Annotated in this window: 50 protein-coding genes and 2 pseudogenes (1 of these 52 running past the window's edge); 22 read left to right on the forward strand and 30 right to left on the reverse strand. The window is 50.2% G+C overall.

All coding sequences use genetic code 11. The annotated features are described in order from the left end of the window. Positions 1 to 83 precede the first annotated feature (83 nt). The 3 genes and pseudogenes from JKP77_RS12565 to JKP77_RS12575 all read right to left on the reverse strand — a co-directional run bounded on the left by JKP77_RS12565 (position 84) and on the right by JKP77_RS12575 (position 2,308). A complete protein-coding gene (locus JKP77_RS12565; protein ID WP_218311584.1) occupies positions 84 to 341 on the reverse strand; it encodes a hypothetical protein in 258 nt (85 codons plus the stop codon). A 128-nt stretch (positions 342 to 469) separates the two neighbouring features. After that, positions 470 to 736, reverse strand: coding sequence for a hypothetical protein (locus JKP77_RS12570; RefSeq protein WP_218311585.1), 267 nt, complete (start codon positions 734 to 736; stop codon positions 470 to 472). A 419-nt stretch (positions 737 to 1,155) separates the two neighbouring features. After that, a pseudogene (locus tag JKP77_RS12575) lies at positions 1,156 to 2,308 on the reverse strand (IS3 family transposase). A 240-nt stretch (positions 2,309 to 2,548) separates the two neighbouring features. Between JKP77_RS12575 and JKP77_RS12580 the strand changes: the two are divergent. Continuing rightward, positions 2,549 to 3,517, forward strand: a complete 969-nt coding sequence (locus JKP77_RS12580) for an integron integrase (RefSeq protein ID WP_218311587.1) — start codon at positions 2,549 to 2,551, stop codon at positions 3,515 to 3,517. A gap of 51 nt (positions 3,518 to 3,568) precedes the next feature. On the opposite strand, the gene fadA is transcribed toward JKP77_RS12580, so the two are convergent. Both fadA and fadB read right to left on the reverse strand, forming a co-directional pair. Then, positions 3,569 to 4,732 (reverse strand): acetyl-CoA C-acyltransferase FadA, encoded by a 1,164-nt coding sequence (fadA, locus tag JKP77_RS12585; protein WP_218311588.1) that lies wholly within the window; start codon positions 4,730 to 4,732, stop codon positions 3,569 to 3,571. Positions 4,733 to 4,750: 18 nt separating this feature from the next. After that, complete coding sequence (fadB, locus tag JKP77_RS12590) at positions 4,751 to 6,901, reverse strand: fatty acid oxidation complex subunit alpha FadB (protein WP_218311589.1); 2,151 nt, start codon at positions 6,899 to 6,901, stop codon at positions 4,751 to 4,753. An 800-nt stretch (positions 6,902 to 7,701) separates the two neighbouring features. On the opposite strand from fadB, the gene JKP77_RS12595 reads away from it, so the two are divergent. From JKP77_RS12595 to JKP77_RS12605, 3 genes are all read left to right on the forward strand, one after another. Further along, complete coding sequence (locus tag JKP77_RS12595) at positions 7,702 to 9,723, forward strand: transglycosylase SLT domain-containing protein (RefSeq protein WP_218311590.1); 2,022 nt, start codon at positions 7,702 to 7,704, stop codon at positions 9,721 to 9,723. A 274-nt stretch (positions 9,724 to 9,997) separates the two neighbouring features. Further along, the gene (gene pepQ, locus JKP77_RS12600) at positions 9,998 to 11,317 is read left to right on the forward strand and encodes a Xaa-Pro dipeptidase (RefSeq protein ID WP_218311591.1); all 1,320 of its coding nucleotides are present in this window, start codon (positions 9,998 to 10,000) and stop codon (positions 11,315 to 11,317) included. Positions 11,318 to 11,342: 25 nt separating this feature from the next. Next, positions 11,343 to 12,059 carry a ZIP family metal transporter gene (locus JKP77_RS12605; RefSeq protein WP_218311592.1) on the forward strand — a complete coding sequence of 239 codons (717 nt, stop codon included), beginning with the start codon at positions 11,343 to 11,345 and terminating at the stop codon, positions 12,057 to 12,059. A 121-nt stretch (positions 12,060 to 12,180) separates the two neighbouring features. Here JKP77_RS12605 and JKP77_RS12610 read toward each other — a convergent pair whose 3' ends face one another. The 5 genes from JKP77_RS12610 to ispB form a co-directional block, all read right to left on the reverse strand. Next, positions 12,181 to 12,618, reverse strand: coding sequence for a BLUF domain-containing protein (locus JKP77_RS12610; protein WP_218311593.1), 438 nt, complete (start codon positions 12,616 to 12,618; stop codon positions 12,181 to 12,183). 121 nt (positions 12,619 to 12,739) lie between these two features. Next, on the reverse strand, positions 12,740 to 13,261 hold the full coding sequence (locus JKP77_RS12615; RefSeq protein ID WP_218311594.1) for a response regulator transcription factor: 522 nt from the start codon (positions 13,259 to 13,261) through the stop codon (positions 12,740 to 12,742). Continuing rightward, entirely contained in the window at positions 13,249 to 14,115 is an 867-nt protein-coding gene (locus JKP77_RS12620) for a sensor histidine kinase (RefSeq protein WP_218311595.1), read from the reverse strand. The genes JKP77_RS12615 and JKP77_RS12620 overlap by 13 nt, the downstream gene beginning before the upstream one ends. 240 nt (positions 14,116 to 14,355) lie before the next feature. Further along, the gene (locus JKP77_RS12625) at positions 14,356 to 16,485 is read right to left on the reverse strand and encodes a TonB-dependent receptor (protein WP_420840067.1); all 2,130 of its coding nucleotides are present in this window, start codon (positions 16,483 to 16,485) and stop codon (positions 14,356 to 14,358) included. A gap of 129 nt (positions 16,486 to 16,614) precedes the next feature. Next, on the reverse strand, positions 16,615 to 17,589 hold the full coding sequence (gene ispB / locus JKP77_RS12630; protein WP_218311597.1) for an octaprenyl diphosphate synthase: 975 nt from the start codon (positions 17,587 to 17,589) through the stop codon (positions 16,615 to 16,617). A gap of 497 nt (positions 17,590 to 18,086) precedes the next feature. Between ispB and rplU the strand changes: the two genes are divergently transcribed. The 5 genes from rplU (at position 18,087) to JKP77_RS12655 (ending at position 21,146) form a co-directional block, all read left to right on the forward strand. After that, entirely contained in the window at positions 18,087 to 18,398 is a 312-nt protein-coding gene (rplU, locus tag JKP77_RS12635) for a 50S ribosomal protein L21 (RefSeq protein WP_218311598.1), read from the forward strand. Positions 18,399 to 18,413: 15 nt separating this feature from the next. Continuing rightward, complete coding sequence (gene rpmA / locus JKP77_RS12640) at positions 18,414 to 18,671, forward strand: 50S ribosomal protein L27 (RefSeq protein ID WP_012517170.1); 258 nt, start codon at positions 18,414 to 18,416, stop codon at positions 18,669 to 18,671. A 459-nt stretch (positions 18,672 to 19,130) separates the two neighbouring features. Then, positions 19,131 to 20,285, forward strand: a complete 1,155-nt coding sequence (gene cgtA, locus JKP77_RS12645) for an Obg family GTPase CgtA (RefSeq protein ID WP_218311599.1) — start codon at positions 19,131 to 19,133, stop codon at positions 20,283 to 20,285. 8 nt (positions 20,286 to 20,293) lie between these two features. Then, positions 20,294 to 20,797 (forward strand): type 3 dihydrofolate reductase, encoded by a 504-nt coding sequence (gene folA, locus JKP77_RS12650; RefSeq protein WP_246601199.1) that lies wholly within the window; start codon positions 20,294 to 20,296, stop codon positions 20,795 to 20,797. Between the two features lie 67 nt (positions 20,798 to 20,864). After that, the gene (locus tag JKP77_RS12655) at positions 20,865 to 21,146 is read left to right on the forward strand and encodes a hypothetical protein (protein ID WP_218311600.1); all 282 of its coding nucleotides are present in this window, start codon (positions 20,865 to 20,867) and stop codon (positions 21,144 to 21,146) included. A gap of 226 nt (positions 21,147 to 21,372) precedes the next feature. On the opposite strand, the gene rpoS is transcribed toward JKP77_RS12655, so the two are convergent. From rpoS to JKP77_RS12705, 10 genes are all read right to left on the reverse strand, one after another. After that, the gene (gene rpoS, locus JKP77_RS12660; protein WP_218311601.1) at positions 21,373 to 22,371 is read right to left on the reverse strand and encodes an RNA polymerase sigma factor RpoS; all 999 of its coding nucleotides are present in this window, start codon (positions 22,369 to 22,371) and stop codon (positions 21,373 to 21,375) included. A 76-nt stretch (positions 22,372 to 22,447) separates the two neighbouring features. Next, the gene (locus JKP77_RS12665) at positions 22,448 to 23,302 is read right to left on the reverse strand and encodes a peptidoglycan DD-metalloendopeptidase family protein (protein WP_218311602.1); all 855 of its coding nucleotides are present in this window, start codon (positions 23,300 to 23,302) and stop codon (positions 22,448 to 22,450) included. Between the two features lie 15 nt (positions 23,303 to 23,317). Further along, positions 23,318 to 23,896 (reverse strand): YqaA family protein, encoded by a 579-nt coding sequence (locus JKP77_RS12670; RefSeq protein WP_218311603.1) that lies wholly within the window; start codon positions 23,894 to 23,896, stop codon positions 23,318 to 23,320. Beyond that, positions 23,893 to 24,528, reverse strand: a complete 636-nt coding sequence (locus tag JKP77_RS12675; protein WP_218311604.1) for a protein-L-isoaspartate(D-aspartate) O-methyltransferase — start codon at positions 24,526 to 24,528, stop codon at positions 23,893 to 23,895. Before JKP77_RS12675 ends, JKP77_RS12670 begins: the two co-directional genes overlap by 4 nt. 52 nt (positions 24,529 to 24,580) lie before the next feature. Next, a complete protein-coding gene (surE, locus tag JKP77_RS12680) occupies positions 24,581 to 25,324 on the reverse strand; it encodes a 5'/3'-nucleotidase SurE (protein WP_218311605.1) in 744 nt (247 codons plus the stop codon). A gap of 12 nt (positions 25,325 to 25,336) precedes the next feature. Beyond that, positions 25,337 to 26,404, reverse strand: a complete 1,068-nt coding sequence (gene truD, locus JKP77_RS12685) for a tRNA pseudouridine(13) synthase TruD (RefSeq protein WP_218311606.1) — start codon at positions 26,402 to 26,404, stop codon at positions 25,337 to 25,339. Continuing rightward, positions 26,395 to 26,880 (reverse strand): 2-C-methyl-D-erythritol 2,4-cyclodiphosphate synthase, encoded by a 486-nt coding sequence (gene ispF / locus JKP77_RS12690; protein ID WP_218311607.1) that lies wholly within the window; start codon positions 26,878 to 26,880, stop codon positions 26,395 to 26,397. Before ispF ends, truD begins: the two co-directional genes overlap by 10 nt. Further along, complete coding sequence (gene ispD / locus JKP77_RS12695; protein ID WP_218311608.1) at positions 26,871 to 27,593, reverse strand: 2-C-methyl-D-erythritol 4-phosphate cytidylyltransferase; 723 nt, start codon at positions 27,591 to 27,593, stop codon at positions 26,871 to 26,873. Before ispD ends, ispF begins: the two co-directional genes overlap by 10 nt. A 9-nt stretch (positions 27,594 to 27,602) precedes the next feature. Beyond that, on the reverse strand, positions 27,603 to 27,893 hold the full coding sequence (ftsB, locus tag JKP77_RS12700) for a cell division protein FtsB (protein ID WP_218311609.1): 291 nt from the start codon (positions 27,891 to 27,893) through the stop codon (positions 27,603 to 27,605). Positions 27,894 to 28,183: 290 nt separating this feature from the next. Beyond that, complete coding sequence (locus JKP77_RS12705; RefSeq protein ID WP_218311610.1) at positions 28,184 to 29,896, reverse strand: TIGR03545 family protein; 1,713 nt, start codon at positions 29,894 to 29,896, stop codon at positions 28,184 to 28,186. A gap of 150 nt (positions 29,897 to 30,046) precedes the next feature. Here JKP77_RS12705 and JKP77_RS22575 point away from each other — a divergent pair, with 150 nt between their 5' ends. Next, positions 30,047 to 30,172 (forward strand): hypothetical protein, encoded by a 126-nt coding sequence (locus JKP77_RS22575; RefSeq protein WP_274608667.1) that lies wholly within the window; start codon positions 30,047 to 30,049, stop codon positions 30,170 to 30,172. A 155-nt stretch (positions 30,173 to 30,327) separates the two neighbouring features. On the opposite strand, the gene JKP77_RS12710 is transcribed toward JKP77_RS22575, so the two are convergent. Next, on the reverse strand, positions 30,328 to 31,968 hold the full coding sequence (locus JKP77_RS12710; RefSeq protein ID WP_218311611.1) for a methyl-accepting chemotaxis protein: 1,641 nt from the start codon (positions 31,966 to 31,968) through the stop codon (positions 30,328 to 30,330). 707 nt (positions 31,969 to 32,675) lie between these two features. On the opposite strand from JKP77_RS12710, the gene putA reads away from it, so the two are divergent. Next, positions 32,676 to 36,476 carry a bifunctional proline dehydrogenase/L-glutamate gamma-semialdehyde dehydrogenase PutA gene (putA, locus tag JKP77_RS12715; protein ID WP_218311612.1) on the forward strand — a complete coding sequence of 1,267 codons (3,801 nt, stop codon included), beginning with the start codon at positions 32,676 to 32,678 and terminating at the stop codon, positions 36,474 to 36,476. A 355-nt stretch (positions 36,477 to 36,831) separates the two neighbouring features. On the opposite strand, the gene JKP77_RS12720 is transcribed toward putA, so the two are convergent. Then, complete coding sequence (locus JKP77_RS12720) at positions 36,832 to 37,434, reverse strand: TIGR04211 family SH3 domain-containing protein (protein ID WP_218311613.1); 603 nt, start codon at positions 37,432 to 37,434, stop codon at positions 36,832 to 36,834. 297 nt (positions 37,435 to 37,731) lie between these two features. Between JKP77_RS12720 and JKP77_RS12725 the strand changes: the two genes are divergently transcribed. Both JKP77_RS12725 and JKP77_RS12730 read left to right on the forward strand, forming a co-directional pair. Continuing rightward, positions 37,732 to 39,237, forward strand: coding sequence for a CYTH domain-containing protein (locus tag JKP77_RS12725; protein WP_218311614.1), 1,506 nt, complete (start codon positions 37,732 to 37,734; stop codon positions 39,235 to 39,237). Between the two features lie 29 nt (positions 39,238 to 39,266). Then, positions 39,267 to 40,364, forward strand: coding sequence for a helix-turn-helix domain-containing protein (locus JKP77_RS12730; RefSeq protein WP_218311615.1), 1,098 nt, complete (start codon positions 39,267 to 39,269; stop codon positions 40,362 to 40,364). 67 nt (positions 40,365 to 40,431) lie between these two features. Here JKP77_RS12730 and JKP77_RS12735 read toward each other — a convergent pair whose 3' ends face one another. Beyond that, a complete protein-coding gene (locus JKP77_RS12735; protein ID WP_218311616.1) occupies positions 40,432 to 40,677 on the reverse strand; it encodes a YfhL family 4Fe-4S dicluster ferredoxin in 246 nt (81 codons plus the stop codon). 286 nt (positions 40,678 to 40,963) lie between these two features. Next, entirely contained in the window at positions 40,964 to 41,644 is a 681-nt protein-coding gene (mutH, locus tag JKP77_RS12740; protein ID WP_218311617.1) for a DNA mismatch repair endonuclease MutH, read from the reverse strand. A 240-nt stretch (positions 41,645 to 41,884) separates the two neighbouring features. Between mutH and rppH the strand changes: the two genes are divergently transcribed. The 9 genes and pseudogenes from rppH (at position 41,885) to JKP77_RS12780 (ending at position 50,769) form a co-directional block, all read left to right on the forward strand. Then, positions 41,885 to 42,415: an RNA pyrophosphohydrolase gene (gene rppH, locus JKP77_RS12745; RefSeq protein WP_218311618.1), complete on the forward strand. Its 531-nt coding sequence runs from the start codon at positions 41,885 to 41,887 to the stop codon at positions 42,413 to 42,415. 36 nt (positions 42,416 to 42,451) lie between these two features. Next, entirely contained in the window at positions 42,452 to 44,743 is a 2,292-nt protein-coding gene (ptsP, locus tag JKP77_RS12750; RefSeq protein ID WP_218311691.1) for a phosphoenolpyruvate--protein phosphotransferase, read from the forward strand. 304 nt (positions 44,744 to 45,047) lie between these two features. Beyond that, positions 45,048 to 45,728: pseudogene (locus JKP77_RS22755) on the forward strand (PAS domain-containing protein); the annotation flags it as partial. Positions 45,729 to 45,749: 21 nt separating this feature from the next. Beyond that, positions 45,750 to 46,247 (forward strand): methyl-accepting chemotaxis protein, encoded by a 498-nt coding sequence (locus JKP77_RS22760; protein ID WP_246601202.1) that lies wholly within the window; start codon positions 45,750 to 45,752, stop codon positions 46,245 to 46,247. A gap of 65 nt (positions 46,248 to 46,312) precedes the next feature. Continuing rightward, on the forward strand, positions 46,313 to 47,119 hold the full coding sequence (locus JKP77_RS12760) for a sulfite exporter TauE/SafE family protein (RefSeq protein ID WP_218311620.1): 807 nt from the start codon (positions 46,313 to 46,315) through the stop codon (positions 47,117 to 47,119). Between the two features lie 3 nt (positions 47,120 to 47,122). Continuing rightward, positions 47,123 to 47,938, forward strand: coding sequence for a prolipoprotein diacylglyceryl transferase (lgt, locus tag JKP77_RS12765; RefSeq protein ID WP_218311621.1), 816 nt, complete (start codon positions 47,123 to 47,125; stop codon positions 47,936 to 47,938). Positions 47,939 to 47,947: 9 nt separating this feature from the next. Then, a complete protein-coding gene (locus JKP77_RS12770; protein ID WP_218311622.1) occupies positions 47,948 to 48,781 on the forward strand; it encodes a thymidylate synthase in 834 nt (277 codons plus the stop codon). A gap of 9 nt (positions 48,782 to 48,790) precedes the next feature. Then, positions 48,791 to 49,813: a response regulator gene (locus JKP77_RS12775; RefSeq protein ID WP_218311623.1), complete on the forward strand. Its 1,023-nt coding sequence runs from the start codon at positions 48,791 to 48,793 to the stop codon at positions 49,811 to 49,813. Beyond that, the gene (locus JKP77_RS12780; RefSeq protein WP_218311624.1) at positions 49,810 to 50,769 is read left to right on the forward strand and encodes a sensor domain-containing diguanylate cyclase; all 960 of its coding nucleotides are present in this window, start codon (positions 49,810 to 49,812) and stop codon (positions 50,767 to 50,769) included. Before JKP77_RS12775 ends, JKP77_RS12780 begins: the two co-directional genes overlap by 4 nt. A 48-nt stretch (positions 50,770 to 50,817) precedes the next feature. On the opposite strand, the gene JKP77_RS12785 is transcribed toward JKP77_RS12780, so the two are convergent. The 6 genes from JKP77_RS12785 to rapA form a co-directional block, all read right to left on the reverse strand. Continuing rightward, positions 50,818 to 53,007, reverse strand: a complete 2,190-nt coding sequence (locus tag JKP77_RS12785) for a response regulator (RefSeq protein WP_218311625.1) — start codon at positions 53,005 to 53,007, stop codon at positions 50,818 to 50,820. 375 nt (positions 53,008 to 53,382) lie between these two features. Beyond that, complete coding sequence (locus tag JKP77_RS12790; protein WP_218311626.1) at positions 53,383 to 54,744, reverse strand: AmpG family muropeptide MFS transporter; 1,362 nt, start codon at positions 54,742 to 54,744, stop codon at positions 53,383 to 53,385. A 410-nt stretch (positions 54,745 to 55,154) separates the two neighbouring features. Continuing rightward, positions 55,155 to 55,478 carry a hypothetical protein gene (locus JKP77_RS12795; RefSeq protein ID WP_218311627.1) on the reverse strand — a complete coding sequence of 108 codons (324 nt, stop codon included), beginning with the start codon at positions 55,476 to 55,478 and terminating at the stop codon, positions 55,155 to 55,157. A gap of 151 nt (positions 55,479 to 55,629) precedes the next feature. Beyond that, on the reverse strand, positions 55,630 to 56,511 hold the full coding sequence (locus JKP77_RS12800) for a DUF3530 family protein (RefSeq protein ID WP_218311628.1): 882 nt from the start codon (positions 56,509 to 56,511) through the stop codon (positions 55,630 to 55,632). 162 nt (positions 56,512 to 56,673) lie between these two features. Continuing rightward, the gene (gene rluA / locus JKP77_RS12805) at positions 56,674 to 57,339 is read right to left on the reverse strand and encodes a bifunctional tRNA pseudouridine(32) synthase/23S rRNA pseudouridine(746) synthase RluA (protein WP_218311629.1); all 666 of its coding nucleotides are present in this window, start codon (positions 57,337 to 57,339) and stop codon (positions 56,674 to 56,676) included. A 28-nt stretch (positions 57,340 to 57,367) separates the two neighbouring features. Further along, positions 57,368 to 57,671: the end of an RNA polymerase-associated protein RapA gene (gene rapA / locus JKP77_RS12810; RefSeq protein WP_218311630.1), read on the reverse strand. Its footprint extends 2,522 nt past the window's final position; only the last 304 of its 2,826 coding nucleotides appear in the window; the start codon falls outside the window, past its right edge — the gene reads right to left on this strand; its stop codon occupies positions 57,368 to 57,370.

Genomic DNA, 57,671 nt, shown 5'->3' on the forward strand with positions numbered 1-57,671 from the left:
TTCGATGGTGAGAGATGGCGTCGTGTGGGAAGAAAAAACAGCTTAAATTTCGGGTTGACGCCATAGTCGTTTGTTATATGCCATTAGTCACCCGAAGAGCCAACGCCACTGCTATCTTGGGGGCCGCCTCCAAAACTTTTGCGTGTTTTTGCTGGCGTATCCTGACTACGATTTAATAACCATAACCCAATAGCCGCAAAAAATGGGATTAACCAAACAATAAATATCTGAGCACCTTTTTGAAAGGTTTCCAAATCATCACGTCGCACCAGAAATATAGAAACAACCATATTGAGTAGAATCGCAATACCCACAATGAAGTGCCAAATTTCAAATCCCATTTAAAATCTCTCTTGGCATATAACGCCCCAATTAGGGGCACAAATACGTAGGCTAAAATCCTGAGCGAAGCGATGGGAGCCTACGTGTTTGTGTCCCAGCGAACGCAGTGAGCGACTATATTGGATTGTTATGTTCCAATGCTCAAGAATTGCACATAGCATTCTGTACAAAGCCAGTTATCGTTTTCAAGATTATGATAACCAACACCGTGCTCCTCATTTTCTGAGCTAAATAATTTCCACCAACAAATCTGACAGTGGTCATGGTCCCAAGTGGGAGAGTCGGCAGACCACTGCTCCTTGACCCAAGTCTTAGTTTTAGCCCATTCAATAGGTTCGTCTACGTCGGCACGCATCCATTCATCTCCGTGAATTAACACTACTGAACCTTTCATATTCCTCCTGGAACATAACACCCAAATAAGGGGCAATAACGGGCAGGCTATACTGCGAACGGAGTGAGTTGAGCCTGCGTGTTATTGTCCCAGTGCGCCTTTGGCGCACGACTTAATTTGATTGTTATACGCAAACCGAAAGCATAATACCAGTATGGTTAAAGAACTTGGAATAGGAGAGCAGCGTAGCTGAGCGAAGTTATGGTGCGCGAACCTTGTTTGACCGTGACAATACCGCTGCTTTTTGCAGAGAAGCGCCGAAAGGTGTTGAGAAAAGCCAGTCGCTGAAAGCAATGAAATTATTGAAAAAGGGTTGGTGTATAACAACTTACTAGATCCCAAAACGGTGCAAATTCACGGCCCACTTTGGGGTATTTAATTTCTGTGTATATCTGAGATTACTCCATAACCTTCGGGTTCTACCCCGTTTTTACGGACGGTTTGATAAAGACGTAAACTTGCTGTCTTGATTTGCTAGTCTACGTCGCATTCTTGGATTATGGAACCGCTCGACGTAATCGAATACGTCAGCTCTCGCTTCATCCCTTGTTCGATATTGTCGATAGTTAATCCGTTCACGCTTCAGTATACCGAAAAAACCTTCACAGGCGGCGTTGTCAGCGCAGTGGCCTACGGCACTCATGCTACTGATTAGGTTCTCGCGCTTGAGCAATCGCTGATAATCACCGCTGGTAAACTGTGTCCCGCGATCAGAGTGCAGCACTACGTTATGTTGCTCCTGCCGTTGCCAGACTGCCATTTCAACGGCACGCATGACCATGTGCCTGTCCTGGCGATGATGCATTGACCAACCCACGATGAGTTTGCTGAACAGGTCAAGCACCACACACAGGTAGAGCTTTCCTTCCAATGTCGCGATTTCAGTGATGTCAGTGACCCACTTGGTTTCCGGCTCCTGTGCGGTAAAGTCTCGTTCAAGATGATTGGCTAGACCAGCAGGACGCACTGAGCTGCGTTTTGTACCACGGCCTTTTTTGCGCGGCCAGCCGTAAATGCCATTCGCAGCCATGAGCCTTGCGATACGATTCAAACTGGCCTTGAGACCGTCGGTTTGCAGGTCTTCATGCATCCGCGGCGCGCCAATAATGCCGCCGCTGTCGTCGTGAATTTCTCGCATTCGCTCAAGCAACCGTGCGTTGGCGATATCACGCGCACTGGGCTGACGCTCCACCCATGCATAATAACCACTCGGTGAGACGTTTAGGCAGCGGCACATCATGCGAACTGCAAAGCTGTCGCGGCAACGCGATATCGCCTGATACCTTACGGTAACTCTTTGGCGAAGAACGTTGCCGCTTCTCGCAAAAAATCGCGTTCCTTTTTGACTTTAGCCAGCTCTCGTTTCAGTTTCGCCATTTCTTCATCACGGGGGCTGCCATGGCCTTTAAATGCTTGGTCTTTGTTTTGCTCTGCTTCACGTTTCCAACGATTTAACAGGTTTGGATTAACACCGATATCCAGTGCTATCTGGCGACAACTCACACCCGGTTGCTGGGTCAGTAAAACGGCTTCGCGTTTAAATTCCGGGGAATATTTTCTTCGTTTGGTCATAGACACTCCTTCTAGGCATAGTATGCCTCTTTATGGCTGTGTCCGTAAAATATGGGTAGAACCCTTCTCAAATAAAACACGAAACCCAAAATGGTGTTTTTGTCCTTTCGTTTAAATACGACAAAACGGCGGTATGCACAAAATGGTGTACTTCGCGCATGTTTTCCATCATTTCCCAGCTTTAGGTCAGTATTTTTAACAACATAATGGCGGTAGGCTGTTTTTATTTTTACGGCACACATGAAGTCTACTTTCCTCAATTCGCTTTACGAGTTTATGCTTATTAAGCGTTATGCAAAACGCACTATTGAAAACTACCTGAACTGGATTGCTGATTACATTCGGTTTCACCAGTATGCACACCCCGAAAAGCTCGATGAAACCCATGTCGAAGCGTATCTCACATATCTTGCAATTAAGCGAAAAGCCGCAGCCTCTACGCAGGCAACAGCACTGAATGCGCTGGTCTTTCTGTATGGGAAATATCTTGAAAAACCGCTACCAGAGGACATGAATTTTATAAACAGTGGTCGCGAGCGTAAGTTGCCTGTTGTGCTTACACAGCAAGAGGTAAAAGCACTGTTAAATCGAATTACGCCACAGCACTATCTGGCTGCCGCCATGCTTTACGGCAGCGGTCTCAGGCTAATGGAATGTGTGAGATTACGGGTAGGGGATATCGACTTCGATTATAAATGCGTTCGTATCTGGTTTGGTAAAGGCGGTAAGCATCGGGTAGCAACGCTTTCTGAATCTCTTATTTCTCACCTTCAGTCGCACATTTCACGGGCTGAAGTGTTGCTTGAACGTGATTTGCGCGTACCCGAATTTGCCGGTGCCTGGTTGCCTCAGGGCTTGATGAAGAAATACAAAACACGAAACAAACAAATCGAATGGCAGTATTTATTTCCCGCGCAAAAGTTGAGCATTGATCCGGAAAGTAAGCGCTTGAGGCGTCATCATATCGATGAGAAACAGGTTCAGCGCGCGGTGAGAAAAGCCGCAATTGATGCCGGCATTATTAAGCATGTCACGCCGCACACCCTACGACACTCCTTTGCCACGCACCTGTTACAGTCGGGCGCAGACATTCGTACCGTTCAGGATCAGCTTGGTCATGCTGACGTCAGAACGACGCAAATTTACACTCATATCCTGCAGCAGGGCGCGCACGGCGTGGTAAGTCCGCTGTCTAACCTTATTCTGTAAGCAACAAAAAAAGGGCCCGCAGGCCCTTTTCATACTTCAATCAAGTGTCGGTTACACGCGCTCAAAGATGGTCGCGATACCCTGACCCAAACCAATACACATGGTGGCAAGGCCAACGCTCTTGTCGTTGTCTTCCATCAGGTTAAGCAGCGTGGTGCTGATACGTGCGCCTGAGCAACCCAGTGGGTGGCCAAGTGCAATCGCACCACCGTTCAGGTTCACTTTCTCATCGTAATTGTCCAGCCAGCCCAGTTGCTTAATACAAGACAGCGCTTGCGCCGCAAAGGCTTCGTTGAACTCGGCAAGTTCGATGTCGTCCATGGTCATGCCGGCACGCTTAAGCGCTTTCTGAGTGGCTGGAACCGGGCCCTGACCCATAATTGCCGCGTCACAGCCAGCCACACCCATGGCACGGATGCGCGCCCGAGGTTTCAGCCCCAGTGCTTTGGCTTTGTCTGCCGACATCAGCAGCATGGCTGATGCACCATCAGAAATCGCAGATGACGTACCTGCGGTTACTGTACCGTTAACCGGATCGAATACCGGGCGCAGTGCAGCCATGGTTTCTACTGTGCTTTCCGGACGAATCACTTCATCAGCATCAATCATCTTCAGCACGCCACTGGCGTCATGACCTTCCACTGGCACAATTTCATTGTTCCAGCGGCCTTCCAGGTGCGCTTTGTGAGCACGCTGGTGCGAACGTGCACCGAATGCATCCTGCATTTCACGGCTGATGCCGTTCTGGCGACCTAACAGCTCGGCTGTCATCCCCATGTTGCCAGACGCTTTCGCGGTGTATTTGGCAAGGCCGGGGTGGAAGTCTACGTTGAACGTCATTGGCACGTGGCCCATATGCTCAACACCACCAATCATAAACACATCACCGTTGCCGGTCATAATGCCTTTGGCAGCATCATGCAGTGCCTGCATAGACGAGCCACACAGACGGTTTACTGTCACTGCACTGGTGCTGCGCGGAATGTCGGTCAGCAGCTGCGCATTACGGGCAATGTTAAAGCCCTGTTCTTTGGTTTGCTGTACGCAGCCCCAGATAATGTCTTCAATCTCTGAAGGATCCAGGTTCGGGTTGCGCTTAAGCAACGCGTTCATCAGGTGCGCTGACAGGGATTCAGCACGCACGTTTCTAAATACGCCACCCTTGGAGCGCCCCATTGGGGTACGAATGCAATCGATTACTACGACGTCTTTCATGTTCTGTCTCCTTTGGGTTTATGCGAAGTAAGATTTACCGTCGGCGGCCATTTGGCGCACACCGTCTGTAACCTGGTAAATCGGACCTAAGTGAGCGTACTTGTCAGCCATTTCGACGAAGTTCGCTAACCCAATTGTTTCAATCCAGCGGAAGATACCGCCACGGAACGGCGGGAAGCCAAGGCCATACAGCAGCGCCATATCGGCTTCTGATGCGCTGTCCACGATGCCTTCTTCCAGGCAGCGGATAGCTTCGTTCGCCATGGGTACCATCAATCGCGCAATGATTTCTTCTTTATCAAAATCACGGCTGTCTGCCACATGCTCTTTCATCAGGCCATATGCTTCTTCAGACGCGGTTTTGGTTGGACGGCCACGCTTATCAGTGCCGTAGTCGTAGAACCCTTTACCGTTCTTCTGACCCAGGCGCTTCGCATTGAACTGGATGGTCACAGGATCGTTGCCAATTTTTTGCATACGCTCCGGAATACCATCAGCCATTACGCCAGAGGCGTGATCGGCTGTATCCATGCCCACAACGTCAAGCAGATAGGCCGGGCCCATCGGCCAGCCAAAATCTTTTTCCATTACTTTATCGACTTTCACGAAGTCAGCACCGTCCAGCACCAGCTTGCTGAAGCCCGCAAAATAAGGGAAGAGTACACGGTTAACTAAGAAACCCGGGCAGTCATTTACCACAATCGGCGTTTTGCCCATCTTCAGCGTGGCAGCAACAACGGCGTTGATGGTCTCTTCTGAGGTTTTTTCACCACGGATAATTTCAACCAGCGGCATGCGGTGCACAGGGTTGAAGAAGTGCATACCACAAAAGCGCTCTGGTTTATCCAGGCTCTCTGCCAGTTGGTTAATGGAAATGGTAGAGGTGTTTGAACAGATGATCGCGTCATCCGCTACCACCGACTCGGTTTCTTTCAGCACGCTGGCTTTAATTTTCGGATTCTCTACCACGGCTTCGATAACCAGATCGGCATCTTTCATGGTGGAGTATTCCAGCGTTGGCGTAATGGCGTTCAGCGTGGTTGCCATTTTGGTGGCGTCTACCTTGCCGCGCTGCATGCCTTTACCCAGGATTTTCGCCGCTTCTTTCAAGCCTAAATCCAGCGCATCGCGGTTGATGTCTTTCATCACTACCGGCTGGCCTTTTGAGGCTGCCTGATAGGCAATGCCGCCACCCATGATGCCGGCACCCAGTACCGCAGTCAGGTTAATCTCTTTTGAAGACGACTTCGCCAGCTTCTTGCCTTTGCCTTTCACGTGTTGATCGGCCAGAAAAATACCAATCTGCGCTTGCGCGGCATCGGTTTTCGCCAGCTTCACAAAGCCTTCGTTTTCCAGCTTCAGGGCGCCATCGCGGTCTAGGCCAGAGGCGTTCTTCACGGTCTCTACCATCATGTGCGGGGCAGGGTAATGCTTGCCCGCTTTCGCCGCTACCATGGCTTGTGCGGTAGAGAAGCTCATCATGGCTTCGTTTTTGTTCAGGGCCAGCGGCGCTTTTTTCGCAGTGCGACGTTTTTCCCAGTCAATCTTGCCTTCTGCGGCATCTTTCAGCATCGAAAGCGCAGCGTCTTTTAACGCATCGGTCGCGACAACAGCATCAACCGCACCTTCGTTAAGGGCTTGCTGACCTTTGCGATCTTTTCCTGTGGTCATCCATTCAAGGGCATTGTCTGAACCAATCAGACGAGGCAGGCGAACGGTGCCGCCAAAGCCAGGCATCAGGCCAAGCTTCACTTCCGGCAAGCCAATGGATGCCGAGGTGTCGGCTACGCGAAGGTCACATGCCAGCGCCATTTCACAACCGCCGCCAAGGGCGAAGCCGTTTACCGCGGCTATGGTTGGGAAGGGCAGATCTTCAAAACGGTCAAATACCTGAGAGGTTTTGCCAACCCACTCTAATACTTCGTCATCCGACTTGCTGAACAGGTCTGTGAATTCGGTAATGTCAGCGCCAACAATAAACGCAGATTTACCACTGCGTACCAGTACGCCTTTCACATCATCGCGACCTTTTAAAGCCTGAGTGGCTTCATCCAGTTCGCTGACGGTCTGGCGATCGAACTTATTCACTGAGCCTGCGGCGTCAAACACCAGCTCAGCAAAACCGTCGTCAAGCATGCTGACGGACAGACTCTTGCCTTCGTATATCATTATCATCTCCTTTGGCATTGGCCAGGATGCCAGTACAGGGTCGTCCCTTTTGTGGGTACAAGGTGGAAAGTACGACTAATAACGTCGAAAAAGCTTCCAGGGATCGAATTGTACTGACGCGTTAGGGTGGCTAGATTCTTGACAAAGCCACGCAAAATTTCAATGAAAAATTCAAACAACTGTTTCAATTTGTGCAAAATATGGCGTCGTATGTCATTTTTTCAAGCCGAAACTCGACCAGTGACATACGAAAAAATGCGCAAACACGCGGATATATCAACTATGTGTTGCCAGCGCGCAAACATCTTCGCACCGGTGAGAAAAAAGCGACTTTCTGTGCATATTCCCCCTGAACCTGTTGATCGTTGTTCCGCTTTATTTAATTTACCTGGATTACCAGACCGCAATCGGCGCGCCGCGAGCAAAACGCATTTATCCCGAATAACATCCGTACATCAAAGATCAACAAACTCGGGTAACACAGAGTATGATTTCACAACCGCTTGGGTGTGGGCATGGTTGCAAACGAATCATTACAAGGTCGTCATGCTACCAATGTACACATGGACTTCTGCGAAACATCACTTGTATAATGGCTGCAGTTGAAGGTGATCGCCAGTCCTAACAACAATAACAAACCACCTGACAAAGTGCGTGAGTGCAGCCGGAGCCCCAGGGCCCGTTTACGATGCACAAGTTACACCTTTCTTTACGGGCCATAGTTTCCCGTCTGAGTGTTAAGTCGGTATGAATGTCGCATGCAATCATAGTGAATTTGTTCTTGCAGGTAGGGTGACACGATGGAAGTTTTCTCGTCGACATTAAGGAAGGCCCGGTGTTTTAGCGTTGCGCTGATCACGAGCTTGTTGCTGTGCGCATGGCCGGTGGCCGCGAAGTCCTTGTTGCCTAATGACGGTAAAGACGCCCAGCGAGAGGCATTCGAAGCCCTCGAAAAAGCCATCCAGCTTACTCCCCGAAATAAACTTCACTCTCTTACCAGCGAATTCGATGCCCTTCAGGGCTATCCGCTTTATCCATATCTTGTGCGGCAAAAATTGTTACGCGACTTAACCATTCGCAATCGCGAAGAGGTGGAACGTTTCCTGTTCGATTACGACGACCAGCCATTTGTTTACAGCCTGCGCCGTAAATGGCTGGCATACCTCGCAGAGAAAGGTCACAGAGATGCTTTTATGGCCAGCTATCGCGATAATATGGGAGCCGCCATTACCTGTCAGTATCTTGGCTATCAGGTAGAGATGGCAAGCAATCCGGCATACTGGCTGGCCAAGGTTGATGACATCTGGTTGTCAGGGGAGTCGCAACCGAACGAGTGTGACGACATATTTGCATTGTGGCGCAAGCACGGCATGATGACCGACGATAAAGTCCTTGGGCGTATCGAAAAAGCGGCGATGGGAGGCAATATACGCTTAGTACCGTATCTGCAAAAACGGTTATCTGATGATACCTACTACCTTGCTGATCTCTGGGAGCAGGCTCGCCGCTCAGCCCGTGTGGCATTGAAAGCCTCGCGCTTTCCGTTAAGAAATAAAGATGACGAAGCGCGCATTTTAGCCTGGTCTCTGGAGCGACTGGCATGGCAGCGTGTGGATGATGCCGTAAAAGGCTATTACCTGTGGCAGCCAAAGAAAATCTTCAGTGCTGAGCAGACGCGGGATATTTCCCGTGCTATCGCTCTGAGTATGGCAATAGACAATCATCCTGACTCTCGTGAGTGGCTGATAAAAGCCGATGTGTCCGGTGCGGATGAAGACGTAAAACGCTGGCATGTGGCTTATTTGCTTCGCCAGCAGCAATGGCAGCAGGTGTTAGCGGTAATAGGTAGCGCCAGCGACAAACGTCAGGAAGAAGATAATTTTCTGTACTGGCGTGGCCGCAGCTTTGATGCGCTTGGCATGCCCGAACAAGCCTCAATGGCCTACGAAGAGCTTGCTGGCGAGCGCCATTTTTATGGGTTTCTGGCCAGTGCGAAGCTGGCTAAAAAGCCCTCTCTGATGCATCGCCCTACACCGCGTGATCCGGCGGTTATCGAGCAAATTCGCAACCTGCCGTCTGCCAAACGGGCGTATGAATTTCTTCAGCTCGGACGCTTAATTGATGCCCGTCGCGAGTGGCGGCATTTGCTGTTTTCGCTTAATAGCACGCAGGTGAAAGATGCGGCTATCCTTGCCAGCGAGTGGGGATGGTACGATCAGGCCATCATCAGTTTTGCCCGCAGCGGCTACTGGGATGATGTTGAACGTCGCTTCCCGCTGGCGTATGCACCCGAATTTTCCTCAGTGGGTAAAACCTATAATGTGCCTCAGGCATTTGCGATGGCGATTGCGCGCCGGGAAAGCTCGTTTATGTCAGATGCGGTATCACCGGCAGGCGCTACAGGACTCATGCAGCTAATGCCCGGTACCGCGCAGTATATTTCAGAGCAGCGGGTAAACCGCCAGACCCTGTTTGAGCCAGACAAGAATCTGCATTTTGGAGTGCAGTATTTACGTTATCTGATGGATAAGCTCGACGATAACCCGGTGTTGGTATCGGCCTCCTACAATGCGGGCTGGAAACGGGTGCTGGAATGGCTGCCTGAAAAGCAGGCATTGCCCACTGACATCTGGATTGAAAACATCCCTTACCGTGAAACCCGCCATTACGTGAAAGCCGTGCTGGCTTATCGTTATATTTACGAGCAGCAGCTTGGCGAGCCTTCAGAACTATTCAATGAGCTGGCAACGCGTCCAATCCCTGCCGCCACGTCAATTATAGAGAGTCAGTCGACGGGACAGTTGCAACTGGCGCCGCAGTAGACGGCACCCGCTGACAAGCGCGTGGTGACGAAACGGTAAAGTACATCCCCCGGGTATCGACAAGTGGCATCGCGACTTTCCGGTTTCCAAGCTTGCTTACATACACACCATAACGTCTGAGCCAGAGTCATGGTAAACTATGCGCCATTGAAGAACGCGGGCAGCGGCATAACCCTTTTTTGCGGGTTTGGCCGGTCCAGCTTGTTGTGCAATAAACGGCAGGCCAGGGTATTGCCCGTTCACAAGGTTTAACAGATTACAGCAATGAGGTTTTATGACTGACCATAAGGCAACGTATCAGGCGCATATTGAAGAGCTGCAGGCTCGCACACGTGAAGCATTGCAGCGAGAGGGTTTAGATGGACTGGTGATCCATTCAGGACAGGGCAAACGCCTGTTTCTGGATGACAACCACTATCCGTTTAAAGTAAATCCGCAGTTCAAAGCCTGGGTGCCGGTTGTTGATAACCCCAATTGCTGGCTGGTGGTAAACGGCACAGACAAGCCCAAACTGATTTTTTATCGCCCGGTAGATTTCTGGCATAAAGTGCCGCCAGAGCCCAATGATTTCTGGACAGACAGCTTCGATATCATTTTGCTTAAGCAGGCTGACGCGGTAGAAAAACATCTGCCATATGACAAAACCCGTCTGGCCTATATCGGTGAATATATCGAAGTGGCCCGTGCTCTGGGCTTTGAAAACGTCAATCCTGATCGCGTGCTGCATTATCTGCATTATCAGCGTGCGTATAAAACTGATTACGAACTCGACTGCATGCGTGAAGCGAACAAGCTGGCGGTGGCTGGTCATAATGCGGCTGCTGAGGCATTTCGTCAGGGCGGTAGTGAGTTTGATATCAATCTGGCTTACGCGAAGGCGTCCCGTCAGGGGGACAACGATGTGCCCTATACCAGCATTGTGGCGTTAAATGAGCATGCGTCGATTTTGCACTACATGCAGTGCGATACGGTAGCGCCGAAGCAAAACCGTTCGTTTCTGATCGACGCGGGTGCAAATTACCATGGCTATGCCGCAGATATCACCCGTACCTACGCGATGGAAGATAACCATTTTGCGGATCTTATCAAAGCCGTCGATAAGGTGACGGTTACCTTAGGTGATGCGCTTAAGCCGGGCGTAGCCTATACCGACATTCACCTTCTGGCTCATGATGGCATTGCTCAGATCCTGCATGACACGGGTATCGTTAATCTGGCAGCGCCTGACATTGTTGAGCAGGGCCTCACCCGTACCTTCTTCCCACACGGTATCGGCCATTTCCTTGGTCTGCAGGTACATGATGTCGGTGGCTTGGTAAATGACGACCGCGGTACACCAAAGCCGTCTCCTGATGAGCATCCGTTCCTTCGCTGTACCCGCGTCGTTGAGCCGCGTCAGGTATTTACTATCGAACCGGGCCTCTATTTCATCGATAGTTTGCTGGCAGACCTGAAATCGTCACCAGCCTCTAAATACATTAATTGGGATACGATTGAACAATATCGACCATTCGGCGGTATTCGTATTGAAGACAACATAATCGTTCATCGTGATCGCAACGAGAACATGACCCGGGATTTAGGTCTCGAGTAAGGCTTAAAGGAAAAGGAGCGCAGGGATGCCAGACGCCGGAATTATTACATTACTGATTGTGTCGCTGATTGCCGGGCTTGCTATGCCCGCAGGCGCGCTGCTGGCATCCGTACATGGTTTTCAGCCTAAGTGGCTGGAGAAGGAGCTTCGTCACGGTGTCCTGGCTTTGGGAGCCGGGGCGCTGGTTTCCGCTGTTGCGCTGGTGTTAGTGCCGGAGGGCATAAAAGATGTGTCGGTATTAGCGGCATGCCTCTGCTTTGTCGGCGGCGCGCTTGCATTTATGGCGCTGGACATTTATCTGGCAAAAAACAAAACACCGGCCAGTCAGCTTGCCGCTATGCTCAGCGACTTTATTCCCGAATCAATAGCGCTTGGCACCACTGCCGCGTTAGGCGGGGGCACTTTGCTGCTGGGCCTGCTCATTACGGTGCAAAATCTGCCGGAAGGCTTTAATGCCTATCGGGAAATGCGAGCCAAAAACCGCGACAACCGCAAAAAAATTGTCTTGCTGTTCTGCGTAATGTCACTGCTTGGGCCTGTCATGGCCGCTGTAGGCTATTTCTGGCTGGCTGACTATCCGGTAATAATCAGCGGTATTATGCTGTTTGCCGCAGGTGGTATTTTGTATTCTGTGTTACAGGACATTGCGCCACAAATTCGAATGGAAAATCATTGGATGCCGCCGTTAGGAGGCATATTAGGATTTCTTATCGGTATAATTGGCTACATGGTGGAAGGGTAATCGTTAGCTGAGCAGGGCAACGGTTATCACAATTTGACGACGGTTATTACAGTAATAATTATTTCAGCACGGCAACGTTTATCTCGGTACGACAACGGTCATCGCTGCGGTATGACAGCTATCAGAATGATACGGCCTTAGCGTCTACCGCACCCAGAATAATATAAACCAGTCCTTCACAAAGCCTCGCCTGTACCGTCGCTGATGTCTCCTGATTATCAAAAGCCTCGTTAATTTGCGCTACGCAGGTTTCCAGATCCGGTGATGGTGACATAATCAGTGTCATGTCCCAGCCATCAAACTTGCTTGCTTCAATAGGCGTGTCCTGCAATACCATGAACTCAAAATGGCGCTGGTCAGCCTGAATCTTACTCAACAATGGCGTAAGTAGCGCCTCATCCCCTTCAAGAACCTGATAAAAATAGCGGTTAATAGCAATCAGTGCGCCCTGAATGCCAACTGCGCTATTGGCGGCTTTGGCATGAGAGCTAATCTCTCTTATTTCAGTACCGCCAACATGATCAGCAATATGACTTCGATAGATGATGCGTTTTAACATGAGGCCTTCACATTTACTCGTTATCACTTTTACGCACCAAGGAGTAATCGGATCGTAATTTAGCCTCGCAGAGGCCTTTTTAAGGCAGGCCAGAACTGCGTCGCTTTTCCCTCAACCTGAATCAGGTGCCGCGAGAGAATTTTTGCAGTTTTCTTTGCAATGTCCTGCGGTGCATCCCAAGCGCCGTCGCCGTAGCGCTGATATTGCCGTCATTCTCCTGGAGAACCCGTTCGATGTGCTCTCTTTCCACCTGACCGGGAGAGAGCGGAATGAAGTTGTGATCCTCTGTTACTGCTGAACCGGACAGCCGGTGAATAATTTCTTTAAGGCTGACAGGCTTTGCAAGATAATCTGTCGCCCCTTTTTTAATAGCCGCTACCGTTGTGGCAATACTCGCATACCCGGTTAATACAATAAGGTGGGTAGGGCTGTATCGCGCTTTTAGTTCGGGGATGGCATTCAGGCTACTCTCTTTTCCCAATTGCATATCCAGCAAAATGGCATCTACTTCATTATTGCTATCGCTCGCGTATGCTGCCTCCACAGAATCGAAAGCAGATACACAGATATCCCCTGACATCTCAAGACGTCGTGACAAGGTAGAGAGAAAGGCACGATCATCATCAATAATCAGTATGTGCATGGTGCATTCACCGGCAGTCTGATTTCGGTCGTCAGGATATTACCTGTTAACGTCCATTGTACGCGTCCGTTGAAACGCTCAATGGTGGCGTTGCTGACTATAGCGCCAACGCCATGCCCCTCTGCACTGGGTACAATTTGGCGACCAAGGAGGTTAAGCGTATCCTCATCAATAGACGTCGGGTTCGAAACACGGAGCAGCCAGTGCTGTTCTGTGACAGAAGATGAGACCTGAATGGGCGCAGCGCTGCCTTCCGGGCTGGCATCACAGGCATTAATAAGAATACTGCTCAATGCTGGCAATACCGTTCTGTCAGCAGTTATCGTGTACTCTGTAGATGGTGAAATCTCCCAGGTTACCTGTGTTTCAGGGCGCGCATTCAACAGTATTGATTTGAGCTGATCATGCAAGAAAGTCAGTGAGAAGGCGTGCAGTTTTTTTGCGCGTACATCGTTTGCAATTTCCCGCCATTCACTAAGTTGGTTTTCTACTCGCGAAAATTCAATTAAGAGATCGGACAGCCACGGCGGCGGTGATGAAGATTCCTCAGCTTCTTCAAGTAGCAATTTGATGGTTTGTACCGGCGTTGCCACATCATGAGTTAATTGTGCTGCCGCTGTGCCTATCGCTAACAATTGCTCGTTACGCATCTGTTGCTCACGCTGAAGTTGCAGTTGCTCTTCATGCAGAGAGAGTTGTCGTTTAAAGTACAACACCACCACGCCAATCAAAAGACTACTGAACGCAAAGCTCATCACCATTCCATGGTAGTGACTCTGCATAACATGGCCGACATGGCCCGTTTCGCCTGGAAATAATAGCTGGGCTGCCTGACAGCCTATACTGATTGCCACTAGCGCGCTTGAAAGCCGCAGTGGGAGCAACATAAAGGCGAGTACGACAGGAACCAGAAGAATCGAACCAAAAGGGTTGGTAGCACCGCCGTTAAATGCCAAAACTATGTTTACTGAAAAAATTTCAGCCAACAAAAGTGATGCTATCAACCAATTGGAAAACTGGCGCCGTCTTAAACTGACGAACAGCAGTAATAACAACATGTCGTATTAATCGCCTTATACTTTTCAGTGAGGTTATCAGAACCTGTATTTGGCGGCTATATTAAACGAGCGCCCTTCCCCTGCAAGCTGTTCGAATGCTGAGCTTCTTTGCATTCTTATATCCGCTACACTAACGCCGCCCAAGGGCAAGTCGTAGTTTTTATCCAGAAGATTGGTGATACCAGCGCTTAACTGCCAGTTTTGCCAACCAACATTGGTATATATGTTTACGATACTGAACGCGTCGGTTGTGTTTTCGAGGCGTCTTGGGTCTACGCGGTTTTTATCGTCTGTCCATTGTAATTCCAGTCGATTTTGCCACGCGCCTAATTCGTGCAGAAGGCTGAGTTTTAACTGCCAGGGGACGATTTGATACAAAGCATCATTAGTGTCGTCACGACTACCTCGCGTAAGGTTGGCGCTGGCGTTAACGCTGAGCCTGCCTGCGTCATCGCTTTCAAACACGTGTTGCTTTGCAGAGAGTCTGACACCAAACAAGGTAGCATCAACATTGGTAAACTGAAGTTTGTTTCTTTTAGCTTGTGGATTGTCAGTGCTGTTAAACGCAAAAAACGTGTCCGTCACTGTGACATCAACATAGTCTTCCACTTTGGTGTAATAGGGCGTAACAGATACAGATGTGGTATCGGCATCGTTGGCATAAGAGTAGGTAATGCTCGCAGTAGTGGCTGTTTCTGGTTTCAGCTCAATGTTGCCTATGTAGCCGTTACCATCGCCAAACCAGCCGATCATGGTAGTGGCCATCGTTCCACGCCCCCAACTGTAGCGTTCATAGAGGTTCGGCGCCCGGTTCTTGCGCGCCAGGCCAAATTGCCACTGGTGATTACTTGATGCTGAGTAGGTGAGAAGTAAACTGATGTCGGTAAGAAAATCTGACTGCTTTTTGTCTGAGGCGTTGAAGTCATCAGCCGCTTCTGCGTCGACGTTCGGCATTCCCATCATGGGCATGCGGTTGTAAGGAGAAACCTCCCCCGTGTCGGTGGTGACGTCTTCCACGCGAATGCCAGCTAACAGGGTGATGTGACTTGACAGCGCTTTGCCTGACTCCAGGTATGCAGCCAGGCGTTTACGTGTTCCGTCATTGATATTGATGTAATCGTTGGGGCCCATCATCATTGAATCAGCAATTGCTGGCCACCAGTCATCAAGACGGTATTCATGATACTCCAGCCCCATAGCGAGAGAATGTGACGGGTTTAAATTGGTGTCCCAGCGGAATGTAAGAGCACGATCGACAGCATCAGTGTTCATCGGCATCATTCCCGTTTTTTCATCGGTGAAAAAGCCCATTTCGTGTGTTACCTGATGCCAGTTGGCCTGAATTTGCAGGCGCTGTTCATCAAACTGACGGGTGTATCGGGCAATGACCCCGAGACTGTTATTGTCAGTCATGTCCATATACTGGTTAGCAAAGCCCTGGAAAGGAATTGATTGGTGGGTCAGTTTAATCGCAAACTGCTCTGATTCATCCTGTATTGCGGCCGTAATACTATGATTCTGCGCTCGGTACAGCGTGTCGAACACGGTGTCACCGTTTCCATCTTCATAACTTTCTGCATCTTCAAAGGCGCCGGTGTAACTCACACTAACGCTTTCACTGGCTACCTGAAAACCTGCATCAATGCCTTTTAAATTATTATTGCTACGGTAGTGCGAGCCGAGATAACCCGATTGAAATGCCAGCGAATCCGTATCGCTGAAAATAGGCTCAATGGTATCGACGCGAATAACTCCCGCAATATTGTCTCCCCCGAAACTAACCGGAGAGACCCCGGCAAACACACTTGCAGAATGAACCTGGCTTGGAGAGACGTAAGAAAGAGGCGGGTTCATTTGATTAGCGCATGCAGAGGTAATGGACGCGCCGTCGATAGTAACTGCTACCCGGTCTCCCATCAGCCCGTTAATAACCGGCAACGCGGAAACGCCTCCAGCAGCAGAGAAATCAACTTGCTCGCCAATTAATGACGCCATGGATTGGCCATTGCTGCCAAAAGGATTACTACCGGATACTTGTATATGTTCTACATGGCTATCGTTACCAAGAGAAGGATTTGAAAATGTGGCTGTCGCTATCGCAGTCAGGCAAAAAGTTGATATGTTCTTCATTAACCAGTTAATTTTATGTGAGTTTGCGAAAATCATATCAAGGGAGCGAATTGGATCAGATGCGACAAATTGTCGCAGTGGGTCTGGAAGCCCTGCAAGTGACTTATTTACCGGATACTGTCGAGGAAGGTACCACGGACGCTTCCGCGATACCTGAGGTAGAAATTAGTTGGTTCTGGCAACCGATAGGTATGCAAGACTGATTAACGCTTCTTTGTAAGGAGAGTCATTAATCTCGGATAAGGCATCTACAGCCATCTGCACTTCTTTACCGGCACACTCGGTGGTGTACGCTATCGCCCCGGTATCAGCCATAATTGACTGAATTCGAGATAAGTGAGGAAGGCCGTTACTGTTCTCAATAGCGTCACGAATAAGCGCTTTGTCTTCTTCATTTTCTGCGTGCCACATAGCATAAAGCAGTGGCAGGGTAGGCTTGCCTTCGGCCAGGTCATCACCCGCATTTTTGCCCATTTCATCACTGTCAGCGGTGTAATCCAGAATATCATCGGCTAACTGGAACGCCGTGCCCAGATGTTTGCCGTAGTCCTGCATCGCCTGCTCAATATGGGGCGGCTGTTCCGTGAGAACGGCAGCTAACTGAGTAGCCGCTTCAAACAAGCGCGCGGTTTTGCCATAAATCACATCAAAGTAACGCGACTCGGTGGTATCAGGATCGTTACAGTTCATTAGCTGCAACACTTCACCTTCGGCAATCTGATTTGTTGCTTCAGACAGAATTTCCATTACCCGCATCTGTTCCAGACTCACCATCATCTGAAAAGAGCGTGTATAGAGGAAATCACCAACGAGTACCGATGCCTGATTACCGAAAATGGCATTGGCAGTCTCGCGGCCACGACGAAGCGTAGACTCATCTACCACATCGTCATGCAATAACGTGGCGGTGTGGATGAATTCGATAATCGCGGCCAGCGTGTGGTGTTGCTGGGTTTCAATTCCCATCGCACGTGCTGACAACACGGTCAGAAGCGGGCGCAACCGTTTACCGCCGCTATTCACGATGTAGAACCCTAACTGGTTAATCAGCGCGACATCCGAGTCGACTTGCTGTTGAATCAACGCATTCACCGCCTTCATATCGTCTTCGGCAAGTGAACGAATTTGATCTAAATCCATAGGCATTGGCTGTCTTTAATTATAATCGCTTATTTTGGGCCGATTGTACCTGAAAGCCGAGGACTATCCACCTTGTCAGCCTGAAAAAAGCGCTGCTAGGCGTAATTTTATCCCGACGTGCCGTTTTGTAGCACAACACTGCACTTAGCAGACAAGGCGCTTGTGTGGATGAGCATACGCTTATAAACTAGCAAAATTGGCGGGCACGCAGCGGCGATTCTCCACCTGATCCTGTGCATATTTGACTGATCACAAGGTACTTACCGGGGTTTATGAAAAGTTAAAATGTAATTTTGAACAGTATCTTACGTGCAATACTAACGCAAAATACTGTGAGGAAACGGTGGTTTTCAGGGCCCTCGCGAAAGAATTAACGCAATGAGTGAAAAATAATCTATTTTTGCGTTTTTCGGGGTTGTGATCTCAGGATGTTTCACGTACAATTCGCGCCCTGTTTTTTGAATTGAAGCGTCAAGTGACGCAGAGCGGAGTTAAATATGTACGCGGTTTTCCAAAGTGGCGGTAAACAACACCGTGTGGCCGAAGGCCAAACCGTTCGTCTTGAAAAAATCGAAGTCGCACCAGGCGAGTCGGTTGAATTTGACAATGTATTAATGGTTAGCAACGGTGACGATGTTAAAATCGGCACTCCTCTTGTTGCTGGTGGTAAAGTGACTGCAGAAGTGATTACTCACGGTCGTGGCGAAAAGATTAAAATCGTCAAGTTCCGTCGTCGTAAGCACTCTCGTTCACAAATGGGTCATCGTCAGTGGTTCACTGAAGTGAAGATCACTGGTATCAACGCATAATAGGAGCACGAACACATGGCACATAAAAAAGCTGGTGGTAGTACCAAAAACGGTCGCGATTCCGAAAGTAAACGCCTCGGTGTTAAGCGCTTCGGTGGTGAATCAGTTCTTGCTGGTAACATCATTGTTCGTCAACGTGGTACTCGTTTCCACGCAGGCGACAACATGGGTATCGGCAAAGACCACACCCTGTTTGCACTGAAAGACGGCAAGGTTCAGTTCGACGTTAAAGGTCCTAAGAACCGTAAGTTCGTGAGCATCGTAGCTGAGTAAGCGCAGAGCTCTCGCCGAACAGGCTAAGAAAAACCCCGCGCTTGCGGGGTTTTTTGTTTCTGATGCAGAAAGTGCTTGCGTTGAAATGCGTAGTCAGGCGCTGTGTCAAACAGCCCTTTGAGGCCCGCCGTCACTGCAAGCCAGCATGTTGTAAATCTTGACCAAGCGACTAGGCGACCAACCGGTTCGCTAAGACAATCTGACGCTGGACGATAACCTCAGCTCACGCCATTCATGCCAGCGGTATGCGGCATTGCTGAGGCAACCCGTGGAAAGTTTCATGCCGTATGTCGGTGAATGGTGTAAAATAATAAGTCCGTACCTATTCCTATGGCCGGGCGCTGGCACCCAGTAGTCAGACGACATCAACGTCGAAATGGATGGCTATAGGAATAAGTATTGATTGATACCGCCCTGATGCGGTAATAAACCCACAGTCTTTGAGACTCGGAGCGATAAATGAAATTTGTAGATGAAGCTGAAATTCGTGTTGAAGCTGGTGACGGCGGCAACGGCGTAATTGGCTTTAGACGTGAAAAATATGTACCGAAAGGGGGCCCGGACGGCGGCGATGGAGGTGACGGCGGCAGCGTGTATCTGCAGGCTGACGAGAACCTGAATACCCTGATCGATTACCGCTTCGAACGTTTCCACCGTGCTCAGCGTGGTCAGAATGGCCAGGGCAGTGATTGCACGGGGCGTGGGGGTGAAGATCTTACGCTAAGCGTACCTGTCGGTACCCGTGCAACCGACGCAGAAACCGGTGAAGTGTTGGGAGATCTCACTACTCACGGTCAAAAAATGAAAGTGGCTCAGGGCGGCTATCACGGCTTGGGTAACGCACGTTTTAAAAGTAGCACCAACCGTGCCCCACGGATTAAAACCAACGGTACGCCGGGTGAAATCCGTAATTTAAAACTGGAACTGATGCTACTGGCTGACGTGGGGTTGTTAGGTATGCCAAATGCCGGTAAGTCCACGTTTATTCGCTCTGTGTCCGCGGCAAAACCTAAAGTGGCTGACTACCCGTTTACCACGTTAGTTCCGAATCTTGGCGTGGTTCGTCAGGATGCCCAGCGTAGCTTTGTGATTGCAGACATTCCCGGGCTGATTGAAGGTGCCGCAGAAGGTGCCGGACTGGGTATTCAGTTCTTAAAGCATCTGGAACGTTGCCGGGTGCTGTTGCACGTTGTTGATTTACTGCCGATGGATGAAAGCGATCCTGCTGAAAACGCCAAAGCCATCATCAATGAGCTGGAAAAATATAGCCCCAAACTGGCCGCGAAACCTCGCTGGTTAGTGTTTAACAAAGTGGACCTGCTGCTGGAAGAAGAAGTAGAAGAACGTGTTCAGCACGTGACTGAAGCGCTCGGCTGGGAAGGGCCGGTGTATCAGATTTCGGCATTCCAGAAGATGAACCTGGATCCGTTATGTCATGACATCATGAATTTCATCGAAACGCTTCCGGCTGAAAGCACAGAGGATGACGCGTCTGCAACCGATTTCAAATGGGATACCTACCATCAGAATACGCAGGATTCGTTTGAAGACGATGACGATGATGATGACTGGGATGAAGACGATTACGACGTAGAAGTAGAATACCGCAAGTAAGGACGGCCATGAAAATTGCAATGATTGCAGCAATGGCAAAAGGACGGGTGATTGGCGCTGACAATGGCATGCCATGGCACCTTCCGGCTGATTTAAAGCACTTTAAACAGACTACGTTGGGCAAGCCTGTGATTATGGGGCGGAAGACCTACGAGTCGATTGGACGGGCATTGCCAGGCAGAACCAATATCGTTGTGTCTTCGCAATCCGGTTATGCGCTCGAAGATGCCATTGTGGTGAGTAGTCCTGAGGACGCGCTGAATGTCGCTACAACCTCGCCGGATGCTGCTGAAGAAGTGATGGTCATAGGCGGCGGGAAAATATATGAAACCTTCCTGCCGTCTGCGCAAACATTGTACTTAACCTTCATTGAGCTGGATGTAGAGGGCGATACCTGTTTTCCGGATTATGAGGCTCAGGCTTCCTGGAAGGAAACAGAACGGCAGGACAATCAGCCGGATGAGCGCAACCCCCATGCGTATGCGTTTGTGACGCTTGAGCGCGTGCTTTGAAGCGGATAGCAAATCGTTGCTGATATTGTAGAATACAATAAGATGCAGCTAACTGAAGGAGTAGGATATGCAAAGGATTCTGGTTGTGGCCGCCGCCGCGACGTTTTTGAGTGGGTGTTCAGCCTCTACTTATCACCTGACGCAGGCGACAGTAGAAAATGCCGCAGAGCAGCAGCGCATTGATCAAAGCCTGTCTACGATGCATGATCCTATGATGAGCGTACCGGCCCCGCATGAGCCGCGAACTATTCACATGCCAAAGCGCAACCGCACGGGCAAAGACTATCTGTTGATGGGACTGTTTCAGGCGGGGATTGAACTGATGCTTGAAGGAGCGCCTGAGCGCTAAACTAATTTGGTGGTATCGTGTCAGGCCGGTTTGCTATGGCTGACATTATAGCTACGCCTCTCTGGCAGCCACATATCATGCTGCCTTATTCACTTCCCTTGCTGGCGGTTCTTATCAGGTAATGCTCTTTTCAGGTAATACTCTTATCAGGTAATAGCGCAGCACGTTAGCGCCAGATATAAAAATGCCACGCATTGGCGTGGCATTTTTGGTATTACAGGAAACCTCAGCCATTCATTCGGGCAAACAGGTTTTCCAGTGTCAGACCCTGGTGTCCCAGGGTGTCGCGAAGTCGACGCAGTGCCTCTACCTGAATCTGGCGTACACGCTCGCGCGTTAGACCAATTTCAGCACCCACATCTTCCAGTGTAGAGGGTTCGTAACCCATAAGACCAAAGCGTCTTGCCAGCACTTCACGTTGCTTGGGATTAAGATCTTCCAGCCATTTCACAATGTTGGTTTTTATATCTGAATCCTGCAGATTTTCTTCCGGGCCATATTCTTTCTCGTCAGCCAGAATATCCAACAGGGCTTTATCGTTTTCGCCACCTATGGGCGTGTCTACGGAGGTAATACGCTCATTAAGGCGTAACATCCGGGTGACATCTTCCACCGGTTTATCCAGTGCTTCTGCAATTTCTTCTGCCGTGGGCTCGTGGTCCAGCTTTTGTGACAACTCACGCGCGGCGCGCAGATAGACATTCAGTTCTTTCACCACATGAATGGGCAGACGAATGGTTCTGGTCTGGTTCATGATGGCACGTTCAATGGTCTGGCGGATCCACCAGGTAGCATAGGTTGAAAAGCGGAAACCGCGTTCGGGGTCGAATTTTTCCACAGCGCGGATCAGACCCAGGTTACCTTCTTCAATGAGATCAAGTAGTGCCAGACCACGGTTGTTGTAGCGTCGTGCTATTTTCACAACAAGTCTGAGGTTACTGACAATCATTCGTTTACGTGATGCTTCGCAGCCGCGTAGGGCACGTCTGGCAAAGTACACTTCTTCTTCTGCCGTTAGCAGAGGCGAGTAGCCAATTTCTCCCAAATACAATTGGGTGGCATCGAGGTTTTTGGGGAGCTCTTCCTGGGGAAGTACGATATCCTCGTTATCGTCATCCGCATTTTCGTTCAAGGTGGCTTCCGCTTTGACGTTAGCTGACATTTCCATATCATCCAGTTCATCGCGAGACTTCGGTTCGACTACAGCGTTTTTAGTTTGACCCACAACTGCATCTCCTGCTCTGTTTGGTTACCTTTGTACGTTCTCTCCTTTCATTTCTTATTATTATTATTTATTGTTGTTATGGACGTTGCGTTGGCAGATATCGCAGCGGATCTAACGATTTACCGCGATATCTCACTTCAAAATGAAGTTTTACCGAATCTGTACCGCTATTCCCCATGGTCGCAATAAGATCGCCTGCGCTAACCCATTGCTGTTCTTTTACTTTTATTGTGTCGTTGTGTGCATACGCACTTAAGAATGTGTCAGTATGCTTTATTATAATAAGGTTGCCGTATCCTCTCAGGGCATTTCCCGAGTAAACGACTTTTCCATCCGCAGCAGCCACTATATCTGTACCTCTGGCTGACTGGATATCGATTCCTTTATTGCCGGATTCATCCCGGCTAAACGTGGCAATTAACTTGCCTTTGGCTGGCCATACCCACTGGTTCACTTTATCAGGGAACGAATTGGTGGTGCGTTTTTTGACGCTTCCTGACGGCTTTTTGACGCCCTTAAGTGGCTGCCTGTTAACATTTTTTTCACTTTCACCATACGCCTGCTCGTTGGTACGGTCAACCGTATTTGTATAGACTTTAGGCGAGGTCTGACCAGTCGTTTTGGGAGGTGATGTTGGTTCGCGTTTGGCGACTTCCGGCGCTGTTACACGCAGTGACTGGCCCGGGAAGATATTGTAGGGCGGGCGTAAATTGTTATAGCGCGCAATGTCACGATAATCATTTCCCGTGTACCAGGCCACTGCGTAAAGCGTGTCGCCTTTTTTCACTGTGTAGGTGTCGCCCTGAAAACCTTTATCTTCGACAGGTTGGCTGTTCAGCACGACAACAGGGGCTGGCGGGGTAGATCCACAGGAAAACACTGCCAGACAGCAGATGAGAACGGTAAGGGCTCTGGAGGTCGCGTACTGCATGCGCGCTGTTAAAGCCTAGCGTAATATCAGGTAGGCCAGAACGGCGAGTACAACAACGCCCCAGCCAAGAATTTCGACATATTGCCTTAATTTGGCTTCCATCGCTGCGCCTCCCCACCGCATTAACGCTGCCACGAGAAAAAAGCGTGCACCGCGACCCACGGCAGACGCCAGTACGAAAGGCAGGAAAGCCATTTGCAAAAATCCTGCGCTAATGGTGAATACTTTATACGGGATAGGGGAAAACCCGGCTACAAAGACTATCCATACGCCGTAATCGGTAAACCACTGCATCGCTTTATCGAGCTTCGGCTGATAGCCTGCAGATTCGATAACCGGTTGCAGCCACGCTTCAAAGGCAAAGTAACCGAGAAAATAACCGGCAATGCCGCCAATGACCGACATCAGCGTTGTGAGCATGGCAAAGTACCAGGCACGCGTTGGCTGTGACAGTGACATTGGTGCCAGCATTACATCGGGCGGGATAGGAAAAAACATTGATTCAGCGAAGCTAAGACCACCTAAATAGCGACTCGCATGAGGATGCCTCGACCAGCGAATTGCCAGGTCATAGCACGGCTGAAACACTTTCACATTAGCTCTCCTGCTACCAGCGGCACAAATCTGACCGATTCCACGGTATCTGTCCGCAATTCTCCATCCACACGATCAATGCAAAGTAGTGACTGTTGCTCATCGCCGACCGGGATGATCATACGGCCACCTTCTTTCAACTGATCGCACAAATCCTGTGGCAATGAGCTGGCAGCCGCCGTTACGATAATGGCATCGTAAGGCCCTTTGGAAGGCCAGCCCTTCCAGCCATCACCGTGCTTCATTGAAATATTGTGTAAATCCAGCTGGTTCATACGGCGCTTGGCATGAAACTGCAGCGATTTGATACGTTCCACTGAATATACTCGCTGGAACAGCTGCGCCAGTATTGCGGTCTGATACCCAGAGCCGGTGCCAATTTCCAGCACGTTGACTGCCTGATTAGGCGCATCCAGCAGCAGCTCCGTCATCTTAGCAACAATATAAGGTTGCGAAATTGTCTGCCCCTGACCGATGGGCAAAGCCGTATTCTGATACGCCTTGTGTTTTAGCGTATCCGGCAAAAAAATCTCTCGGGGGGTGCCTGCAATTGCGTTCAGCACTTTCTGGTTTTTGACACCTTCCGAATACAGCAGTTCGGCCAGCGCGTCACCTTTTCTAGAGGATCTCATGGTACCTTATTATTATCCTTATTAAACCAATCTTTAGCAGACGGCGAGTTCCTTACTTCGCCATCCAGTCCTTCATATCATCTAAGCTTTGATAAGCCGTCATATCAACACTTAGCGGCGTTACCGAGCAATACCCGTTTGCTACCGCTTCAAAGTCTGTTCCCGGTCCGGCATCCTGTTCTGCCCCGGCCGGGCCATACCAGAATATTTGTCTGCCAAACGGGTCTTTATCTTCCACCATCCCTTCCGCGCGATGTCGGCGACCCTGACGGGTAACCTTAATGCCTTTAAGTTCCTCATATGGCACATCCGGCACATTCACATTAAGGATTTGGTTTGCCGGCAACGGATGCTTTTGCAATTTTTTGATAATCTCCAGCACCACGCGGGCAGCGGTCTCAAAGTGCTCGCCCTTTTTGCTGGTGAGAGAGACGGCAATGGCTGGCAGGCCCATGTAGCGGCCTTCTGTTGCTGCCGCCACCGTGCCTGAATAAATCACATCATCGCCCAGGTTTGCGCCGTGATTGATGCCCGATACTACCAGCTCAGGATCTTCTTTCAAAAACCGGTTTACGCCAAGATGAACGCAGTCGGAAGGTGTGCCATTCACAGAATAAAAACCACTGTCCATTTGCTGAATACGCAACGGCTGGTGCAAAGACAAGGCATTAGACGCGCCGCTGCAGTTTCTGTCCGGCGCGATTACAGTAACATCGTGTTCGCTGGCAATGGTCTGATGTAAAATCGCCAGCCCTTTCGCGAATACGCCATCATCGTTACTCATTAGTATTTTCATGAATCTACCTGACTATACGCTGTTGATTGGAGTGACCATATCGATGCATTCGCGCAACACTGACGTTGCGAAGCAGCCACTGGGAAGACTGAATGATACCGTTAATGTATCACCCTTACCCAACCATTCAAGCTGCTCTGGCCATATTTTTATCGCCCGACGTTCCTGCTCAAACCCGGCCGAGGCAAGAAAGTCAGTGACTCTCGGGTGAGCCTGGGCCACGGCCTGCTCTAATGCCCGCGCCTCATCCCGACTGGGTAAGTTGCCGGCCCCCCACTGTGGGGCTGTGGGTGACAGGTCACCGGTATCATACCGTTGGGGGATGGTGCTATCACTGCCATCATCAACAAAAAAGCTGTTAGAGCCCGTCAGTACCAGCGCATCCCCCGGCAACACCTGATTAAATTGCTGATTTTGCAGTCGTGTTGACACCACTTCATTAAAGAACCAGCTTCGCAATGCTGATAGCGCCATTGAACGTTTATTGCGGTGGCGAATGGTTTCGCCCTGGATCATGCGTTCTGCCAGTACCAGGTTTCCGCCGCGCATCACTTCGCCCTGATCGTTCATACGCATAACGCCGAATCGCTGCTCGCCGTAATAATTAGGCACGCCATGGGTGGCGATTTTCGACAGTGTGTCCTCAACCGCCTCGATGTTGTTTACCTGGCGAAGCTGAATCTGAAAGGCATTGCCCTTTAGCTGACCGGTTTTCAGCTTTTTATTGTGGCGGGTTTGCTTTAACACTTTTACGCCTTCCAGCTTCCAGTCTGAAAAGTCGAAATCCGGCTTGCCCGGCGCATGCAGCCCAAACCACTGTCGGGTGACGGCGTACTTATCTTTTCTGCCGGCATAGGTTACCTGGCGTAAAGGAAGGCCGGTATAACGTGCCAGTTGCTCGGCCAGATAAGCGGTGTTGGTGTTTTCTTTTTCGATAAACACAAACTGGTGTTCACCATCGTCGGTGGGTTCGTAGCCTAAATCCTCAGTTACCTGAAAATCGTCGGCCTGAAACTTGAAAAGCCCCGTGGACACTGGCCGGCCATACAAATATTCCCAGTGCTGTGTGGTTAACTCCATGACGGATCCTTTTGTAGCAATACAACCGCATGGGCGGCGATGCCTTCTTTTCTTCCGGTATAGCCGAGTTTCTCGGTGGTGGTCGCCTTCACATTAATATCATCGACCGGGCAACTGCAGTCAGCAGCGATATTGTCACGCATAGCGTCAATATGGGGGGCCATCTTCGGCGACTGTGCTACAATTGTCATATCGGCATTCACCAGTCTGTAGCCCTTTTTTTCTACCTGTAACATCACGTGCTTGAGTAATTCACGTGAATTGGCACCCGCATAGGCACTGTCAGTATCCGGGAAATGTTCGCCGATGTCGCCAAGGGCAGCTGCTCCTAAAATGGCGTCACACAATGCATGAAGCAATACGTCGCCATCAGAGTGGGCCACCAGGCCCTGCTCGTACTCAATTTCTACGCCGCCGATAATGATGGGACCATCACCACCGAACTTGTGTACATCGAATCCGTGTCCTATTCGCATACCGTGTCCTGATCCTCTTTTGCTAAACGTTCTAAATAAAATCCGGCCAACGGCATATCCGCCGGGCGGGTTATTTTTATGTTGGCAGGGTTGGCATCGATCAATGCGACCTTAAATCCGGCCATTTCCATCGCCGATGCTTCGTCTGTGACGGGGTGCCCCTGAGACAGTGAGCTGGTCACCGCCTCTCTGAGCAGCGCCGCAGGAAACAACTGTGGTGTCAGTGCATGCCATAAATCGTCGCGGCTCTCTGTATGTGAAATAGTGTGCGACTGGCTTACTGCGCGCTTCATGGTGTCTCTTACCGGGGTTGCCAGAATGCCGCCGGCAACGTCGCGCTGATCAATCACGCCAAGCAATTTATCGATATCAGCGTGACTTACGCACGGACGGGCTGCATCGTGCACCATTGCCCAGCAATCATCAGGTAGTTGCTTAAGCGCACTGAGTACCGAGTCGGCACGCTCGTTTCCGCCGTCAACGATCGTCAGCCAGTTGGCTTGGGCAACTGGCAATGTGGGAAAGTATGGATCGCCGGGGCTGAGTGCTACGACAACCCGGTCGATAGCCGGGTGACGAATAAGCGCTTCCAGTGTATGTTCGATAATCGTTTTGCCAGCCAGTGACAGATACTGCTTGGGGCGATCTGCCTGCATGCGGCTGCCAACGCCGGCTGCAGGAACAACCGCGATAATTCGGGGGGATCTTTTCATTAATTGATTTTAGTCATTGTCAGCCGGCAGGATGCGATAGAAGGTTTCCCCTTCTTTGATCAGTCCCAGTTCGTTACGAGCACGCTCTTCAATCGCCTCAAGACCGATTTTTAAGTCGTTGATATCCGCTTGCAGCAATGCATTCCGCTGCGCCAGATTGGCATTCTGAAGAGATTGTTTGTGGACTTCCTGTTCGCGCGCGAGATAGTCCGGGATACTGTTTTTACCTGTCCATAAGCGGTATTGCAGCAAACCCAGCAAGAGCAGTAATACAATGGTAACCCATCTATCTTGCCACACGGCTATCACCTGTCGTTATTTGATTCGGAGTTATCGCCAACAAGGACGAAAGACGAAGCCCATGGCCGCGCCTGAATTGTGACTTATTATGCCGTGCCAGCGCTGTATTGCAAAGGGTAAGGGAAGGGACGGTTAAGGATCCGCTCTTCAAGGGTGGCAGGAAACACGCTATCGCATGCAAATAAAACCTGAAATACATTGGAAATGCATTGTTATTCTCGCTGTCACCGCGTGCTCCGGCGCCCGGGCCGTAAGACAGGGGCCGGGCACTTGTGAAGCACGAGCCTGATTTAGTTACTGTTGCCAAGCTTACCTTTGAGCTTATCCAGCAACTTGTTTTTCTGTTGGTCGACAACGCTGGATAACTGGGCTTTGAGCAATTCATCCAACTGTGCTGTGTCGCCCTGAGCCGCATTTAGCATGGTAGTAATGTCAACAAGCTGGCCGGATGCTGCGTCCTGTTGCTCGGCAACCATGGCATTGAGCTTAGCGTTAAGTTCATCCAGTTTATCCTGTTGCGAGGCAGTCAGTTGCGACAGTGCCATCTGCGCCAGTTGATTATCAAGATCCGAGCTGATGCCAAAATCAGGGTCTGATAGCGTCCCGGATAAATCCATGTCCATCGTCAGGCTGGATAAGCTTTGTAATGCCTTGGCAATGGCGGTGGTAATATCATTGCTACCGGTAGCCTGCATCGCCAGCTCAAGGAGGTTCACGGTACCGTTGCCGGATAACAGGTTGTTTTCTACTGTCATCGAACCGGTTGTCTGCATCAAAGCGCGATTGAGCGTGGCATTCAGCTTTTCATTCTGGCTAAACGGAATATCAGATAAATTCACCCCGGCCAGCGACCATTGCTGGCTGGCATCAACACCGTCATTATCTATCCAGAACTGACCGCTCGACTCAAACTGTTTCAACAACTCACCTGCCGCGGCAATAGTAAATGTGGTCGGCTCGCCAACAATCGGATGGGTATTGGTGATATTTTTCCAGACACTGGTGATAGATTCTTCTTTCCATTTCACTGAGACGTCAGCCTGACGAACAAGAACAGAAGGCAGGTCGCCACTTTCCTGTTGCTCACCTTCCTCACCCTGTAGCAATGGAAGAACGATTTCTACTGCTGACATCAGGTAACCGGTATATTCTGCCGCTTTATCACCAAATACAAACTGGGTTACCTGCTCAAGTGCAGCCTGATCGCCGGCAATGACGCCCTTAAGTAAATCATAATCTTGTTTAGGAGCATTTTTGAGCGCTTCTACACTGCCCGCCAGCGCGGTTTTGGCCTCTTTGGCTTTCTCAGTAAAGTTACCAATAAGCGCTTTATCCTGACGAATTTCTTCTTTCAGTTTATCCAGCGTTTCTTTGGCCTGAAGTAATGCCTGAGGATCTTTGTAATCGGTTTCCTTTAGCTGATTAATCTGAGTTTTGTAATGCTCCAGCCTTTCTTTATCAGGCAGTGACTCGTAATCAGATTTAAGGCCTTCTGAATACTGAGAGTAGGTCTGTTGCGCCTCTTCAATCGCCGCGCTGGTTTTCAGCGGATTACGGGCAAGCAATTCATCCACCGATGGCACGGCTTCTTTTGCTTTAGCTTTAATTTCATCGAACGAAAGTGAATTGGTTGGCTGTCGATAGACTTCGCCCGGCGTTTCCCGCGGCTGATCGAACTGCACCTCAAGTAACTTCAGGTTGTTCACAATCACGCGGTTTGATAGCAGTGGCATGAGCTCTACGTCGGCCTGAGCGGTGCCAATAAGCACCTGATTGCGTTCAGGGTGAACCGCGTCTGTCAGCCCGATGCCATGCATTTCTACTTCAACCGGAAACAGGCTGTGATCGAATTCTGCGATATCGACTTCTGCGCCATAAGACTCTGAAAGCTTTGACTCAAGAATGCTTTTAATAATGGTATTGGCAAAAATCCAATAACCAAGAATAATCAGCACCAGTGCCGCCAGTACAATATAGCGACGACGAAAACCCTTACTGCTCATACCTTCACTCCTTGTAGACCACGCAATCTGTTGATACTGACGCTTATGGGAACTGACGCAATTTATCATGCGGTTATTTACACTCAGGGACGCCAATCTATTCAGGTGGATACCTTTCGCAGGCGATCACTCTTCTACGGTGAGTGTTGTATGACACGAAGCCGGCGCTGGGAACTTGCGAAAGAGACTGCCGTTCAGCGTGTGTCTGATCAGCCTGGTTTCAGCGTTGCCCTGTCAATATGGCCGGAAAGCGAATCCCATAAGAACAGCGATTAGTCTATGATAAAGCCTTGTGCCAGTACAGCGTTACCCTTTTCCGGTATACCACCGGCACAAAAAAACTGATCACTTTTGCGAAAACGCGATAACAATATAAGCCAGAAAATCAGGGGATGCACAGACGTCGGGTGGCCGCGTGTTCCCCCTTATAGTTAACGCTCCAGTTTAAATCCATCCGTGATGGCTTTGAGTGCCTCGCAACTTTTGCGCAGCATTTCACTGGTGCTGGCCAGTTCCTGAGAGGACGCCAGGCTCTGGTCTGCGGAACCGGACAAGTCATTGATCCGCATATTCACCTCTTTCGCCGCTTCAGCCTGTTGTTCGGTGGCAATGGCAATTTCACTGTTCATCGACACAATATCATTCATGAGCGTGTCGGCCTGTTGCAGACTCTGATTCGCATGTGAGGTTTTATCACTGGTTCCGACAGCGGCCTCCTGACTGGTTTTCACTGCGGTAACTGCGGCACTGGCACCACTTTGCAGTTTTTCAATCATAACCTGGATTTCATCTGTGCTCTGCCCGGTGCGGCTGGCCAGTGTGCGCACTTCATCTGCCACCACAGCGAAACCTCTGCCTTGCTCGCCGGCGCGAGCGGCTTCAATGGCAGCGTTCAGTGCAAGCAGATTGGTTTGTTCAGCAATGCCCCTGATCACGTCCAGCACCGAGCCTATACTTTGCGATTGACTGGCCAGCGCATCTACCACACTGTTTACCGATTCAATTTCTGTGCTTAAATCCCGCATATCACTGACTGCGACTTCCACCACCTTGGCAGCTTGCCGTATATGATTCCGGGCTTCTTCTGTAGAGTGATTCGCGGTTTCGGCATGTTGCGAAACGTCCTGTATTTGCGTCGTCATTTGTTCCATCGCAGCGGCAACCTGTAAGGTGTTCTGACTCTGGGATTGTGACTGAGCATTGCTTGCGCTGCTTGCTTTATCTAGCTGATTGGCCTGTTCAGTGACCTGGGAGAGAGTACGGCGCACGGCGATGAGAGACTGGCGCATCTTTTCGGTGTACTCATTAAAGTAGCGGGCCAGTCGCGTCATCTCGTCAGCGCCATCCTCCGGCAAGGCCCGGGTAAGATCGCCTTCGCCTTTCGCGATGTCTTTCATACTTTCCGTGACCTGCTGAACGGGGCGAACTACGCTGCCACCAATCAATGCCACCAAGCCTGCCACAAGCAGGATGCTGGCGATGCTGGCAGCAATAAACAAGTTTCTGAGATTGGCGTATTCGGCGTCAAGACGGGTTAAGTAAATGCCGGAACCGATAGTCCAGCCCCAGGGTTTAAAACTTTTAACATAGGAGATTTTTTCCGTCGGCTCGGTTTCGCCCGGCAGGGGCCAGACGTATTCGACAAATCCTTCCCCCTGTTGTTGCACTACGTCTCTCATTTCAGAGAAAAAGCGCTTCCCGTTGGCATCTTCAAAGTTTCGTAGATCCTGACCGTCTAAGTCCGGTCGCATAGGGTGCATTACCATACTGGGTAAATCGTCCTGTACCCAGAAATAGTTGTTTTCGTCGTAACGAAGCGTGGCGATAGTCTCCAGTGCACGGGCTTTTGCCTCATCCACCGACAACTGGCCGGATGATACACGTTCAGCAAACGCAGCTGCGACGCTGTATGCGGTTTCTACCAGGTGCTGATTTTCATTGAAAGCTTGCTGACGCAACGCGTTATGATGGCGATTAAGCGCTAAAATAGTGAGCAAAGTCAGAATAATTGCCATCAACAGGGTGATGAAAGCGAGTCGCTGAGTCAGGCTGAAACGGCGCAACCAAAGCATGCCATACCTCTCTTTTATTGTTGTTAACTGACACAAAATAGTAATTGCACGTAACTCGCCAAGCTTACGGACGCATCGATGCGCCCTCACCAGTTGTTGGCTTTGCTGTGCACGATATCATCGCCAGCCAGAAACACGTTGCCTCGGCAGGCAATTGATAATGTCAAAACATGTTATCGGCATTGAAGCCCATTACGTTATCGTTCTGCGGCACATTACACTGTAGTGCGCGGCACTTGTTGTTCGAGCAAAATTTAACCAGGTTTGACCACGGCAGCATTGTCGTTAACCTCAGGTTGCGCCCGACGTTAATATATAATGTTGTAACCCGTTGCCTTCGGGCTTTTAACGGACATACCACTTAACAGTGTAGTAAGAATTTTTAAAAAGGCGTTGTTTGCGTTTATTTTCCCTTTTTCAGCGACGAATGCCGGATCAAAAAAACGATCTTTTGCAAAATCTTAAACTGCCCGCAAAAGTTGACACAAAAGGGGTTTGCGGATGTTAGGGGTGTGCTAGTATCCGCGCCGGATCAGCGCTATCGTGATCTTCTGCAGGTACAGGTAGTTATAAAGAGAATCAGACGCAATACGTAAGCGACTTCGACTTTACTTGCTATTTGCCGATATCATCGCCAATGTGGCGGTACTGAAGATTTTTCATACAAAGGTTTTTTGTTTTTCCAGTTTTAATTCATAAGGGTTGCAATGCTCACTAACGACGATCTTTATACAACGACTCCCTTACGCCAGCGCATTCGCGATTATTACAGAATCAGCGAGTCGGTAGCGATTGACCAGATCCTGCCAATTGCAGAGGTCAACCCACGCGCCCGCAGCCGGGCGTGGGAACGCGCCAGAAAGATGGTGTTAAAAATTCGCCGTGACCAGGAAGGTCATGGTGGAGTCGATGCTTTACTACACGAATACTCATTGTCTACCGCCGAAGGTGTGGTGCTGATGTGTCTGGCAGAAGCGCTGCTGCGGGTGCCTGATCAGGAAACCCAGGATGAGCTTATTCGCGATAAGTTGTCTAAAGGACAATGGACGCCGCATCTTGGTAATTCAGAATCTCTTTTCGTGAACGCCTCAGCATGGGGCCTGCTGCTTACCGGTAATATGGTGAACTATGCCGACAAGCGCAAAAAAGAGCAGTTTGGCCTGCTGAAACAGACACTGGGCCGCCTGGGTGAACCGGTTATTCGTCGTGCCATGAATATTGCTATGCGCGTGATGGGCCGTCAGTTTGTCATGGGTGAAACCATTGAAGATGCGGTGAAACGCGCGGAAGAGAAAGAAAAGAAAGGTTACGTCTATTCGTACGACATGCTGGGCGAAGGTGCCCGCACTATGAAAGACGCTGACCGCTATTACGACGCTTATGTAAAAGCGATAAAAGAGATTGGTAAAGCGGCAAAGGGCCGAGGTCCTAAACGGTCACCCGGCATTTCGGTGAAGCTGTCCGCCATTCACCCACGGTTTGAGTTTTTGCAGCGTGAGCGGGCAATGGAAGAAATTCCAAAGCGTCTTAAAGATTTGTGCATGATGGCCAAAGAGTACGATATTGGCCTGACCGTTGATGCCGAGGAAGCTGACCGCCTGGACTTGTCACTGGACATTATCGAAGAAGTATTCTCTGACGAAGATCTGGATGGCTGGACAGGCTTTGGACTGGCAGTTCAGGCGTATCAGAAGCGAGCTATTCACGTTATTGAGTGGTTGCGGGAGTTGACGATCCGTGTCGGCAGAACCATGATGGTTCGCCTGGTAAAAGGTGCTTACTGGGATACAGAAATAAAGCTGACGCAACAGGCGGGGCTTGAAGAGTTTCCGGTATTTACCCGTAAATCATCCACCGATGTGTCCTATCACGCGTGTGCCAACCGTCTGCTGGACTATCGCGACACGATTTATCCGCAGTTTGCTACGCACAATGCCTACAGTGCATCAGTGATTATTGAGCTTGCCGGTGACGACAAAGAAGGGTTCGAGTTCCAGTGTCTGCACGGGATGGGCGATACCTTGTATGATCAGGTCGTAACCGAAGACAAAATTCAGTGCCGCGTGTATGCGCCGGTAGGTGAGCACGAAGATTTGCTGGCCTACCTGGTTCGTCGTCTGCTGGAAAACGGTGCAAACTCCTCTTTTGTTAACGCGATTGTGGATGATGAAAAGCCGGTTGAGTCGCTGCTTGAAGATCCGGTTGAAAAGACCCAGCGTCTGAAAGTGCGTTATAACAAGCTAATCAAAACACCGCGCGGATTATACGCGCCGGAGCGGGACAACTCTCGCGGTCTTGATCTTACTGATGTTAACGCGGTCCATGCTCTGCAACATGAATTGTCACGCTGGAAAGACTTTTATCGGGTAGATGAAAGTGAAATACCTGAAGGTGGCACGGCCGTGAGAAGCCCGTCAAATCACAGCGATATTGTGGGTTACCACGTTTATACCACACAGGATGAAATGCTGGCATCGCTTGATAAGGTCAGCGATGGCTTCCAGGCATGGTCTAAACGACCGGTAGAAGAGCGTGCTGAAATTCTTAACCGCACTGCCGATGCACTGGAGCGTCATATGGCTGAGCTCATCGCCATCTGTGTGCGCGAGGCCGGTAAAGTGGCGCAGGACAGCATTGATGAAGTGCGCGAAGCCGTAGACTTCTGTCGCTATTATGCGGTGCGCGGACAAGAGCTTGCAGAAGATCAGCGCTTATTGCCTCGTGGCGTCACGCTGTGTATCAGCCCGTGGAACTTCCCGCTGGCCATCTTTATGGGACAGGTCGCAGCAGCGCTGGTTACAGGGAATACTGTGCTGGCAAAACCGGCTGAGCAAACCAGTATCATTGCCAAGCGTGCTATCGATATTATGCACTCAGTAGGTCTGCCGGAAGACGCACTGCAACTTATTATCTCTCCCGGGAAAGGTGTTGGCGAAACGCTTTTGCCTGATGAGCGCATCAAAGCCGTTATGTTTACCGGCTCAACGCAGACCGGCACACTGATCTCGCAAACACTGGCCAACCGTGGGGGCGAGCAGGTGCCGTTGATTGCCGAAACCGGCGGTCAGAACTGCATGATTGTCGATTCAACCGCATTGCCTGAGCAGGTGGTGGATGATGTTGTTCACTCTGGTTTCCAGAGCGCGGGTCAACGTTGTTCTGCACTTCGTGTGTTGTTTGTGCAGGATGAAATAGCCGATAAGCTTACCGAGATGTTAATTGGTGCAATGAAAGAGCTGAAAGTGGGCGATCCCGCTTACCTCTTCACTGACATTGGCCCGGTCATCGATGGTAAAGCGCATAAGTCACTGACGGACCATGAAAAGTACATGGAAGACAAAGGCAAGTTGCTGTATCGCGCAGCGCTGCCGGAAGTGGCCGAAGAAGGTACATACTTCCCGCCAACGCTTTACGAGATTGATAACATCAATGTGTTGGAGAAAGAAGTGTTTGGACCGGTTGTACATATCGTGCGCTTTAAGTCCAAGCAACTGGAAGATGTACTGAATCAAATTAACGGTACAGGGTACGGTCTGACGATGGGTGTGCATTCACGCATTGAAGAGCGCGGTCACGAGCTGGCAGCGAAAAGCCGTGCGGGTAACGTCTATATCAACCGCAATATGATTGGTGCGATTGTTGGCGTGCAACCGTTTGGCGGACGCGGCCTGTCTGGTACCGGACCGAAAGCGGGTGGCCCGAACTACCTGACGCGTCTGATGATGGAGCGTGCAACGCCGAAGCCGTCAAAAGTAGAAGATGTCGATGCAGAAGATGCTGCGCTGATTGGTGACGAGAAAGTATCCGGCGAAGCTGCGTCCATTATGGAAAAAGCCATGAAGGTCGAGGCCGAGTGGCGGCATAAAGCGCTTAACGATCGCATCTCAATGGTGCGTCAGCTGCTGGCAAAAATTGCCAAAGTCGACATTGTCGAAGAGCTTGCCGATGACCTTAACCGGACACTGGCGACGTCTCGACAGCAACTGACCTCGATTGAGCGCCGGCTGGCAAAACCAACGGAACTGCCAGGCCCAACAGGTGAGTCTAACAAGCTTTACCTTGAACCTCGCGGTGCGCTGGTATGTTTCGCCGATAAAGACGTTACGTTTGAATACTGGACGTTGTCGATAGTGACTGCACTGGCTACCGGTAACGTTGTGGTTTCTGTGGTTTCAGAAGAGTTTTACGAAGAAGCCCTGCAGTTCCAGCAGAACTTCGAATCCACCGGTGCGCCGAAAGGTGTGTTCCAGGTTGCCAAGCTGTCGCACTTTGATGCGTTACTGATGGATAAAAATCTGGCCGGTGTGGTTGTGGATTCCAGTACGGAACGTACTGCCCGTATTACGGCGATGCTGTCATCACGCGAAGGTGCGATTTTACCGGTTATTACTACCGAGTATAACGACAAGCTGATACAGCGACTGATGACAGAAAAAACCATCAGTATTGATACTACGGCATCAGGCGGTAACACATCGCTGATGACGCTGGTGGAAGATGACGAGTAACTCACCGTAGGGGCGCTGTGTCGCATGACGACGCAGCACCAGTGATTCTCGATACAACGCCCTGCTTAACCGCGGGGCTTTTTTATGCGAATAGTTAAAGAATACAATGTTGGTAAAAGCGCACTGCTTGCTATCGTTATGGCCAGCCCTAGTGTCAGGTGGTTGCTTCATTGAAGGCGGTATTAAGGCGGTATTAATGCGCTGCATCGCAGGAGTCACTAAACCGTTGGCCCAGGGTTTTGCTGATTTAGTGATAGCCCGGTGCACTTAGCGCCGCTGCCTGTTGCCGGTTGTCTGACATAAAAAAGCCAGCAATATTGCTGGCTGAATAATCTTGTACGGCAGAGTAGCGCGGTTACATCCACTGATCGCTGCGTTTACGCTTCTTAGGCAGATACGTAAGAATCACTCCCAGTAAGATACCGGCACCGGCGACCAGGCCACCGCGGGTGAACCAGCGAACCAGTTCATCCTGATCTGCCCGTTCAATTTTTGCTGATAAGGCCGTTACCTCACGAGCTTGCTCTTCAGTTTGCTGTGTGAGTTGGGCCACGGTCTGACGTGCCTCACTCAGCTGTTGTCGAAGCTGGGTATTTTCATTTCGTACGGCTTGCAGGCTTGTCTGACTGTCAGCCAGCTGTTCGCTTAGCAAGGGAAGCTGTTCTGCCATTGAAATGGTGTTGCTGACATACCGGGTCTCTACCCAGCCGGTTCTGCCTTCATCATCTTTTACCTGACTGAACTCTTCTTCCCGGTTGGTATCGAGAAGAGTAATGGGAGTGCCGGCTTCAATGGAGCCTAAAATGCGGTAATTACGTCCGGGACCGGCATGCAAGAAGACGAAAAGATCATCCCGGATGTAGTGTGAAGAGGACGCCTCGATATCTGCCGTATCCTGCAAGCCGAAGCTTTGGAAGGACACTGCGATGAGTGCGACCGATAACCACCTGCGAATCATATTCATTCCATACGCTGATAAAAAACATAAGAGATGGTATGGCTTGCATCGGGTAAAGGCAAGTCCGGGTTGTTGCGCTGCGCATGGAAGCATAGAAAATTTGCGGAACATCGTCCGTATTTTAGGGCGACGAAAACAATCGTAACGCATTGCAGGCCAGTTTTTCTCTTTCAAACTGACACAGTCACTTACCCTCGGTTAAATCCTGTCCAGTGGCGTTCTCTGACAGTGAGAGGTCGTTGCACAAAGCGGTGGACGGGGGTAAGGTGTGGACAACTCCCTTTATTTACATATTTCATGGCTGAAATTGAATTAAAATTTGTCACTCGCCAGAGTGTTTTAGCGCCATTCATGGAGAAAGTCATTCCGGCACTGCAGCAGCAGGGGATGGGCGTTTCCAAAGCGACGGAAATGCGCTTACAGAATGATTATTACGATACCCAGGAACATGAGTTTCAGGCGCGCAAGATGGGCTTTCGCGTGCGGGGTAACAATGGCGAGTTTGAGCAAACTCTGAAAACCCACGGAAAAGTGAGTGGCGGGTTGCATGAGCGCGCCGAGCACAACGTTGCGTTGTCAAAAGATGAACCCGATCTGACACTGTTCGACGCGTCTGTCTGGCCGCAGGATTTAAATATCAAACAACTTGCCGGGCGTCTTGAACGTCAGTTCAGCACCCATTTCACGCGGACGGCGTTCGATATCCAGGTTGAAAACACCGTTATTGAGCTGGTGCTTGATGAGGGGGAAGTGACCACAGGCAAAGCACAGTCTCCTATTCACGAAATTGAACTGGAGTTGAAGTCCGGTGATGTAGGGATGGTCTTTACCATTGCCCGCATTATCAACGAGGTGCTACCGGTTCGCTTAAGCGATGTTTCAAAAGCGGCCCAGGGCTATCAGTTATTGCATGGTATTCAGGCTCAGGTGACATCATTGCCTGCGTTTTTACCACTGGACAGAAACTGCAGTACAGAAGAAGCGTTCGCCACTGCGATGCGCTGTGCGCTGGCGCACTGGCAGCGTCACGAACACCTGTTTATGGAAACAGGCTCAATTAAGATGCTGGCCGAAGTGGCCAAGAGCCTGCGTCTGATGCTGCAAAGCGTATCGCTGTATCTGCCGGTATTGCAGTGCCCGGCAATGCTGTCACTGCATAAACAGTTACTGAATTATGCACAGGAATGGTTGTGGCAGGACGATTTACAAAGCCTGCGGTATTTATTGTCGAAAAAGAGCCTGTTCAATAAAAACCTGGCACGCCACCCCTCATTGTTAAGTTACCTGCAAGGACGAAAAGCCGGATTACTACAGGCCCATAACCCTGAAAATCTGTTTTTCGAAACCACTGCCACATCGGCGAAGTTGTCGGCTTCTGCCATTCTGCATAACCGGCCCTGGCGGAAAGAAGCTAAAGGATATGACATGCCGGTTATGGAACACGCCAAGGGGTGGTTGTCACAGGGGTGGCAAACGGTACAACAGAGTATGCCGGTTAATCGTGACATGGCGGCGGCGAACTACACGGCAATCGAGATTTTGTTGCGCCAGACACTGTGGAACGGCTTTTTGCTCGCCGATTTATTCGTAGAAGAACAGGGAACCTTTCGGGCACCGTGGCTTGATCTGCTGACCGGTATTGATGAGCTTCGCGCGCTGCTGATGCTCAGACACACGCTTAAAGAAGCCGAGCCGGAAGCAGAGGATGAGCTGGAGGCGTGGGTTGATGAAAAGACCCAAAGTTTGCTGAAAGTGATGGAACGGACGCGACAGGTTGCAATGCGTGGCGACGTTTACTGGTAAACATTAACCGCAACTATTTAAGGCGCAAGATGACTTCGTTGTCGTTGATATATACTTACTCACTAATGGCGTCGTCTGCCTTCTGGGGCGTGTTGGTGATCAAGTTCTGGGCCACGCATGAAAAGCTGCCGGGCAGAAACTGGATATTGATTGCACTGTTGCTCTGGCCCTTTCTCATTCTTGATGAGTGGCTTAAGTACACAGAATCTTTCGGTATGGCCTGGGCGCTCGGAGCGTCTGACTTTGTTGCCCCAGTGCTGCTTGCCTGTTGCTATCGGGCAACCAAGCTGCTGGTTGTTGATAAACCGACATATCGTCGCCGCCTCTGGGCACCGGTGCTGGCAATTGCCTTGCTGCAGTCAACCCTGGTCTTTATTCCTGTTGCGCTTCGCCAGACCTGGTTCGACGGTTCGCCCACCGGCGCGCCGCTCACGTGGTGGCCGGTGTATTCGGTAAATCTGCTGGCCGGCTTTTCCGTTCTGCTTTATAGCATTCTCATCGCTGAGCTTATTCAGCATTATCACCGCTATCTGGCAGAGCAGGTTGTAGACACCGCGCAATATCGTATCCGACGAATGGCTGGAGTTGCCGGGACCACTGTTGGTATGAGTTTCGTCAGTATTCTCCTGGTCACTGCCGCGGCGTTTGGCTTCTTCCCGGTAGCGTTCTGGCAATCGCTGCTGCATATGTTGATGGCGTTGGTAACCTTATTGTTGCTGGCTGGGCTGACAACGCCAAGAAAAACGTCTCCCAGCCCGCTGGATTACGAAAGACTGGAAGCCTGCAGCGCTCAGCAACAGGAAATGCGTGAAACCCTGCAACGGGCAGAGCAGGTTATTATCGATAAAAAGCTCTACAAAAAGCTGGGCCTGACGTTGAAGCAGTTTTGTGTCTACGCAGAGACGGATCCTACGTTACTGGCCATATCACTGCGATTGCTCAGACAAAAAACCTTCAGAGTGTGGGTATTCAGCTACCGTCTGGAGTATGCAAAAAACATATTGCTGCGCACTGACACCAGCATTTCTGCTGTGTCAAAGCGTTTGGGGATCCCCTCCGGTACGGTGCTTAGCGACGCGCTGGTTAAATATGCAAAAGACAATCAGACAGGGACGAAAACCGCCTGATTAGCGCTCTTTTGCCTGTTTTTGTAACCTTCCGCTGGCATTACTATCGCCGATCTGCCGTTGACTATCAGGCGCACAATGCGGCGTACTTCTCTGCCAGTTGGTCCAGTGACTCTCTGCGTTTTGGGTCAGGCACAATACACTCTACCGGACATACGCCTACACAGCTTGGCGAGTCGTAATGGCCGATACACTCAGTGCACCGATCGGGGTTGATTTCATAAACGTCATTACCGGCAAAAATGGCGGTATTCGGACACTCATCAACACATAAATCGCAGTTGATGCATTCATCAGTAATGGTTAACGCCATGGCTTCGCTCCTGTGATAAGGATGGTTTGCAGATATCACAGGCAATGTTAAGAGCACAGGTTTATGCTGGCAAAGTGAATATGGATAAGTCTTGATTCAGGTCAACAAGGAATATTCATCAGGCTTCTGAACACCCGCTGCAGTCTGAAACAAGCCGACTAGGCGTTGTGTTTAAGGGCATATCACTACAGTTTGATATAAGGTGCCGGAGGGCAAAAAGAGAAGATGATAAACCGGGTATTGGTGCTAACAGGCATGTATGTCGTGGCAACTATAGGGCGCACAGTTAACTATCATAAAACTCACGGGCCAGGATGTCCTGAGTAAACGTCTTTCGCAAATAGAATCCGCGCGGACGGGTTTTAATTCGATTACCCTCTTCATCCAGCGCGTCAGTTAACACGCTGCCATTGGCAGCTTTAGGACGAATGTGCAGCGCGTTACCATGGCGCGCGGTAATCGCCTCCACGTTGCCTAACAGGATAAGTTCGGTCAGCTCCTCCCAGTCCTGTTGCAATAACCGGTCTTCCTCTGCTGAGGGGGTCCAGAAAAATCCTGTCGCAACACGGCGTTGTGCCAGTGGAATTTGCCGGTCACCTTCAAGCGGAAGCCACAGCACCATTTGCAATTTATTACGTACACTGGAGGTTTGCCAGGTGACACCGGGCTGAGGCAAAAGCGGCGCAAAGCAGACATACGTTGTCTCAAGCGGCTTTAACGCGGCATCAATTGGAATGGTTTTCAGTTCAATGCCTAGTTCCGGGAAGTCCTGCTGTGGCTTTGACCCTGCCGTGGCCCCCAGCCATAATTCCAGCAGCATGCCCGGCCAGCCTTTATGACGCTGCAGGTTGTCAGGAATAGCGACGTCAGCCATCGAGGCCAGATCGCCCAGCGTCAGGCCAGCTATTCGATGGCAACGCTCAAGCAGTTCATCAGGGGAGGACGGAGGCGTCCGTGGTGGCTGCATACTTTCCTCATTAGTTACTATGCACCGGCGCAGTATATCAGCAACTGCAACCGGCTGCTTTGCCTGTCAGAGGACGGTATACTTGGCGTGTTCTTCAGCGTGATCCGGTGTTCATTGTAAACACCATAATCCTGCTTCTGAACAGCCCCCGCGTTACAGGCAAATTATTAATGCTTTGAATGCTCAGCAGTTTATGGTCAAATGCCAGAATAGAAAAGTTTATCGTGCCCGGGAGTCTACGTGATAGATGCCGACGGATTCCGTGCGAATGTGGGCATAGTGATTTGCAACAAAATGGGTCAGGTATTTTGGGCAAGGCGTTATGGTCAACATTCATGGCAGTTTCCTCAAGGCGGAATTGATGAAGGGGAAACTGCAGAACAAGCGATGTATCGGGAGCTTCATGAGGAAGTAGGGTTAACGCCAAAAGACGTGACCATACTTGGCGTAACGCGCAACTGGTTACGCTATAAATTGCCGAAACGGTTGATTCGGCAGGGAAGTAACCCGGTATGTATCGGACAAAAACAAAAGTGGTTTTTACTGCAACTGGACTGCAATGAAAAAGATGTCGATGTACTGAAAACCGGCCACCCGGAGTTTGATGACTGGCGATGGGTTAGTTACTGGTATCCCATTCGTAATGTGGTTTCGTTTAAGCGCGACGTCTACCGACGTGTGATGAAGGAGTTTGCGGGAACCGCAATGCCTGTGCATCAGCGTCATCACAATCAGACTTCGAAACGTCAGCGTAAGCGCAGGCGCGGCTAGGAGGTTAAGGTGGGACAAGACGCCGGTAAAGGGAATATGCTGACGACGCTGAAAAGCATCGTGCAGGAGATTAACCAAATCCCGCAGCTGGAAAAAGCGTTGTTCCGTCTGGCTACCCGCGTTAAACAAACCATGCAGGTGAACTCCTGCTCAATCTACCTGGCGGATTACGAAAACCAGGAGTTTATCCTTAAAGCCACTGACGGCTTGCATCCTGATGCCGTCGAACAGGTGCGTATCGGATTTTCCGAAGGGTTGATTGGCCTTGTAGGTCAGCGCGAAGAACCTCTGAATATCGAAAATGCGCACCAGCATCCCCGCTTCAAGCACTACCCCGAAGTTAAAGAAGAAAACTACAACGCCTTTTTAGGCACCCCGATTATCCATCAGCGAAAAGTGCTGGGGGTAATCACCATGCAGCAGCAGGATATGCGTCGATTCAGCGAAGACGAAGAAGCCTTTCTGGTCACGCTGGCGGCGCAGATTGCGCTGGAAATCACCAATGCTGAAATTCGCGGTGCACTGACCAACAGCACGTCGCTGGATCATCTACCGAAACAAAAAAATGTTCGCGGTATTGCTGGCTCGCCGGGTCTGGCGATTGGCCTCGGGTTTGCGCCGGAGCGAAAAATCGATCTGCGGGACTGGGTAGTACGCCATTCGAACAATGCAGAAAAAGAAATTCAGATATACCGCAAGGGTGTGGAAATTACCCGCGAGCATGTCGACAATCTTTCAGACAGGCTGGATAAAAATATACCTGATGATGTGAAGTCAATATTTCAGCTTTATCATCACTTGCTGGATGCAAACAGCCTTGGTCGTGAAGTCGAGGCGAAAATCAAAGAGGGGTGGGATGCGGCGTCTTCTCTGAAGATGGTAGTAGAGGCCTATGCTGCTCGCTTTGAAGCGATGGAAGACCCGTATATGCAGGAGCGGGCTATTGATATCATTGATTTATCAAACCGGATCCTGACCAACATTCTTATTGAGTCGCGCGGTCACACCATTATCGAGCGACAGGCGACCTGCGACAGTATCCTGGTGGCGCAAGAAGTGACCGCTACCATGCTAGCTGAATTTCCGCGCGATAAGCTCAAAGGTATTTTGTCCATTCGCGGCTCAAACAACTCCCATGCGGCAATTCTGGCCCGTGCTATGGGTGTACCGGCGGTTATGGGGTGTCAGAATGTGTCGCCGGCGCTACTCGAAGAGAAAGAAATTTTACTGGATGGCTATTCGGGTGAAGTGATTGTTGCGCCAGAGCGCAATATCCGCAATGAGTTTATTCAGCTTATTGAAGAAGAAAAAGCGATATCCGAGCGCATCAACGCCGATAGCGACAAGGCCTGTGAAACCTCAGATGGCTGCCGCGTAGCGCTGTATATCAACGCCGGACTTTCGGCCGAGGTTGAGCTGCATGCTGGTGCCGGTGGCGATGGCATCGGACTGTACCGTACAGAAATTCCTTTTATGCTGCGCGAGCGCTTCCCTTCAGAGAAAGAGCAGGTGCAGCTTTACCGACAGGTACTTGAGTCATCACCGGATTTGCCTATCACAATGCGTACCCTGGATGTTGGCGGCGATAAGCCACTACCGTACTTTCCGATTAACGAGGAGAACCCGTTTTTAGGATGGCGCGGGATCCGTCTTACACTGGACCATCCGGAAATTTTTCTGGTGCAGATACGGGCGATGTTACGCGCCAGCATCGGCATGAAGAATTTGCAGATCATGCTGCCCATGATTTCTTCCGTAGGCGAAGTGCTGGAAGCACGCCGGCTTATCGACCAGGCATTCTATGAGATCAGTGACGAGGTTCAGCTTACGCAGGAAACACTGGTACGGCCTAAACTGGGTATAATGCTGGAAGTCCCTTCGGTGCTGTATCAGCTACCACAGCTGGCGCGCCACGTTGATTTCTTTTCAGTAGGCAGTAACGATTTGACCCAGTATCTTCTGGCCGTTGATCGAAACAATACCCGCGTTGCCAGCCTGTATAATGCCTACCATCCCGCTGTGCTAAGCGCTTTGTACGATATTGTCAGGCAATCCAATCAAAATCAGGTGCCGGTGACAGTGTGTGGTGAAATTGCCGGCGAGCCTGGTGGTGCAATCCTGTTACTGGGGATGGGGTATCGTAAACTCAGTATGAATGCATTTAACCTTCGCAAAATAAACTGGCTAATTCGCAATGTCAGCCTGCCTGAATGCAAAAGCCTGCTTTCCTGTGCGTTAACGTCAGATTCACAGGAACAGGTGTTTACGCATATCAATCAGTATCTTGAGGAAAAAGGGCTGGGTGGCTTAGTGCGCGCCGGAGCATAGAGTATTTCGTAGGTGCGGCAGCTAAACCTGCAAAGGCGCACGCTACGTGAGTATCTGAAAAATACGGCCTGAACGAGTTACGACGTCCACTGGATTTTCCGCTTACATGTTGCCAGAGCATGTATAAAGATATTTTTATTTGTATGACTTTTTTGAGTCTTTCGCAAATATCCACTAGCTTTAAAGAGCCGCTTTTTTTAAGGAATGAGAAATGCCGCTTTTTCGCAAAAAAACAAAGCACGCAGTGCAACCGGACCCTCTGACAATCGAAAGAACAGATAATTTCCTCGCTATTGTCGCTCACATGGGAATGATTGCGTTTGATGTTAATGGCATCATCCTTGATGTCAATGACATGTTCCTGCAAGTTACGGGCTACGAACGAAATGAAGTCATTGGCAAACACCACAAGATGTTTTGCAATCCTTCACTGGTGGCGTCGAAAGACTATGCCCATTTCTGGGATGATCTTAAACAGGGAAAGTCGTTCAAAGGGCAGTTCGAGCGCCGCAATAAAGCAGGTGATACGATCTGGCTTGAGGCCACCTATTTTCCGGTAAAAGATAATAGCGGCAATGTGTTGAGAGTGATAAAACTCGCTTCAGATATCACCCAGGAATACGCCAAAGCAAGAAGTAATGAAGCGCTGCTTAGTTCGCTGGACAGGTCAATGGCGGTGATCACCTTTACCACCGATGGACACATTCTTGACGCCAATGCGAACTTTTTGAGAACCATGAAAGTGACCCTGGATGGCATCAAAGGGAAACATCACAGAATGTTCTGCGATGACGAATTTTACCGCGAAAATCCGGATTTCTGGACATTATTGGCCAGTGGAAAATTCCAGTCAGGTCGCTATCGCAGAATCGATGGACAGCAGCAGGAAATCTGGCTGGAAGCGAGCTACAACCCGGTGTATAACCCCGAGGGTAAAATCGACAGAGTCATTAAGTTTGCTGCTGATATCACTGAAAGAGTGAGAGCGGCGCAGAATGCGATTGAAATGGCTTCAGAAACGTCAGATATAACTTCCCGTTACACAGATGAAGCAATAGCGTCACTCACGATAGCCGAGCAGATTTCGGCAGCCATTCGCAGGCAGGTGACGCAGGCAAATAACAGCAGTCAACAACTCGCCGGACAGGCAACCGATATCCGCGATATTGTCAGTACCATTCGAAGCATTTCAGAGCAAACGAATTTACTTGCACTTAACGCTGCTATCGAAGCCGCCCGTGCGGGTGAGGCTGGGCGCGGTTTTGCGGTTGTCGCCGACGAGGTGCGCACACTGGCAGGACGGGCCAGCGATGCCACACAGGATATCGAGAAGGTGGTGAGTGCCAACGCCGAGCTCATTAACGACATTCATTCACAAATGGAAGACATCGATAAGAGTGCCACAGAAGGGCAGCAGGCTGTGATGTCAGTCTCATCCAATGTCGAGCAGGTAAAGTCCGGGATCCTGTCATTGGTGAGTGCAGTGAAGCAGCTTATCCGATAGCGAAAAGTCGATTATTTGCGCGTTGCTTTGTGGTACGCTACGCGGCAAATAATAAGGACGCGCTAATGGATCCCACAATCATCATCTTCCTGAGCTGTATGGCTATCGGGACAGTTGTCGGTTTACTTGCCGGCATGCTGGGGATTGGTGGTGGGCTGATCATTGTCCCAGCGTTATCTTATCTGATGGTCCATCTCTTACCCTTGTCAGCCGATACCGTCATGCCTATTGCAGTAGCAACGTCGTTATCTACCATCATATTTACCGGGGCGTCGTCTGCCCGCGCGCATTATAAACTCGGGAACCTGAAAAAGGAGCTGGTGGTTGTCACCGGGCTGGGAATTACAGCAGGTGCGATTGTTGGCGCTCAGATTGCCAGCCACATATCAGGCCATCTGCTAAAAAATATTTTTGCCACGCTGGTCATACTCATTGCTGCGCAAATGCTGTTTGGAAAGCGTGAAGCGTCCCGGTTCGCCTACACCCGACCTATTTTAGTCGCAGCTGGCTCAATAACCGGTGTAATCAGTGCGCTGATGGGGATTGGCGGCGGTGCGCTGCTGGTTCCCATGCTGATTTGGTTTCAGGTTAATATGCGTCATGCTATTGGTTGTGCCGCTATCAGTGGGCTTTTTATCGCTATTTTCGGCACAGCAAGCTTTGTGATCGCCGGGTGGAACCGCGCCGGATTGCCTGATTGGTCGATAGGATATGTTTACCTGCCCGCCACTTTTGGTATTGTAGCAACTTCTATGTTTACCGCGAACCTTGGCGCGAAGCTTGGTCAGAAGACGAACACGCGGATTTTAAAGATGATATTGGCGATTTTACTGGTCATCGTCAGTATCCGTATGATTTCAGGAATAGAGTAATTCATGACAGACAGCAGTTATCTGGTTTTTCCCAATATTGATCCGATTATTTTTAGTATCGGTCCGCTGAGTGTGCGCTGGTACGGTGTGATGTATCTTGTCGGCTTTATTGCGGCTTACCTGCTGGCCCACAAACGGCTGGAAAATACCAACTGGTCCAAAGAACAGCTCAGTGACTTGCTGTTTTGGGGATTTGTCGGGGTCATTATCGGTGGCCGGTTGGGGTACGTACTGTTTTATCAGTTCGGCATGTTTCTGGATAATCCGCTGTATTTACTGAAAATATGGAGCGGCGGTATGTCGTTTCATGGCGGTTTGTTAGGAGTGCTTGCCGCGCTCTACTGGCAATCAAAGCGAATGAAGGCGACCTTTCTGGAAGTCGGCGACTTTGTAGCGCCGTTGGTTCCGATTGGTTTAGGCGCAGGCCGCATTGGTAATTTTTTAAATGCAGAGTTATGGGGACGAACCACCGACGTGCCCTGGGCTATTATTTTTCCGGGCGCAGGCGGCGAGCCGCGCCACCCGTCACAGTTGTATGAGTTCGCCCTTGAAGGCGTCCTGTTATTTATTATCTTGTGGCTGTATTCTGCAAGACCGCGTCCGGTAGGTGCTGTCAGTGGGCTGTTTTTATTAGGTTACGGAATCTTCCGCTTCATTGTAGAATATTTCCGCGAACCTGACGCGCACATCGGTTTATACCAGATGGGCCTGAGCCAGGGACAACTTTTATGTTTGCCGATGATAGCTCTGGGGGGATGGTTACTATTCCGGGCCTATCGTCAGGGCGCAAAACCTGTCACAAAAACAACAACGAAATAGACAAACGCCATGAAAGAATATTTGCAACTAATGCGACACGTCAGAGATAACGGCGTGAAAAAGGAAGACCGCACCGGCACCGGAACGCTGAGTGTCTTTGGCTATCAGATGCGCTTTGATTTGGCACAGGGGTTTCCCCTCGTGACCACCAAAAAATGCCACCTGAAGTCAATCATTCACGAGTTGCTGTGGTTTCTGAAAGGCGAAACGAATATCTCTTATCTTAAAGAGAACGGCGTGTCTATTTGGGATGAATGGGCTACCGATGAAGGTGAACTGGGTCCGGTATACGGGCATCAGTGGCGCTCATGGGATGCCGGCGACGGCACCACGGTGGATCAGATTAGCGATGTCATTGAACAAATTAGAACCAACCCTGACTCGCGTCGGCTGATAGTAAGCGCGTGGAATCCATCAGTGCTTCCCGACACCCGTTATTCGCCCAAAGAAAACGCCGCGATGGGGAAACAAGCATTACCACCGTGTCATACCATGTTCCAGTTCTATGTACTTAACGGCAAACTGAGTTGTCAGCTATATCAGCGAAGTGGTGATATTTTCTTAGGGATCCCGTTCAACATTGCCAGTTATGCGTTGCTTACCATGATGGTGGCACAGGTTTGTGATCTTGAGCCCGGTGAGTTTATTCATACGCTTGGCGATGCGCACCTGTACTCTAATCACCTGGAGCAGGTCGAAACACAACTTTCCCGCGAACCTTACCCGCGTCCGGTTATGAAAATGAACCCGGAGGTGAAAGATATCTTCGGTTTTTCATTCGGCGACTTTACGCTGGAAGGCTATCAATCACACCCCCATATCAAAGCGCCTGTAGCGATTTAGGGGCAGACGATGACAACACCTGTACTTATCTGCGATGATTCCAGCTTCGCGCGCAAACAAATGTCGCGGTCAATTCCTGATGGCTGGGATGTAGACGTTTCCTTTGCGGGGAATGGGGAAGAAGCGCTGCGCCTGATCCGGGAAGGAAAAGGCGACATAATGTTTCTGGATCTCAATATGCCGGTAATGGATGGCTACGAGACCATGAAAATAATCCGCGAGCAGGATTTGCCCTGTCTCGTCATTGTGGTTTCCGGAGACGTGCAGCCCGAAGCGCGCGATAGAATGGTAGGCATGGGGGCACTCGACTTCATCCGCAAGCCGATTGATAACGACAAGCTGACTTTACTGCTGAATCAATATGGTATTTACAGCGGCGACAGCAAGGCCGAAAAGCGCGCCGAGCCGGTGGTATCTCAACAATCAGCGAGTACGGAAGACAAGCTGGATGCATACCGCGAGCTGGTCAATGTGGCAATGGGAAGAGCCGGTGAAAACCTGGCGAAGTTAATGGGCGAGTTCATCGATCTGCCTATTCCCAATGTAAATCTCATTGAAACCAACGAGCTGCACATGGCCATTGCGGAAATTAACCATAATGAGAGTGTTTCTGCCGTTTCTAAAGGGTTTATGAACGCCGGCATAAAAGGCGAAGCGCTGGTAATTTTTAATGATACCAACGCTGCCAATATCGTCGAGTTGCTGCGTTATGATTCCTCTCACGCTTCACAGCAGCTGGAGCTTGAGGCACTAATGGATGTGTCAAATATCCTGATTGGCGCGTGTTTAAATGCACTCTCAGACCAGCTCAACGTGCACTTCAGCCACTCACACCCTATTCTGCTTGGGCGCCATCAGGGCCTGGATGCCCTGCTAAACGGCAGCGTCTCGCGCTGGAACAAAATTATGGCGGTAGAAATCGGGTACGCTATAAAAAGCCGTGATATTCGCTTTGACCTGTTGTTGTTATTCCCGGATGAAGCTATGGAAAGAATTTATTCCCGGTTGGTTGAAGAGGAGGAGGGCGTATGACCGTGCCTTCGGAAATTGCCAGAATGCACTGGCAACATGAGCTGCTCAGTTCTATCGAAGTGGGGATCGTGGTGCTCGATAAAGATTTCAGAGTGGAAGTCTGGAATCAGTTTATGGAAAACCATTCCGGTATATTGCCCAGCCGTATTTGTGAAACCTCCTTATTTGGTCATTTTCCGGAAATTGACGAACAGTGGCTGCGTGCCAAAGCTGACCCGGTTTTTTCACTGAAAACGCCGGTGTTTGTGATATGGGAGCAGCGCGCACACCTGTTTCGGTTCGGCAGCAACCGGCCAATTACCTCCGACTCTGACTACATGTACCAGAACGTCACGATGTTTCCGCTCACGTCTACCACCGGCGAAGTCGAGCGAATGTGTATGCTGGTTTACGATGTTACCGATCAGGCGTTAGGAAAACGCCGGGTTGAGCGCCTGAACGACGAACTGAAAGTAATGAGTCGGGTTGATGGCCTGACCGGGTTGTATAACCGTCGTTACTGGCAGGAACGCTTCGACTACACCTTCAAACTGGCCAAGCGCCGGAGTAAGCCGATCACCGCTATGATGCTGGATATCGATCATTTCAAACGAGTGAACGATACCTACGGCCATCAGGCTGGCGATAAGGTCATTCAGGCGCTGGCGAGCGTGATCAAGCGTTGTGTGCGCGAAACCGATCTGGCAGGACGATACGGCGGTGAGGAGTTTGCCATCATCCTTACTGATACCCAGGAAGAGGGCGCAAAGAAGGTCGCTGAACGCATTCGTAAGCAGGCCGAAGAAACGCTAGTGGAACATGAAGGACAGCAAATCAGTTTCACGGTCAGTCTGGGACTGGCTGAGTACAGCAGTGAGTGCACGTCGTCGATGGCATGGCTGGAGCTGGCCGATCAGGCGCTGTACGACGCTAAGCAAAATGGCCGGAACCAGTATCGGATCCGTCGTCAACATTAGTCAGGCGCTGTCAGCGCTACCGATAACATTACCTGACAGCACCTCACCTTATAGCTGCAGTGATAAGGCCAGCCTCAGTGTATTCTTAAGCTCCTGATACGAAACCGGCTTCACCAGATGATAACGTACGCCAGCCTCCCGTGAGGCTTTTTTGTCGGACTCGTAAGCGTTAGCAGTGGCGGCCACTATGGGGATTTCCAGTCCGGACTCGCGCGCCACTCTGGCGACATCCAGACCATTCATATCGGGCAAGTTTATGTCCAGTAATATCAGGTCAAACGTGTTATTTTTGAGCATCACCAATGCCTCGTCACCAGTTAGTGCGAGCATGGTGTGATAGCCGAGATTACTCAGCATGTTATTCATAATTTCTGCATTAATAGGCTCATCTTCTACTACCAGAATGCGTTTCCCGCTGGGCAGACTGTTGCGCTGGTAACGGGGTGACGCCAGTTGCCTTAACGTATCAGTAAACCGTGCGCGGTCGACAGGCTTAAGGAAAACCTGCCAAGCTGAAATATGGCTATTGGCGATAATATTGGCGATTTCCGGTGTTGCTGACATCATGATGAGTGGCGGCGTCTTCTCGCCAAATATTGCAGAGACGGTTCTGGCCAACTCGACCCCGCTGATCCCCGGCATATAGAAGTCAGCGATAATTGCGGTGTAACTCAGCACGCGTTCATGCTGAGCAAGAAGCTCGGAACCAGATTTAAAACATTCTGCTTTATACCCCTCACTTTGTATCAGGTTACTCAGATATTGCCTGCTGATTTCAAGATCATCAATAATCGCGAAGGTAGCATTGGTTTTAGCGACTGCCTGTATCGGCTTTTCTTTGACAGGCTTCAGAGGAACGGTAATGGTAAATTCACTGCCTAACTCTATCTGACTCGACAGGGTAATGTTGCCACCAATATTCTGTAATTGCTGGAGTGCAACGGTCAGCCCGATGCCTGCACCCGGATATTGCCGGTTTGACGGCGCGTCGCACTGGTAAAAGCGCTCGAAAATCTTCTCCTGATACGCCTCATCAATACCGATGCCACTATCGGTCACCGAGATTGTTAGCAGGAACTCTCCCTGAAGCACCTTAATCTCAAGTGAAACACCAATAAAGCCTTTCTCGGTAAATTTCACTGCGTTATCAAGCACATTCTTCAGGGCCTTGCTGATCTCCACAGGATGCCCCTTGACGTAATGAGGGAGTGGGGTGCGACAACGCATACTGAATTCAAGTTGTTTCGCCCGGCATTGTGCAGAGACGGGCGCGATACACTCCTCCATAAGCTTAATCAGGTCGAACTGAATTTTTTCAGATAGGGGTACCTGATTGGTAACGCCGATGATGTCCACAAGATTATTGGTCATGGTTAACAGGCGGTAACACGCCTGTTCGGCTTGCTGTATCAGCTCACTCTGCTTCGAGCGCATATTGGGTATAAGTTCCAGAGCACCAATCATGGCGCTGATAGGAGTACGGAATTCGTGACTCACTTTGGACAGAAAGTCTGCTTTTATCTGGTGCGCCATATTTGCATTGGCGCGCTCTTGCTCTGCGGCCTTCTGTGCGTCTTCCTTGGCCGCAAACTGTGCAAGCACAATCCGCTCCAGAGGGCGAAAGAGAAAAAACACCGCGCCTAACATTGCTAACAACAATGTTATCCATACCAGTGCTTCGGCCCATCGCTCCTGCTCTAGGCGCTCACTCAGCATGGACTCGTAAAGAAAAACGGCTCTGTCCAGGCGGTCCAGTAAGCGCAGGGTCGCCTCTGCGGTAGGCAGTTGCGTGTCCGAAAGTTCAACTGAAGGTGTTTCAGATATCCGCATGGCGCGGGCGGCATAGCGTTTTACTACGACATCCAGTGAGGTCAGGCCATCGAAGTAATGCTGCTGCAACTCGGGAGTCAGCGATAACGCTTCTCCGTGAAACAGTGCCGCGCCAGACAGAATCGCATGGTTCTCCAAAAACAGGTCGACACGTTGCTTTAACTCCTTTTTAAGAACGTTTTGCTTGTCAGGCGAAGACTCGTTAACCAACATAAACGTTAACAACGCAATTCGCTGCGACAGCATGCGCTGCATACCGGCTTTGTTTATCACGCCGGGAAGCACGGCATTAGATGCTGAGTGGAATTGAGAGTAGGCGAAAAACACCGTCATTAACAATGCAATCACGGTTAATGCGATAGCGTAAGTCCGGGTAATTTTTTTGCGAAGCCTGTCGCTGGAATCCATATTGTATCGGTCCTGATACCACCTCACACAGCGGCTGTGATAGTAAAGGGGAGACCAAACTGAACAACCCCAAGGGCTGTCACTGATTGTTTGATAGCCGTTGTTAAGATTGCCTGTCTGTGGAGGTTTTCCTGAAAGTTGCTCGTCGTCCTTAGAAGATAGAGGTATTTGGCGACGTTTGCCAATACTTTACTTACTGCGTTGCTATCAAGCAGGAAGCGCGCTTACAACATCATCTTTTGATGAGGAGCTGAGGCAGAATTGTTCCGCCTGTCTGCAGACGCTTCACGCGTGATGGCTCCTTATGGATCTGTCTCCTCAGTACACGACGGCAGAGGAAGTGCGTTCTCCAGCAGCGTCATTTGGGCAGGTCGGTTAGCCCTCAGCCTTTGCTACCTTTGGTGTTGACTGCGCTTCAAGCCTGATCACATGATGCCTGATGGCGCGTAAGAACAGCAGGCTCGGGATCACCATAAGCGCAGTAAGAATAAAGAACGCGCTCCAGTTGCCGTCAAGACCGTCGACGATAAATCCGCTGCCAGAGGCCAGCAAGGTTCTGCCAGCCACGCTCAACGACGCCATCAATGCGTATTGCGATGCGCTGAACGCCCGGTTACACAATAAAGAAATAAAGGCCACCATGGCAACGGCACTCCATGCCGCGGTAAACCCATCGACTATCACCGTTGCTGCAAACAATGTCTTGCTGGGACCTGCCTGCGCCATCCACGCAAACATCAGGTTGGAGGCCGCCATCGCGATGCCAGCTATCATCAGTCCGCGGTAAATGCCATAACGAATATTTACCATGCCGCCGATTAGCGAAAAGACAATCGTCACCCACCAGTTAAGCAGTTTGGACAAGCTGCCTATCTCTGAGTTGCTGAATCCAATTTCTTTATAAAACACGATACTCATTCTGCCCAGAAACGCTTCGCCAATTTTGAACAGAAAGATAAACAGCAGCATAGACAGCGCAATTTTCACGCCGTTACGCGTGAAAAAGTCGCGGAAAGGCTCCACGAGGGTCACCATGATCCAGCTTGTGAGCTTAATTATCGGGGTACGCCTGCGGTCACCCAACATGGCATTGTATCTGTTAATTGCTTCCTGGTGCGCTGCATCACGGTCTACGTCAGGCTCTTTTGCGAAAAAGGTCGCAGCGGTAAGCGCAAGCATAATTACGGCCAGCATCAGATAGATTTCAGGCCAGTACCAGCCGGAGCTGTCAGCCATGAAAAACGGAATGGCCCCAAGCCCGCCGTAACCGGTCCACCAACCGGCGGTTGCCAGTGATGATGCTGCTGACAGTTTGTCTTTTTCATCCTCGTTGATAACGTCAATACGGTAGGCATCAATCGCGATATCCTGCGTAGCGGAGAACACAGCCAGTATCAGCCCGGTAACCGCCATGCTAAAGAGGGCCTGCTGAGCATTAAGCTGCGACATCACCACGCAGCAGACGGCGATCCCCAGCTGTAAGAGACTTATCCAGCCGCGCCGCTGACCCAGCCATAGCGGTTTAATTCTGTCGAGCAGCGGCGACCATAAAAAGTTAATCGAATACACCGCAAATATTGCGCCGAACAGACCGATGGCGGAGCGAGACAAGCCTTCGTCTTTTAACCAGGCAGACATGACCGACCCAATCATGACCCATGGAAAACCACTGGAAATACCAAACAGAAAAACGCTGAGCAAACGCCGGTCACGAAAAGATTTTAAGGTGTGCAGCAAAACAGAAAACCAATGGTTAATTTACTGTATTGGATCACGTATCAGCGTTGGGTGCAACCAATGCGTGAACGGAGAGTCGCAGGCAACAAAGTCGTATTGATAACGTGCTCTGAGTACGAAAAAGGATTGCCTGGCGGATTGCTGTTTAACGCCTGGAACACAATAGACAACGTGTTGCTATGCGGGAGCGCTCCTGAATAATGGAGCGATGCTGCGAAAGTCGTGTTTTTGCCGAAGTCGGGGCGATTCAGTAAAGCCGGTGCAAGTTAAAGAGTTTGTGTTGCTAGCACCAGGTGCGGAGACTGATCTGACATGAAAGATTGAAAACGGAAAAGACGTGATACAGCAGAAGGGGATTAGTTGTTAGTCCTGTTGTCTTCAAGGGAGCAATAATGCCACCGGAACCGGTGTCAGGGGCGAATACCAATACAGTCGAACGGGCAGATACCTTTTCCTTCAAGATATAACGTGCAGTTTGCCAGTTCTTCTACCAGGTAATTGTCATATTTTAGTTTTTCTTCAGGCCAGTAATGTGTCTGATGAAGTAAATGCCAGAATACGCGTTCTCTCTGAGTATAGGGATATTCCAGTGAGTATTCGACTTGTGCCCACTCTTCCAGCGTGTCCCAGAAAAACAACTCTAATTCGCTGAACGGGAGTTCACCCTCCCAGAATGCTCGCAGATAGAAGCAGAGTTGCTGGGCCTTATGTTTGATGAAGGGTTCAACTTTCACGAGATTACTGCCTGCTTGCCTTATCTTCACTTTATTATAGTCGGGGCTGTTAGTGATTGCGTTGTCACTCTAACAAATTAGTCGGAGGATAATGAATTTGCTAGAAAAAAAATCTTCAGAGATGATTAAGTTTGACTTAAAATTTGGTGGGTTACCAGCCTAAGTGACTGATCCAGCCGTAGATCTCACCGCTTAACCAGTTAACAAAAGGCGTGTTGGCGGCCTGCCCGGTGGCTGTGAGTGTGGACATAGAGCCAAGTCGGCGCTGGCGATACTGCAACTTAAGCGCTGTTTGGGCGGCGTGCAAACGCTCGGAAGTAGTCAGTGCTTCCCACTGGTTTACCTCTGGGAGACTGATATCCAGTATGGGAAAACCGCTTTGCGCAATGTGTTGCGGGATATTCTCATTGATTTCCCGTTGTGGCCAGAATGGAACCAGCGTGACCAGCGAGTCAGGAGGCGCGATCTTACCTTCATTCGCTGCGCTCAGTATCTGCGCTGCGGTCATGCCGCTGGCAACGACGATCCTGAAGCCTTTGTGCGAGCTGATATGGTTTGAGATAGCCCCCATAAGCAATGTGGTCTGTGTTGTTGACGCCTCAAAGTTAACCGCCGGGGTCAAAATGTCCTGCATCGGATGAAGTGCAGTGGTCGCCGCGGCTGCGTTGTTAGTGGTCTCCTCGTCAGTATCAGGCGATACCGGCGCTGCTGAGGGGCGCGCGTTTACCAGCAACGAGGGGCTTATCAGCGTATGCCAGCCTTTATCATTTAACTGTTGTGCAAGCTCACAGGCTGACGCCAGGTTTAGCGCCTGATTGCCTTCATTGACCAGAATAACGATAACCCCGCGGGCAAGTGGCAGCGTGGAATCTGAGTACAGAATGGGAACCGATTCTTCCCCAACCAGCAGCGTGTCATAGTCTTCCGGGAAAAACTGTCTGGCAACATCTTCTACGCGCAGGCTTGCCGTCGCATTTCTTGTCGGATCAAGAAACATGACAAGCGCAAAAAGTGTGAATAGAAAGTGCTTCAATGCTGCCTCTGAACTGCCATAACGCTACCTTACTTTTTATCGCCTGCAGAACCGAAAACTGTAGTCAAAATTGCAGCCCTTCGAACGCAAACGTTGGGGCGGTGTGGTTACGGATTATAAATTAATGGCCGGGAGTGCCTGCGGTACGCCAAACATACAGGCTCAGGCAAAGGGGGACGCACTTTCAAATGTCAATGGGGTGTCAGTAACGGGGTGGCTGAGGCTCAGACGCAGCGCGTGAAGCTGTAAGCGCGGGGCGAGAGCTAATGCATCATCATGGGCGTACAGCCGGTCACCAAGAATAGGGTGGCCCAGTGACAGCATATGTACCCGTAACTGATGTGAACGCCCGGTGACCGGATAGAGGGCGACGGTGGTAATGCCATCAGCACAGTGAAGAATTTCGTAGCGGGTGAGTGCCGGCTTGCCCCGTTCGTGGTCTACCATTTGCTTTGGCCGGTTCGGCCAGTCGCAGATAAGCGGTAAATCAATTTCACCCTCAGGTGCTTCAACGTCACCGTAAACCCGTGCAACGTAAGTTTTGCGGGTCTCGCGTTTTTCAAACTGCCTTGAAATATGACGATGGGCATCTTTGGTTAGTGCCATAACCATCAAGCCGGACGTGGCCATGTCGAGCCGGTGTACCACCGTCGCGGTGGGAAACACCCGCTGGACACGACTGATAAGGCAGTCTTTGTGCTCTTCAGCTTTTCCCGGCACGCTTAGCAGGCCGCTTGGCTTGTTAAGCACCACCATGGCGTCGTCCTGGTAGATAATCTCCAGATACGGTGACTGCGGTGGCCGGTACACAAAATCCGGGTTTGCCATGACTGCGCTCTCTTACTGGTTTGGGTGATTAAGGGTTATTCACCACAATACGAAGCGCATCAAGCTGCACATCTGCCTGCTGAATTGCTTTATCCAATGCCTGTTGCTGGCGTTCGATAAATTCAATTTCACTGTCACGTACCGCCGGGTTACGTTTTTGCAGGTCACGTAAACGCTGAACATCGTTTTCAAGGGTTTTGTGCATAGCGTTTAGGGCATCATGCTGAACCTGATTGCTGCGCTGATGCGCCAGCTTGCGCGCAGTCTCAAGATGCAGCGATAACGGCTGATGCAGCGCCTTGGTGAGCTGTTGCGAAATTTTCCGGCCAATA

The organism is Alteromonas antoniana (assembly GCF_019249295.1).
GTDB classification, from domain to species: Bacteria; Pseudomonadota; Gammaproteobacteria; order Enterobacterales; family Alteromonadaceae; genus Alteromonas; species Alteromonas antoniana.

Coding starts and splice junctions, on each gene's coding strand:
- JKP77_RS12615 (WP_218311594.1), bottom strand. CDS start 13,261: ATGCACATACTGATTATTGATGATGATCGTGCCTTTCTCTCTACCTTG.
- ptsP (WP_218311691.1), top strand. CDS start 42,452: ATGCTGACGACGCTGAAAAGCATCGTGCAGGAGATTAACCAAATCCCG.
- JKP77_RS12780 (WP_218311624.1), top strand. CDS start 49,810: ATGACCGTGCCTTCGGAAATTGCCAGAATGCACTGGCAACATGAGCTG.
- lgt (WP_218311621.1), top strand. CDS start 47,123: ATGACAGACAGCAGTTATCTGGTTTTTCCCAATATTGATCCGATTATT.
- JKP77_RS12625 (WP_420840067.1), bottom strand. CDS start 16,485: ATGATTTTCGCAAACTCACATAAAATTAACTGGTTAATGAAGAACATA.
- fadA (WP_218311588.1), bottom strand. CDS start 4,732: ATGAAAGACGTCGTAGTAATCGATTGCATTCGTACCCCAATGGGGCGC.
- ispF (WP_218311607.1), bottom strand. CDS start 26,880: ATGCGAATAGGACACGGATTCGATGTACACAAGTTCGGTGGTGATGGT.
- JKP77_RS12720 (WP_218311613.1), bottom strand. CDS start 37,434: ATGATTCGCAGGTGGTTATCGGTCGCACTCATCGCAGTGTCCTTCCAA.
- JKP77_RS12580 (WP_218311587.1), top strand. CDS start 2,549: ATGAAGTCTACTTTCCTCAATTCGCTTTACGAGTTTATGCTTATTAAG.
- cgtA (WP_218311599.1), top strand. CDS start 19,131: ATGAAATTTGTAGATGAAGCTGAAATTCGTGTTGAAGCTGGTGACGGC.
- putA (WP_218311612.1), top strand. CDS start 32,676: ATGCTCACTAACGACGATCTTTATACAACGACTCCCTTACGCCAGCGC.
- JKP77_RS12710 (WP_218311611.1), bottom strand. CDS start 31,968: ATGCTTTGGTTGCGCCGTTTCAGCCTGACTCAGCGACTCGCTTTCATC.
- JKP77_RS22760 (WP_246601202.1), top strand. CDS start 45,750: ATGGCTTCAGAAACGTCAGATATAACTTCCCGTTACACAGATGAAGCA.
- JKP77_RS12760 (WP_218311620.1), top strand. CDS start 46,313: ATGGATCCCACAATCATCATCTTCCTGAGCTGTATGGCTATCGGGACA.
- fadB (WP_218311589.1), bottom strand. CDS start 6,901: ATGATATACGAAGGCAAGAGTCTGTCCGTCAGCATGCTTGACGACGGT.
- JKP77_RS12595 (WP_218311590.1), top strand. CDS start 7,702: ATGGAAGTTTTCTCGTCGACATTAAGGAAGGCCCGGTGTTTTAGCGTT.
- ispD (WP_218311608.1), bottom strand. CDS start 27,593: ATGAAAAGATCCCCCCGAATTATCGCGGTTGTTCCTGCAGCCGGCGTT.
- JKP77_RS12770 (WP_218311622.1), top strand. CDS start 47,948: ATGAAAGAATATTTGCAACTAATGCGACACGTCAGAGATAACGGCGTG.
- JKP77_RS12610 (WP_218311593.1), bottom strand. CDS start 12,618: ATGTTAAAACGCATCATCTATCGAAGTCATATTGCTGATCATGTTGGC.
- JKP77_RS22575 (WP_274608667.1), top strand. CDS start 30,047: ATGACACGAAGCCGGCGCTGGGAACTTGCGAAAGAGACTGCCGTTCAG.
- rpmA (WP_012517170.1), top strand. CDS start 18,414: ATGGCACATAAAAAAGCTGGTGGTAGTACCAAAAACGGTCGCGATTCC.
- JKP77_RS12725 (WP_218311614.1), top strand. CDS start 37,732: ATGGCTGAAATTGAATTAAAATTTGTCACTCGCCAGAGTGTTTTAGCG.
- JKP77_RS12735 (WP_218311616.1), bottom strand. CDS start 40,677: ATGGCGTTAACCATTACTGATGAATGCATCAACTGCGATTTATGTGTT.
- JKP77_RS12665 (WP_218311602.1), bottom strand. CDS start 23,302: ATGCAGTACGCGACCTCCAGAGCCCTTACCGTTCTCATCTGCTGTCTG.
- JKP77_RS12705 (WP_218311610.1), bottom strand. CDS start 29,896: ATGAGCAGTAAGGGTTTTCGTCGTCGCTATATTGTACTGGCGGCACTG.
- JKP77_RS12730 (WP_218311615.1), top strand. CDS start 39,267: ATGACTTCGTTGTCGTTGATATATACTTACTCACTAATGGCGTCGTCT.
- rluA (WP_218311629.1), bottom strand. CDS start 57,339: ATGGCAAACCCGGATTTTGTGTACCGGCCACCGCAGTCACCGTATCTG.
- surE (WP_218311605.1), bottom strand. CDS start 25,324: ATGAAAATACTAATGAGTAACGATGATGGCGTATTCGCGAAAGGGCTG.
- pepQ (WP_218311591.1), top strand. CDS start 9,998: ATGACTGACCATAAGGCAACGTATCAGGCGCATATTGAAGAGCTGCAG.
- mutH (WP_218311617.1), bottom strand. CDS start 41,644: ATGCAGCCACCACGGACGCCTCCGTCCTCCCCTGATGAACTGCTTGAG.
- JKP77_RS12605 (WP_218311592.1), top strand. CDS start 11,343: ATGCCAGACGCCGGAATTATTACATTACTGATTGTGTCGCTGATTGCC.
- JKP77_RS12775 (WP_218311623.1), top strand. CDS start 48,791: ATGACAACACCTGTACTTATCTGCGATGATTCCAGCTTCGCGCGCAAA.
- rplU (WP_218311598.1), top strand. CDS start 18,087: ATGTACGCGGTTTTCCAAAGTGGCGGTAAACAACACCGTGTGGCCGAA.
- truD (WP_218311606.1), bottom strand. CDS start 26,404: ATGGAGTTAACCACACAGCACTGGGAATATTTGTATGGCCGGCCAGTG.
- JKP77_RS12570 (WP_218311585.1), bottom strand. CDS start 736: ATGAAAGGTTCAGTAGTGTTAATTCACGGAGATGAATGGATGCGTGCC.
- JKP77_RS12565 (WP_218311584.1), bottom strand. CDS start 341: ATGGGATTTGAAATTTGGCACTTCATTGTGGGTATTGCGATTCTACTC.
- folA (WP_246601199.1), top strand. CDS start 20,294: ATGAAAATTGCAATGATTGCAGCAATGGCAAAAGGACGGGTGATTGGC.
- JKP77_RS12785 (WP_218311625.1), bottom strand. CDS start 53,007: ATGGATTCCAGCGACAGGCTTCGCAAAAAAATTACCCGGACTTACGCT.
- ispB (WP_218311597.1), bottom strand. CDS start 17,589: ATGGATTTAGATCAAATTCGTTCACTTGCCGAAGACGATATGAAGGCG.
- JKP77_RS12655 (WP_218311600.1), top strand. CDS start 20,865: ATGCAAAGGATTCTGGTTGTGGCCGCCGCCGCGACGTTTTTGAGTGGG.
- JKP77_RS12675 (WP_218311604.1), bottom strand. CDS start 24,528: ATGAGATCCTCTAGAAAAGGTGACGCGCTGGCCGAACTGCTGTATTCG.